The 57,671-nt window shown below is 43.1% G+C and carries 54 protein-coding genes and 1 pseudogene (1 of these 55 running past the window's edge); 29 read left to right on the top strand and 26 right to left on the bottom strand.

The window, feature by feature from the left end; genetic code table 11:
• Both O9334_RS15740 and O9334_RS15735 read right to left on the bottom strand, forming a co-directional pair.
• On the bottom strand, nucleotides 1–189 hold the 5' portion of the coding sequence (locus tag O9334_RS15740; protein ID WP_242017257.1) for a DUF2442 domain-containing protein. Its footprint begins 774 nt before the window's first position; only the first 189 of its 963 coding nucleotides appear in the window; the start codon lies at nucleotides 187–189; the stop codon falls past the left edge of the window.
• A gap of 11 nt (nucleotides 190–200) precedes the next feature.
• Complete coding sequence (locus O9334_RS15735) at nucleotides 201–464, bottom strand: DUF4160 domain-containing protein (protein WP_238567766.1); 264 nt, start codon at nucleotides 462–464, stop codon at nucleotides 201–203.
• A gap of 166 nt (nucleotides 465–630) precedes the next feature.
• On the opposite strand from O9334_RS15735, the gene sppA reads away from it, so the two are divergent.
• Complete coding sequence (gene sppA / locus O9334_RS15730) at nucleotides 631–1,452, top strand: signal peptide peptidase SppA (protein ID WP_045358082.1); 822 nt, start codon at nucleotides 631–633, stop codon at nucleotides 1,450–1,452.
• A gap of 68 nt (nucleotides 1,453–1,520) precedes the next feature.
• Nucleotides 1,521–1,922: a chorismate mutase gene (gene aroH / locus O9334_RS15725; RefSeq protein ID WP_045358083.1), complete on the top strand. Its 402-nt coding sequence runs from the start codon at nucleotides 1,521–1,523 to the stop codon at nucleotides 1,920–1,922.
• 16 nt (nucleotides 1,923–1,938) lie between these two features.
• Here aroH and O9334_RS15720 read toward each other — a convergent pair whose 3' ends face one another.
• A complete protein-coding gene (locus O9334_RS15720; RefSeq protein ID WP_288001035.1) occupies nucleotides 1,939–2,832 on the bottom strand; it encodes an alpha/beta fold hydrolase in 894 nt (297 codons plus the stop codon).
• Nucleotides 2,833–2,890: 58 nt separating this feature from the next.
• Here O9334_RS15720 and O9334_RS15715 point away from each other — a divergent pair, with 58 nt between their 5' ends.
• Nucleotides 2,891–3,739 (top strand): alpha/beta fold hydrolase, encoded by an 849-nt coding sequence (locus O9334_RS15715; RefSeq protein ID WP_288001034.1) that lies wholly within the window; start codon nucleotides 2,891–2,893, stop codon nucleotides 3,737–3,739.
• Nucleotides 3,740–3,782: 43 nt separating this feature from the next.
• On the opposite strand, the gene O9334_RS15710 is transcribed toward O9334_RS15715, so the two are convergent.
• The 3 genes from O9334_RS15710 to accA all read right to left on the bottom strand — a co-directional run bounded on the left by O9334_RS15710 (nucleotide 3,783) and on the right by accA (nucleotide 6,489).
• Complete coding sequence (locus O9334_RS15710) at nucleotides 3,783–4,958, bottom strand: lipid-A-disaccharide synthase-related protein (protein ID WP_190380205.1); 1,176 nt, start codon at nucleotides 4,956–4,958, stop codon at nucleotides 3,783–3,785.
• Between the two features lie 16 nt (nucleotides 4,959–4,974).
• Nucleotides 4,975–5,418, bottom strand: a complete 444-nt coding sequence (locus O9334_RS15705) for a cobalamin biosynthesis protein (RefSeq protein ID WP_190380209.1) — start codon at nucleotides 5,416–5,418, stop codon at nucleotides 4,975–4,977.
• 81 nt (nucleotides 5,419–5,499) lie between these two features.
• A complete protein-coding gene (accA, locus tag O9334_RS15700; RefSeq protein WP_045358094.1) occupies nucleotides 5,500–6,489 on the bottom strand; it encodes an acetyl-CoA carboxylase carboxyl transferase subunit alpha in 990 nt (329 codons plus the stop codon).
• A gap of 174 nt (nucleotides 6,490–6,663) precedes the next feature.
• On the opposite strand from accA, the gene O9334_RS15695 reads away from it, so the two are divergent.
• Nucleotides 6,664–7,611: a fused MFS/spermidine synthase gene (locus O9334_RS15695; protein ID WP_190380210.1), complete on the top strand. Its 948-nt coding sequence runs from the start codon at nucleotides 6,664–6,666 to the stop codon at nucleotides 7,609–7,611.
• A gap of 111 nt (nucleotides 7,612–7,722) precedes the next feature.
• Here the strand turns inward: O9334_RS15695 and recJ are convergent, their stop codons facing one another.
• From recJ to O9334_RS15670, 5 genes are all read right to left on the bottom strand, one after another.
• Nucleotides 7,723–10,005 (bottom strand): single-stranded-DNA-specific exonuclease RecJ, encoded by a 2,283-nt coding sequence (gene recJ / locus O9334_RS15690; RefSeq protein WP_190380206.1) that lies wholly within the window; start codon nucleotides 10,003–10,005, stop codon nucleotides 7,723–7,725.
• Between the two features lie 69 nt (nucleotides 10,006–10,074).
• Complete coding sequence (locus O9334_RS15685) at nucleotides 10,075–10,329, bottom strand: MoaD/ThiS family protein (protein WP_287728089.1); 255 nt, start codon at nucleotides 10,327–10,329, stop codon at nucleotides 10,075–10,077.
• A gap of 19 nt (nucleotides 10,330–10,348) precedes the next feature.
• Nucleotides 10,349–13,372: an exonuclease subunit SbcC gene (sbcC, locus tag O9334_RS15680; RefSeq protein WP_288001030.1), complete on the bottom strand. Its 3,024-nt coding sequence runs from the start codon at nucleotides 13,370–13,372 to the stop codon at nucleotides 10,349–10,351.
• A 225-nt stretch (nucleotides 13,373–13,597) separates the two neighbouring features.
• Complete coding sequence (locus tag O9334_RS15675) at nucleotides 13,598–14,047, bottom strand: type II toxin-antitoxin system VapC family toxin (protein WP_045358103.1); 450 nt, start codon at nucleotides 14,045–14,047, stop codon at nucleotides 13,598–13,600.
• Nucleotides 14,047–14,274 carry a hypothetical protein gene (locus tag O9334_RS15670; RefSeq protein ID WP_004163204.1) on the bottom strand — a complete coding sequence of 76 codons (228 nt, stop codon included), beginning with the start codon at nucleotides 14,272–14,274 and terminating at the stop codon, nucleotides 14,047–14,049. The genes O9334_RS15675 and O9334_RS15670 overlap by 1 nt, the downstream gene beginning before the upstream one ends.
• A gap of 209 nt (nucleotides 14,275–14,483) precedes the next feature.
• On the opposite strand from O9334_RS15670, the gene O9334_RS15665 reads away from it, so the two are divergent.
• Both O9334_RS15665 and hrcA read left to right on the top strand, forming a co-directional pair.
• A complete protein-coding gene (locus tag O9334_RS15665) occupies nucleotides 14,484–14,822 on the top strand; it encodes a rhodanese-like domain-containing protein (RefSeq protein ID WP_045358107.1) in 339 nt (112 codons plus the stop codon).
• Nucleotides 14,823–15,188: 366 nt separating this feature from the next.
• The gene (hrcA, locus tag O9334_RS15660) at nucleotides 15,189–16,265 is read left to right on the top strand and encodes a heat-inducible transcriptional repressor HrcA (RefSeq protein ID WP_045358109.1); all 1,077 of its coding nucleotides are present in this window, start codon (nucleotides 15,189–15,191) and stop codon (nucleotides 16,263–16,265) included.
• On the opposite strand, the gene O9334_RS15655 is transcribed toward hrcA, so the two are convergent.
• The gene (locus tag O9334_RS15655; protein ID WP_002760270.1) at nucleotides 16,252–16,545 is read right to left on the bottom strand and encodes a hypothetical protein; all 294 of its coding nucleotides are present in this window, start codon (nucleotides 16,543–16,545) and stop codon (nucleotides 16,252–16,254) included. The genes hrcA and O9334_RS15655 overlap by 14 nt on opposite strands.
• Nucleotides 16,546–17,072: 527 nt before the next feature.
• On the opposite strand from O9334_RS15655, the gene O9334_RS15650 reads away from it, so the two are divergent.
• From O9334_RS15650 to O9334_RS15625, 6 genes are all read left to right on the top strand, one after another.
• Complete coding sequence (locus tag O9334_RS15650) at nucleotides 17,073–17,669, top strand: PEP-CTERM sorting domain-containing protein (protein ID WP_288001026.1); 597 nt, start codon at nucleotides 17,073–17,075, stop codon at nucleotides 17,667–17,669.
• Between the two features lie 296 nt (nucleotides 17,670–17,965).
• Nucleotides 17,966–18,874, top strand: a complete 909-nt coding sequence (menA, locus tag O9334_RS15645; RefSeq protein ID WP_288001024.1) for a 2-carboxy-1,4-naphthoquinone phytyltransferase — start codon at nucleotides 17,966–17,968, stop codon at nucleotides 18,872–18,874.
• 380 nt (nucleotides 18,875–19,254) lie between these two features.
• Complete coding sequence (locus tag O9334_RS15640; protein ID WP_288001022.1) at nucleotides 19,255–20,949, top strand: helicase HerA domain-containing protein; 1,695 nt, start codon at nucleotides 19,255–19,257, stop codon at nucleotides 20,947–20,949.
• Between the two features lie 56 nt (nucleotides 20,950–21,005).
• Nucleotides 21,006–21,458: a DUF29 domain-containing protein gene (locus O9334_RS15635; protein ID WP_045358114.1), complete on the top strand. Its 453-nt coding sequence runs from the start codon at nucleotides 21,006–21,008 to the stop codon at nucleotides 21,456–21,458.
• A gap of 2 nt (nucleotides 21,459–21,460) precedes the next feature.
• Nucleotides 21,461–22,828, top strand: coding sequence for a 23S rRNA (uracil(1939)-C(5))-methyltransferase RlmD (rlmD, locus tag O9334_RS15630; RefSeq protein WP_288001021.1), 1,368 nt, complete (start codon nucleotides 21,461–21,463; stop codon nucleotides 22,826–22,828).
• Between the two features lie 341 nt (nucleotides 22,829–23,169).
• Nucleotides 23,170–23,571, top strand: a complete 402-nt coding sequence (locus tag O9334_RS15625) for an ATP-binding protein (protein ID WP_061433012.1) — start codon at nucleotides 23,170–23,172, stop codon at nucleotides 23,569–23,571.
• On the opposite strand, the gene O9334_RS15620 is transcribed toward O9334_RS15625, so the two are convergent.
• The gene (locus tag O9334_RS15620) at nucleotides 23,568–23,849 is read right to left on the bottom strand and encodes a DUF6439 family protein (RefSeq protein ID WP_151694406.1); all 282 of its coding nucleotides are present in this window, start codon (nucleotides 23,847–23,849) and stop codon (nucleotides 23,568–23,570) included. The two genes, O9334_RS15625 and O9334_RS15620, sit on opposite strands and share 4 nt — an antisense overlap.
• 72 nt (nucleotides 23,850–23,921) lie before the next feature.
• Between O9334_RS15620 and O9334_RS15615 the strand changes: the two genes are divergently transcribed.
• On the top strand, nucleotides 23,922–24,323 hold the full coding sequence (locus O9334_RS15615; protein WP_288001018.1) for a sll0565 family protein: 402 nt from the start codon (nucleotides 23,922–23,924) through the stop codon (nucleotides 24,321–24,323).
• Between the two features lie 262 nt (nucleotides 24,324–24,585).
• Here the strand turns inward: O9334_RS15615 and metK are convergent, their stop codons facing one another.
• Nucleotides 24,586–25,836: a methionine adenosyltransferase gene (gene metK, locus O9334_RS15610; protein ID WP_045358122.1), complete on the bottom strand. Its 1,251-nt coding sequence runs from the start codon at nucleotides 25,834–25,836 to the stop codon at nucleotides 24,586–24,588.
• A 325-nt stretch (nucleotides 25,837–26,161) separates the two neighbouring features.
• Here metK and pcrA point away from each other — a divergent pair, with 325 nt between their 5' ends.
• Together pcrA and O9334_RS15600 are read left to right on the top strand one after the other, a co-directional pair.
• Entirely contained in the window at nucleotides 26,162–28,483 is a 2,322-nt protein-coding gene (pcrA, locus tag O9334_RS15605; protein ID WP_288001015.1) for a DNA helicase PcrA, read from the top strand.
• Between the two features lie 414 nt (nucleotides 28,484–28,897).
• Nucleotides 28,898–29,329 carry a CAAD domain-containing protein gene (locus tag O9334_RS15600; protein ID WP_045358126.1) on the top strand — a complete coding sequence of 144 codons (432 nt, stop codon included), beginning with the start codon at nucleotides 28,898–28,900 and terminating at the stop codon, nucleotides 29,327–29,329.
• A gap of 271 nt (nucleotides 29,330–29,600) precedes the next feature.
• Here O9334_RS15600 and O9334_RS15595 read toward each other — a convergent pair whose 3' ends face one another.
• Entirely contained in the window at nucleotides 29,601–30,773 is a 1,173-nt protein-coding gene (locus tag O9334_RS15595) for a CBS domain-containing protein (RefSeq protein WP_288001012.1), read from the bottom strand.
• 238 nt (nucleotides 30,774–31,011) lie between these two features.
• Nucleotides 31,012–31,452, bottom strand: a complete 441-nt coding sequence (locus O9334_RS15590; RefSeq protein WP_045358128.1) for a recombinase family protein — start codon at nucleotides 31,450–31,452, stop codon at nucleotides 31,012–31,014.
• 339 nt (nucleotides 31,453–31,791) lie between these two features.
• On the opposite strand from O9334_RS15590, the gene trxA reads away from it, so the two are divergent.
• The 7 genes from trxA (at nucleotide 31,792) to O9334_RS15555 (ending at nucleotide 38,460) form a co-directional block, all read left to right on the top strand.
• Complete coding sequence (gene trxA, locus O9334_RS15585) at nucleotides 31,792–32,115, top strand: thioredoxin (RefSeq protein ID WP_002763751.1); 324 nt, start codon at nucleotides 31,792–31,794, stop codon at nucleotides 32,113–32,115.
• Nucleotides 32,116–32,195: 80 nt separating this feature from the next.
• Nucleotides 32,196–32,522 (top strand): hypothetical protein, encoded by a 327-nt coding sequence (locus O9334_RS15580; protein WP_045358130.1) that lies wholly within the window; start codon nucleotides 32,196–32,198, stop codon nucleotides 32,520–32,522.
• Between the two features lie 53 nt (nucleotides 32,523–32,575).
• Nucleotides 32,576–33,193: a CP12 domain-containing protein gene (locus O9334_RS15575; RefSeq protein ID WP_004162604.1), complete on the top strand. Its 618-nt coding sequence runs from the start codon at nucleotides 32,576–32,578 to the stop codon at nucleotides 33,191–33,193.
• A gap of 815 nt (nucleotides 33,194–34,008) precedes the next feature.
• Complete coding sequence (gene groES / locus O9334_RS15570) at nucleotides 34,009–34,320, top strand: co-chaperone GroES (protein ID WP_002744529.1); 312 nt, start codon at nucleotides 34,009–34,011, stop codon at nucleotides 34,318–34,320.
• Nucleotides 34,321–34,366: 46 nt separating this feature from the next.
• Nucleotides 34,367–35,992, top strand: coding sequence for a chaperonin GroEL (gene groL, locus O9334_RS15565; protein WP_288001006.1), 1,626 nt, complete (start codon nucleotides 34,367–34,369; stop codon nucleotides 35,990–35,992).
• A gap of 629 nt (nucleotides 35,993–36,621) precedes the next feature.
• Nucleotides 36,622–37,197, top strand: coding sequence for a choice-of-anchor R domain-containing protein (locus O9334_RS15560; protein WP_353737857.1), 576 nt, complete (start codon nucleotides 36,622–36,624; stop codon nucleotides 37,195–37,197).
• 486 nt (nucleotides 37,198–37,683) lie between these two features.
• Nucleotides 37,684–38,460 (top strand): RNA polymerase sigma factor SigF, encoded by a 777-nt coding sequence (locus O9334_RS15555; protein ID WP_288001004.1) that lies wholly within the window; start codon nucleotides 37,684–37,686, stop codon nucleotides 38,458–38,460.
• A gap of 128 nt (nucleotides 38,461–38,588) precedes the next feature.
• Here the strand turns inward: O9334_RS15555 and O9334_RS15550 are convergent, their stop codons facing one another.
• From O9334_RS15550 to O9334_RS15540, 3 genes are all read right to left on the bottom strand, one after another.
• On the bottom strand, nucleotides 38,589–39,749 hold the full coding sequence (locus tag O9334_RS15550) for an aminotransferase class V-fold PLP-dependent enzyme (RefSeq protein ID WP_288001001.1): 1,161 nt from the start codon (nucleotides 39,747–39,749) through the stop codon (nucleotides 38,589–38,591).
• A gap of 106 nt (nucleotides 39,750–39,855) precedes the next feature.
• Nucleotides 39,856–40,005: a hypothetical protein gene (locus O9334_RS15545; RefSeq protein ID WP_193745603.1), complete on the bottom strand. Its 150-nt coding sequence runs from the start codon at nucleotides 40,003–40,005 to the stop codon at nucleotides 39,856–39,858.
• A 115-nt stretch (nucleotides 40,006–40,120) separates the two neighbouring features.
• On the bottom strand, nucleotides 40,121–41,254 hold the full coding sequence (locus O9334_RS15540; RefSeq protein WP_190381723.1) for an RNA polymerase sigma factor, RpoD/SigA family: 1,134 nt from the start codon (nucleotides 41,252–41,254) through the stop codon (nucleotides 40,121–40,123).
• A 741-nt stretch (nucleotides 41,255–41,995) separates the two neighbouring features.
• On the opposite strand from O9334_RS15540, the gene priA reads away from it, so the two are divergent.
• Nucleotides 41,996–44,485: a primosomal protein N' gene (gene priA, locus O9334_RS15535; RefSeq protein WP_190381803.1), complete on the top strand. Its 2,490-nt coding sequence runs from the start codon at nucleotides 41,996–41,998 to the stop codon at nucleotides 44,483–44,485.
• 70 nt (nucleotides 44,486–44,555) lie between these two features.
• On the opposite strand, the pseudogene O9334_RS15530 reads toward priA, so the two are convergent.
• Together O9334_RS15530 and O9334_RS15525 are read right to left on the bottom strand one after the other, a co-directional pair.
• Nucleotides 44,556–44,706 (bottom strand): annotated as a pseudogene (locus tag O9334_RS15530) (IS1/IS1595 family N-terminal zinc-binding domain-containing protein); the annotation flags it as partial.
• 296 nt (nucleotides 44,707–45,002) lie between these two features.
• Nucleotides 45,003–47,105 (bottom strand): PD-(D/E)XK nuclease family protein, encoded by a 2,103-nt coding sequence (locus O9334_RS15525; RefSeq protein WP_288000996.1) that lies wholly within the window; start codon nucleotides 47,103–47,105, stop codon nucleotides 45,003–45,005.
• A 78-nt stretch (nucleotides 47,106–47,183) separates the two neighbouring features.
• Between O9334_RS15525 and O9334_RS15520 the strand changes: the two genes are divergently transcribed.
• Nucleotides 47,184–48,521, top strand: coding sequence for a proton extrusion protein PcxA (locus O9334_RS15520; protein ID WP_045358150.1), 1,338 nt, complete (start codon nucleotides 47,184–47,186; stop codon nucleotides 48,519–48,521).
• Nucleotides 48,522–48,556: 35 nt separating this feature from the next.
• Here the strand turns inward: O9334_RS15520 and O9334_RS15515 are convergent, their stop codons facing one another.
• Together O9334_RS15515 and O9334_RS15510 are read right to left on the bottom strand one after the other, a co-directional pair.
• Nucleotides 48,557–49,363 (bottom strand): Rpn family recombination-promoting nuclease/putative transposase, encoded by an 807-nt coding sequence (locus O9334_RS15515; RefSeq protein WP_288000993.1) that lies wholly within the window; start codon nucleotides 49,361–49,363, stop codon nucleotides 48,557–48,559.
• Nucleotides 49,364–49,492: 129 nt separating this feature from the next.
• Nucleotides 49,493–50,800, bottom strand: coding sequence for a hemolysin family protein (locus O9334_RS15510; RefSeq protein WP_045358152.1), 1,308 nt, complete (start codon nucleotides 50,798–50,800; stop codon nucleotides 49,493–49,495).
• Between the two features lie 489 nt (nucleotides 50,801–51,289).
• Between O9334_RS15510 and O9334_RS15505 the strand changes: the two genes are divergently transcribed.
• Nucleotides 51,290–52,774, top strand: a complete 1,485-nt coding sequence (locus O9334_RS15505) for a polysaccharide deacetylase family protein (protein WP_045358154.1) — start codon at nucleotides 51,290–51,292, stop codon at nucleotides 52,772–52,774.
• Between the two features lie 186 nt (nucleotides 52,775–52,960).
• Here O9334_RS15505 and aat read toward each other — a convergent pair whose 3' ends face one another.
• A complete protein-coding gene (gene aat / locus O9334_RS15500) occupies nucleotides 52,961–53,542 on the bottom strand; it encodes a leucyl/phenylalanyl-tRNA--protein transferase (protein ID WP_072024786.1) in 582 nt (193 codons plus the stop codon).
• A 34-nt stretch (nucleotides 53,543–53,576) separates the two neighbouring features.
• Here aat and O9334_RS15495 point away from each other — a divergent pair, with 34 nt between their 5' ends.
• Complete coding sequence (locus O9334_RS15495; protein ID WP_045358156.1) at nucleotides 53,577–53,918, top strand: DUF8822 family protein; 342 nt, start codon at nucleotides 53,577–53,579, stop codon at nucleotides 53,916–53,918.
• A 22-nt stretch (nucleotides 53,919–53,940) separates the two neighbouring features.
• On the opposite strand, the gene O9334_RS15490 is transcribed toward O9334_RS15495, so the two are convergent.
• Together O9334_RS15490 and O9334_RS15485 are read right to left on the bottom strand one after the other, a co-directional pair.
• The gene (locus tag O9334_RS15490; protein WP_045358157.1) at nucleotides 53,941–54,723 is read right to left on the bottom strand and encodes a hypothetical protein; all 783 of its coding nucleotides are present in this window, start codon (nucleotides 54,721–54,723) and stop codon (nucleotides 53,941–53,943) included.
• Nucleotides 54,724–55,376: 653 nt separating this feature from the next.
• Nucleotides 55,377–56,372: a hypothetical protein gene (locus tag O9334_RS15485; protein WP_288000990.1), complete on the bottom strand. Its 996-nt coding sequence runs from the start codon at nucleotides 56,370–56,372 to the stop codon at nucleotides 55,377–55,379.
• A 159-nt stretch (nucleotides 56,373–56,531) separates the two neighbouring features.
• On the opposite strand from O9334_RS15485, the gene O9334_RS15480 reads away from it, so the two are divergent.
• The 3 genes from O9334_RS15480 to O9334_RS15470 all read left to right on the top strand — a co-directional run bounded on the left by O9334_RS15480 (nucleotide 56,532) and on the right by O9334_RS15470 (nucleotide 57,384).
• Nucleotides 56,532–56,822, top strand: a complete 291-nt coding sequence (locus tag O9334_RS15480; RefSeq protein WP_288000987.1) for a YiaA/YiaB family inner membrane protein — start codon at nucleotides 56,532–56,534, stop codon at nucleotides 56,820–56,822.
• A 69-nt stretch (nucleotides 56,823–56,891) separates the two neighbouring features.
• Entirely contained in the window at nucleotides 56,892–57,134 is a 243-nt protein-coding gene (locus O9334_RS15475) for a hypothetical protein (RefSeq protein ID WP_288000985.1), read from the top strand.
• 67 nt (nucleotides 57,135–57,201) lie between these two features.
• A complete protein-coding gene (locus O9334_RS15470; protein WP_288000982.1) occupies nucleotides 57,202–57,384 on the top strand; it encodes a hypothetical protein in 183 nt (60 codons plus the stop codon).
• Nucleotides 57,385–57,671: the final 287 nt, after the last annotated feature.

Here is a 57,671-nt window from a genome sequence, read left to right as displayed (position 1 = left end):
ATTAGCATTTCTGGCAATATCTGTCACTGCTTTTAAACTGGTCAAAGAAGTACAAATAAAGATGTTTTTTAAGGAATCAATATTCTTTAAATCTGGTAAAGAAAGAATCTGCACAGATTGAAACTCTGGCAAGAAATTATAAATTTCTTTATCTTCAATTATAACAGTAATTTCTGGCTTGTTTAACATGATTAATTCCCCTAGGTACAGACTTTTACCTCCCATTCAATCAGGAGCGCAGAACGATTGGCTAAAACGTGGTCGAGTATTTGCTTTTTTTCCTTACTAGATATTTTGGCATTGGCGGGCCATTTCACCTGAAAATTTAGACCATTTTCTTGATTACAAAGTAAGAAAAAAACTCTAATTTCCCATTGGCCCGGTTTACGAACATGAAAATGAGGTGGCCAATGATCGTGAGAATTGAAAAACAGATCTAAGCCATCTAAATTAAAGGATTCCACCTTGCCCAAATGTTCACCTCGCCTACCTCAACTCTGGTCACTTAATGCTATTATACACTTAACCAGACATTTTGTCCTTAAATTCTGAAATATAATGTCTGCTTAACCTAGAACGATCAAAGCGTTAGATTAGAAAGAGTCCTTTTTTGAGAGATATTTAAACCTGATGGTCTGGCCTTTTAAACCGAAAACCCGCAAACAAATCGCTCGAATAGAAATTACAGGTGCAATTGCCTCCGATACCCGCAAAAGAGTCTTAAAAGCCCTAGAAATCGTCAAAGAAAGGCAATATCCCGCCCTACTTCTCCGCATTGACTCCCCCGGGGGAACCGTGGGGGATTCCCAAGAAATTTACGAAGCATTGAAGCGGTTACAAAAAACCACGAAAATAATCGCTAGTTTTGGCAATATTTCCGCCTCTGGCGGCGTTTATATCGGTATGGGGGCTAATTATATTATGGCTAACCCCGGCACGATTACCGGCTCGATCGGTGTTATCCTGAGAGGGAACAATCTGGAAAGATTGTTGGATAAGGTGGGAGTTTCGTTTAAAGTGATTAAATCGGGCCCTTATAAAGATATTCTCTCCTTCGATCGAGAATTAACTGATGAAGAAGAAAGAATTCTCCAGGATATGATCGATACCAGTTATCAGCAATTTCTGCAAACCGTCGCCAGAGGGAGAAATTTAGATGTCAATCAGGTGAAAAGTTTTGCCGATGGGCGCATTTTTACCGGTCAACAGGCGTTAGAATTAGGAGTGGTTGATCGCTTGGGAACCGAGGAAGATGCCCGACTTTGGGCGCTAGAATTGGCAGGATTACCCCCAGATAAAACTAAATGTCAGACTATCGAAGAACCGAAACCCCTCCTCAGTCGTCTGACGGGCAATCGTTCCCAAATACCCCCAGGATTACAAAAAACCCTACAGCGTCTAGAATTTGAATTAGAAGTTAACGGACAACTATTGTGGTTATACCGACCCTGATGACCAGATTAAAGTCGAGAAAAAGGGCGCGTTAACCCCTAAAATTGACTCATCAGGATTAGCGGAGGATGACAATCGTGCAGTGGAAGGTTCGAGCCATTCGGGGAGCAACGACAGTAACGGCTAATACTATTGAAGCTATACGAGAAGCAGTAACAGAACTCCTCGAAGCGATCGAAATCCACAATAGTCTCGATCCCGATGATATTGTTAGTGTTATCTTTACGGCAACTCAGGATTTAGACGTGATTTTCCCCGCCGCTATCGCTCGCGAACGTCCCCATTGGCAAAATGTCCCCCTCCTCGATGTGCAACAGATGCAGGTCGCTGGTAGTCTCGACAAGTGTATTCGCGTAATTCTCCACGTTAATACTCCCAAACTACAAGGGGAAATGCAGCACGTCTATCTCCGGGGGGCGAAAAATCTTCGCCCCGATTGGCAGATTTCTCCAGTAACTATTAATCGCTAAAATCTTCGATAACTGACTAAATCCCCATTTCCGACAGCCAACTCAAAATTAATTGATTAACTTTTTCGGGATGTTCATCGTGGGGACAGTGACCAGCTTTGGCAATCGGATAAAATTGGGTATTATTTCCCATTTTGGTTCTTTCTTGGTAAATTACCGAACCGGCGATCGGTGTCCAAGGGTCATCCTCTCCCCAGAGTACCAATAAAGGGCGATCGATTGGCGGTAATAATTCCTGGGGAGATGGTCCGGGGGGTGCTGTCAACACCGATGCAAACACTCCCCACGCACCCGCATCACAGGAGGGTTGATAGAGAATTTCGACTAATTCCTCGGTAATCGCGGTATGGTCGCGATAAACTTGTTTTAAGGTGTTACGGATGCGATTTTTTTGCCTTACCTGTTCAAAAATAAACTTTCCTGTCACGGGAGAACTAACTAAACCGGTAAAGGCAGCCATGATTAAACGCAGCGGAAAATTTAATTCTTCGGGACGATGGTTTAATCCTCCAGCACAGTTGATAATTACTCCTCCGGCAGTGATTTCGGGAGATTCTGCCATCAGCATTAAGGTAATCAGTCCCCCGATAGAATTACCGATAAATACCGTCGGTTTTGCGATTTTTTCCCGCCAAAAGTCTTGTATTTGCCGCTGCCAAAGGTTGAGACTATAATCTAAAGCGGGCTTATCCGCACCCCCAAATCCCAAAAGATCTAGGGCATAGACTTGATAGCCATTTTCCGCTAAAACGGGGATATTTTTGCGCCAATGACCGATAGATGCGCCAAAACCGTGAATTAATACTAGGGGTTGTCCTTCTCCCCGCACAGTGTAGGGGATGGTGTGACCTTGCCATGTCCAAGACAATTGTTCTAAGCTAGTGGCAGTGAGCGGCGATTGTAGTGCCATTGTATGAAGTTTTATTAAGTGATATTTAAATTATAGAGTAAAAATCAGCCGAGAATTTATGCCACAACGCCGGACTTTTACCAATAACTCGATGGCAATTTCCTATTTACAATGGAGCGATCGAGGTAGGCCTCTATTATTATTGCACGGCATGGCGGATCATGCTTTGGTTTGGTCAAGTTTGGGCGATTATTTAAGCTCAAATTATCAAGTTATTGCCCCAGATTTGCGGGGACATGGGGAAAGCGATAAACCGGCAACTGGTTATCACTTTCAGGATTATATCGGCGATTTAAGGGCTTTAATTAATCATTTAGGTTGGAGGCAAGCACATATTTTAGGTCATTCTTGGAGTGCTAAAATAGCGGCAATTTGGGCAACTCAACAGCCGGAAGTATTTAAGAGTTTAATTTTAGTCGATCCCTTTTTTATCGATAAAATGCCTAGTTGGATGAGGATAACTTTTCCAATTCTCTATCAAGTTTTGCCCTTTTTAAAGATTACTCGCTCCTTTGATAGTTATCAGAGCATAGAAGCGATCGCTAGTCAATTAAAACAATATAAAGGTTGGTCAAATTTACAGCAAGAGGTGTTTAAAAATGCCATCGAACAAAAAGCTGATGGCAGTTGGAGCAGTAAATTTACTTTATCGGCACGCGAGGAAATTTTTGAGGATGTCATGGGGTTTGCTGGATTAACTAAAACTTTAGATATTCCCAGTTTATTAATCCTTCCCCAACAGGGATTAAATCGCACTGCTTGGCAAATTCAATCCTATAAAAAGTATTTAACGTCTCTAGAAATTAAAAAGATACCAGGTAATCATTGGGCATTTTTAGGGGAACCTGAAACTTTTAATCAAGCAGTAGGGGAATTTTTATCTGTTCAGAAAAATGACGATGTTTAATGAAAAGGTAATTGAGTTAATTTTAAGCTGCATTATGCGCTCGCTAACACCCTAAGTTCATATAAATTTCTTCGGCAATATTCCTGCTACCTCCAGACTCTCCCACTCTAATTTTGCCATTCTCTAAACATCTGTGTAAATAACGAGAATCTGCCAAAATATCGATAATTTTAACCGCAGCATTTTTAAATAAATTTACCTCCGTGGGTTTCTTTCCAATAGTTATCACCGATTCCCCTAATAAGCGCATTTGTGCCTCAGCAAAAGGGTAGGTAAATTGGGGACCAAATCCGGGTATTTGTAGGACGGGTTTTCCTAATCCTACCGCTTGTTCTACTGCTGTCCCTGCCATGGCTAAACAAGCGTCACAATGGTGTAGAATATCGGCAAAAGCATCACGATAACAGCACACCTTAGCCTCATTTTTCTCTAATTTTCCCGCTCCTAAATAATGCCATCCCTCTTGTTTAGCTAAATTTTCTAAGTCGGTTTCTCTGATGCTAGGAACGATAGCAGCCCGAAACTGCATCGGTTTAATTTTAACTATTTCCTCACAGACTTGTAACTGTAAAGCTAAATTACTTAAAGCTTCGGGTAAACGACTCCCCGCTAATAAAGCAATCATGGGAATTTGACTATCCAATTCTAAATCTTTACCCGTTGGTGTTAAGACATCCATAATCGGATAACCAGCAAAAATCGCTTTTTTAATACCCCGATTTTGTAGATCTGTTGCTGTATATTTATCCCTAGTGAAAACCCTCAAACACTTGTCTGATCTCAAACATAATTCTGTCAGTAAAGGTAATTTAATTGTACCTTCGTAATAACTGGAAGTAGAAACAATAAAAGCCACAAAAGGACGACTGGTTAAGCGAGCGATCGCAATCGGTACGATATCCCCCACTGCTATCAATAAATCACAATCCTTGCTAACTTTAAAAGCTGCCTGAATTTGTTTAATAGTTAGACCGATTAATCCCGCCCCAATATCCTTAATCCAATTAAAAGGATTGGTATAAATAATTCCCCCCGAGGGCATAGTGGCAGTGGGGGCAATAATAGGTACTGGCAATTTTTGATAAGCTTTTCCCTCTCCCACTAAAGGCAAAGCAGCTATAGATAATTGGGGCTGAATTTTTTGTAATTCCCCCAGAATTAAACTAGCATTTAAATCCTCGCCATGACCATTACTAAGAAATAAAACCTGTTTAAGCATTGATTTGTTAGCCTCTCTATTCCCTTGCTGCCAAAGAAACCGCCACCGTCACCGATTTTGCTTCTATTTGCTTGCTGACTAGCAAAGTCCCGCCCATTTTTAAAGCGGCAGCTTCGGCGACGCTAGGGGTTCCCCCTTCCTTGTTGACAATAGCCGAGGGATTGGGGACCTTAATATCTCTCAACTCCTGGGCAGTAAAAGTTTTTAGGGGCAATCCTTTCTCTTGACAGTAGGCAATTAAACCCCGTTCATCAGCTTTGATGTCAAGGGTGGCGATACCGGCAATAGCGGCTAAAGAGAGGTGATAACGCTCAAAAACAGCCCTAATTGCCCTATCTATGACTGCTTTCTCCGTGCCACGGATGCAACCTATGCCTAGCCATAATACTCGTCCATGCCATTGCACTTTTGCTGGGGAAGGAGCCGTTTCATCTGGTTTGTCCTTGAACCTGCCATCAATATTATAGCTTTGTGGGTGCAACCCTCAAACTTAAGCTGAAGCCTAGCAAATCTACAAAAGAAACTGATCACTGCTGACTGATTAAGCTGTAGCTTCTAAAAATACGCCTAAATTGCGGAATTTTTGATAACGAGATTCGCGCCGTTGTTGGGGAGTTAACAAAGATAAAGCCTCTAAATTTTCACTAATAGTGGCTTTTAAATTGGCTGCCGCTTTAATCGGATCAGCATGGGCCCCTCTGGAGGGTTCAGGAACGATCTGATCGATAATATTTAACTCTTTTAAATCTTTTGAGGTAATTTTGAGGGCAACTGCCGCTTTATCGGATTTTTTGGCATCTTTCCAGAGAATGGCGGCACAAGCTTCGGGAGTCGCCACGGTATAGACAGAATGCTCTAACATTAACAGGCGATCGCCGACCCCAATGCCCAAAGCACCGCCGGAACCACCTTCACCAATAACAGTACAAATGATCGGCACATCTAAACGGAACATTTCCCGAAGATTATAGGCGATCGCTTCTCCTTGACCTAATTTTTCCGCTTCCACCCCCGCCCAGGCGCCGGGGGTGTCAATAAAGGTTAAAATTGGCTGATTAAACTGATGGGCGTGTTCCATTAAACGCATGGCTTTACGATAACCGCCGGGGGCAGCCATGCCGAAATTTCTAGCCACATTATCCTTAGTATCCCGGCCTTTTTGATGTCCGATAATCACCACGGGACGACCGTTAAAACGGGCAACACCACCCACAAGGGCGGGATCGTCGTAACCACCGCGATCACCGTGTAACTCGAACCATTCATCGGTGATGGCTTGAATATAATCTAGGGTACTGGGGCGCCGGGGATGACGGGCTAATTGTAGCCTTTGGGAAGGGGTGAGATTGCTAAAAATTTCACGACGTAATTGATTAGCTCGTTCGTCTAGTTGACTAATTTGTTCCGAGACATCCACGCTATTTTCTTGGGCTAATTCTTTAATCTGTTCGATGCGGGATTCTAATTCGTAGAGGGGTTTCTCAAAATCTAGGAGAAAAATCTTTTTCTCGGTAGTCTCGTTTTTAGTCATAGGTTAGTGGCTAGAAGTTTACTTGGAGCTAATCTTTTCTAGCTTACCGTTTTTCAGCGATCGATTATCGGCAGCTTCGGGATTACCCGGAGATAATTTCAGGTTATCGATCGAATTTTGTCAATTGTTGTATAATGATGGATCGTGCCTTTTTCACCCCAAGGAGGATTAGTTATGGCAGGAAGTGAACTAAAAGCGGATCTATGGGTTAACGAATATATTACCCCCTGGGACATTTATAGTCATGGGGTTTCGCGGATTTTAGCCTACAAAAAAACCGCTTTTCAGGAGATGTATATTGTTGAATCGGGGGCCTATGGAAAAGCCTTGGTACTGGATGGGAAATGGCAATCTTGTACGGGGGATGAATTTATTTATCATGAAGCATTAGTGCAACCGGCAATGATTGCCCACCAAGAAGCAAAAACTGCTTTAATTCTGGGAGGTGGTGAAGGTGCGACAACGCGGGAGTTATTGCGTTGGAAAACAATCGAAAAAGTGATGATGATCGATATCGATGGGGATGTGGTGGCAGCTTGTAAGGAACATCTTCCCGAAATGCACCAAGGCACTTTTGATGATCCTCGTTTTCAGTTAGTTGTGGCCGATGCTTTAGAAGTTTTAGACACTACTAACGATAAATGGGATATTATTATCTCCGATCTGGTTGATCCCATCGAAGAGGGTCCTTCTTTCCCCCTATTCACGAAAGAATACTTTGAAAAACTACAAAGAGTTTTGGCCGAAAATGGCATTGTTGTTGTCCAATCTGGCCCAGTTTCTCCTCCTTCGGTGATGTATCATGCGCGTTTGGTGAATACTTTAAAAGCAGTTTTTCCCTACGTTCATTCCTATTGCGCTCCTACTCCTAGTTATGGTTCCCCTTGGGGTTTTACTCTCTGTGCTAATCATCCTTTAAATACTCGTCCCGATCCGGAAGTGGTGGATGAATTAATCACCGATACAACTACGGGAGGATTACGTTTAATTGATGGCATGAGTTTACTAGGAATGTTACAAACTCCTCTCTATATTCGTCAAGCAATCGCACAAAATACGGAAGTTTATACCCTGGCGAAACCTCCGAAATTCTTCGGTCAAGGAGTAATCAGTAATCAGTAATCAGTAATCAGTAATCAGTAATCAGTTATCAGTTATCAGTTATCAGTTATCAGTTATCAGTTATCAGTTATCAGTTATCAGTTATCAGCTATCAGTAAATAAGGGTTATAACTAGAAATCGATCGAGTCTTCATGATTGAGAATTGCTTGCAGTATTTCTAGGGGAACAGTAGCAAAGTATTGCTGGAGAAAGTTCTCTAGGGCCACCGCTTCTAGAAATTGCTCAATCTTATTAATTTTCGCCTCATGATTGACTAATTCAAAGGATAAATTTTCTTGATTTTTCTTGACTTTAAAGCCATTTTCTGCTAGGGAAATTAATCCTAATTCTAGGGTATGATAACTGAGGTTTAAGCGGTTTTGTAATTGTTGACGGGAAATACTGGTTTTAGTTCTAGCTAAATATTTCCCGATCCCAACAAGGTTTATCCATGGGGTGTGAGCGGATTTTTTTAAAGGACTAGCATAGGCAAGAACTAACTTTTTATCGCGTAAAATTGCCTGTTGATATTCCCGGGAAAGTTTTGTCCAATCCCGGGGACATTCCCAGAGAAAAAGGGGATTTAATTTGCTAACTTCTTGACTAATTTCTCGATGGCGATTGTCGATTAAAAAATCTTTTTTATTGCTATAGGTTAGGGATTCTTGTTGATAGGGTTGCAGGGCAATTAAGCGCACTTCATAGCGATTTTTGTAGGTATTAAAATCTAATTCAACTACGGCATCATAACGGGTATCGGCAGCAATTTCATCTTTGTGATGACCCCACCACATACCGGGGAAACCCTGCTCGATTGAACTATCCCAGATCTCAAAAGTTGTCCGGGGATAAGCGATTTTTCTGCCTTTGAAATCTTCAAGATTTTTATGCCAAAGATTGTGAAAATAACAATTTTGAATTAATAGCTTCGGTGTCGGATTACCCATCCCGCAGGGTTCCAGTAATTTTAATTCTCTAAATAGACTTTTTCCCAATTGGGAAACCGTCACCACCGCATCCACTTCTATCTGGGAAGAAAGGGAAGTTAAATCAATTCCTGTGCGTCGCAATTGTTGATTAATTCCCTCAATAAATAGGGGTAAATTTTCTATGGTTAAACTTAAACCTGCGGCCAAAGGATGACCACCAAAACGATGTAAAAGATGGGATTGAGAGGATACTAATTGATAAAGATCGATCTCGCGAATTGACCGAGCGGAACCCTTAGCAAAAGGTGGTTCACTGGTACTTAATAAAATTGTCGGTCGCTGGTATTCTTGGGCAATTTTTCCCGCAACTAATCCTAAAATTCCCGCCATCCATTGGGGATCATCTAAAATAATTACATTAGTGGTGGAAAGATCAATTCTTTCTAGTTTTTTCTGAACTTGTTTAATAATATCCCGTTGGATTTCTTGGCGACGAATATTGGCTAATTCCGCTTGTTCAGCTAATTCTTGACAACGTTTTTCATCTTCACTGGTAAGTAATTCCACACAAAATCTGGCATCGCCATAAATGCGACTGACGGCATTAATGCGCGGTCCAATACCGAAGGATATATCCATCGGTCTATCTCCGGTTTTGTTACATAAATCGAGTAATTTTTTAACTCCTAAACGCTGAGTATTTTGCAGTTTTTGCATACCTTTTTGAGCTAAATAACGACATTCTCCCGTCAATTTGACTAAATCGGCAATTAAACCAATCGCAACTAAATCCAGTAAATTTTCTAGGGGTTTTCTGGGAATATCTGCCAGGGTTAAATACATCGCTTCCACTAATTTATAAGCAACGGCAACCCCAGAAAGATGATAGAAAGGATGGGTTTCCACAAAGTAGCGGGGATTAATCAGGGCAATCACCTCGGGGCGCTCGTCGGGTAGGGTATGATGATCGGTGATGATAATATCGATGCCTAAACTTTTTGCATAGTCAATTTCGGCGATATTCGTGCTTCCCGTGTCACAGGTGACGATTAAACTGGTTCCTTGACGCGCTAGTTTCTCGATACCAGGAGAATTGAGGCCGTGGGATTCTTTTTGGCGATCGGGTATGTAATAATCTAACTGTTGATCAGCTGGGAAAAACTGTCCCAATCCTTCCCAGAGGACACTGGTAGCGGTGACACCATCGGCATCGAAATCACCCCAAATAGTCACTTTTTCACCTTTATTTAGGGCTTTTTCCAGTCTTTTGACGGCGAAGTTCATTTCTTGCCCAAAATCAAAGGGAGTTTTTGACTGATAAGCTTTCTCATCCAGAAACGTCCGCAGAGTCACCACATCCCGGACACCGCGATGCCATAATATTTGTGCCACGACGCTGCCATTCGACTCTGGGGTGTAGTCTTGGACTATTTTTAAAAACTCTTGGGGAAGCTCTACCGATGGGGGAATTTGCCAGTTAGACACGGGATATCAAGGAAAAAGTAAAAAGGAAAAAAGGTGACAGTCAACTTTTGTGATTTTCCCTATCTCCATTTAGCCACCACTAACGGGGGGAATTAAAACTATCTCATCGCCATTTTTGAGGATTTTCTCTCCCGAAACAAACTGAAGATTAACTCCAAAACGAGTAACATCCCGCCATCTTTCTAATTGAGGATAGGGGGCTATAATATAGTTTAACACTGCTGCCACGGAAGTGTGGGCAGGAAATTCGAGGTTTAATTGTGAAGTTTGATAGACTTCTTGATAAATAGCAAATAGTTTTACTGTGATCGTAATCTTTTCCATCTTTACATCAATATTTTTCCTAGGATAATAACATTAATTGAGAACCCTGTTCGGTTTTGCGGACTTCGATGCGATGTTGAAAAGCTTCTTTAAATTGAGGCATATGAGTTACCGTCAAAATACAGGCAAAATCGGCGGATATAGCGTTAATTGCCGCAATTAAGCGCTCGCATCCCTCCGCATCCTGAGTTCCGAATCCCTCGTCAACAATGAGCATTTGTAGGGCTGTTCCGGCTCTTTGTGCCAATAATCTCGCTAAAGCTAATCGAATCGAGAAATTAATCCGAAAAGCTTCCCCTCCTGAATAGGTTTCGTAGGGACGGGATCCCCGGGTATCACCAATAATAATATCTAAAGTATCGATTGACTTTTGTTGCTGTTTCTTAGTACCTTTACCGCTTTTTTGGGTTAAAAAATGCACATGAAATTGATTACCAGTTAAGCGAGCTAAAATATGATTAGTTTGTGCTTCTAACTCTGGTAAAACATTCTCAATCATCAGAGTTTGTAAACCATTTTTTCCGAAAGCTAGGGCTAACTCTTTATAAACTCTATATTGTTTTTTAACTTTAGCTAAATCCCTCTCTTTTTCTATCAGTTGTTTACCTAAAGTTTCCAGTTGATGTAACTTCTCCTCAACCCGACCTTTTTGGGAGAGCAATCCATCAATTATCTGTCTTCGCTGTTGAATATTAGTCGATAATGCGGCTATTTCTTGGCGATAGTCAGTCAAAGTACCAATCTTTTGACTAATATTTGCTAACTCCTGATTCAGCTTCTGGCGATCCTCATTTCGCAGCTGTAATCTTTGCTCAATGTCAGCGATTTTAGCGGCTATTTCTGGATAATTTTTTTCCGCTTGTTGCCAGTCTTGATACTGTAATCTTACTCCCTGTAATTGTCGGATCAGATTTTGAATATTCTGATGTTCACTGCGATCATAATTTAAGTTTTGAATAAGCTTTTCTAAGCGTTCAATTTCCTGTTTAATTGGGGAATTTTGACCTAGTTCTTGCTTCTCTTTTTCTATTCTAGCTAGTTGATTAATTAAATTAGGTTTCTCAGCCTTGATATTAGCTAAACGACGGTTTGCTTGCTTAAGTTCTGATTCTTGAATTTCTGCCCAACGCCATCTTTTTTCTTCTCCTCTGACTAAAGCATGACTTTGTTCATCATAGTTTAAGAAGGCAATTTCTTGATTGACAATTTGCAATTCTTGCTGTAATTCTAGGGCATAATTGCCACTGCTTAAAAGTGCTTCTAACTCCGCAAGTATCTCCTCGGTTTTCTCTAGTTCTATTTCCTTTTCTTCAATAGTTTCTAACTTGACTTCTAACTGCACATATTTTTGTTGTAGATTCGATCTTACTGGCAATTCTTGTTTAATTTGGGCTAATTCCTCGCGTAAACGTTTTAAATCTCGATCGCAGTCTGCCATCCCTTCCTGTAGAGACCAAATTTGCTCTTGAATTTGTTCTTGATGTTGATGGGTTTTCCTGATTACTTGATCACGGTGATGACTGTCTAAATTCTGTTCACACAAAGGACAAACCGAATCGGGAATATTTAATTTTTCCAATTTATCAGTTAACTCTAAAAGTTGTTCTTCATATCTTTTCTGTTGATCTAATAAACTTTTTTTATCCACTTGTTTAAGAGTTTCCTTTTCTTCAACTCGTTCACAATAGGTTTGTTTTTTATCTAGTTCCTTAATTCGTTTGGCTAAATTGAGAGCTTCCTCTCTTAGTAGAGGAATACGACCAATTTCTGTCTCTAATTGTTGCCGATTTCTTTGCAGTTGTTCCCGACGAGCATTGATGCCAGCTTTTTCCCGTTCCAACTGCATATTTAGATCAGCTTTTCGGCTATTTAAAGGAGCATATTTTAAAGCTAATCTATCCAATTCCTGAAGACGTTGACGATGATAATTTAACTTCTCTAATCCTGCTTGAATATCCACCGCTTGCTCGATAATTTTTTGAGTTTCTTGTTCCTGTCTTCCCAATTCTTCTAAACGAGCGCTCGTTTGCTGGATGGGAAGGGTAAATTCGTTAATTTTTTGCTGTAATTTCTGTTCTAATTGTTGTTTATCATACTGGGCCTGTTGCCAAGCTTGCAATTGACTTGACAAACTGGCCTCTTTCTGGTCTAAATTGATTAGGCGCTCGTGGGCGGCAATGATTTCATTTTTGCGATGAAGAATAGTCCTTATTTGATTTAATTGATTGTCTAGACTAACTTTTTCCCGGTCTAATCTCTCGATTTCTGCTAATAAAGCTCGCTCCTGTTCTCTTTGCCACTGCCGCTGTTTTTCCCAATTCTGACGCTGATTTTCTTCCCCTTGTAGTTGCTGTAAACGCCGATTATTTACCTCTTGTTCTTGATTAATTTGGTCAATTTGGGTGTTTAACTCTTGCAGCTGCTCCCGATAAGAATTTTTCTCCTGAAGACGGAGTTTGATACTTTCTACCTGCTGCTCGATCTGGAGGGACTGTCCATCAAATTGTTTCGATATATCCTTGGCTTTATTTGCTAAAATTTCATAGCGATCAAGTTGCAATAATTCTGCTAAAATCTGTTTACGACCACTGGGAGGCTGTTTCATAAACTCGTCCGCTTGTCCCTGCCGTAAATAAGCAGAATTAATGAAAGTTTTATGGTCTATTTTTAGATAAGTATTAATCTGTGCTTGGGTATCTTTAATACTTTTGCCCGATAAAGGACGAAAACTTTGATCACTAATCACCTGAAAATCTAAACCAGAAGCTTTCCCTCCCCGGTGACGACTACGGATAATTTTATAGATTTCTCCCCCATAACTAAACTCGAAATCTACCCGCGCATAATCGCTGCCCGCATGAATCACATCATCAGCAATCGAGGTGCGACTTTCTCCCCAAATTGCCCAAGTAATTGCTTCGAGTAAAGAGGATTTTCCCGCACCATTGGCACCACAAATACAGGCAGTATGTAATCCGCGAAAATCCAGCACTGCCTCACGATAACTGAGAAAATTTTTTAGGGTTAATTGTAGGGGAATCATAAGCTGGGGAGTGGGGAAGTGGGGGAGTGGGGGGAGAATACAGTACAACTTAGAAATTAATCAGAGGATAAAAAACCGAGGACAAGATAGCTTCAGCGCAATACCTATCGGTGAATCTATTCGGTATCAATAACTCTCTCCTACAATAACCTCTAATCAAAGCTTAACTGAAATCCAGCCGGGGGCAAATGCGCTTTTTTCTGTTCCCCAGAATTCCCCTCACCATTAGGGATTAAGTAAGTCTTGCGGCTGAAGGATGATGATATTAGGAAGGGGAACAAAGTCATCAGGATTAAAGGTTAATAAATGAGTGATACTATGAGCTTTCATAACAGCCAGAAGCCTAATATCGTGAGTCCTTTTTCCCTTGATGTTATAGTCAGTGACTAATTGAAACCAAAGGGTAAATATCTCTGGCGTTTCTTCGAGGACAGTGAATCTGGTTAGAAATTGATTGATTTGATTTTTAGTTCTTTCAGGAGTCCAGCCTAACCCATTAACCTCAGTAGGACGGGTGGCAACTACCCAAAACTCAATGATAATTTGTGAGGTCAAGCAGCATTTATGTCCTTGCTCTATTAAGATATAGGTCGCATCTCTTGCTAAGGCATAATTAGCGGAAATTCGGTCACTCAGCCTCAGTAAAATATTAGTATCAAATAGATATTTAGCCATTAGTCATAGATAGTTTCACGCCCTAAGGCTTCATCGGGTAATCCGGGGGTATCCTTGGGTTGACTTTCCAGAAATTTTAGCCAATCTTCTGCTTTTTCTTGGGAGGTCATCTCTTCAATTTTTGGCGAAGTTATCTGAGTTAGAAATTGGCTGAAGTTTAAGACTTCTTGTTGCTTTTCTAAAGGAAGTTTTCGCAAGTTTTCGATAACGGCTTGTTCAATATTCATCAAAATTCAGCTTGTCGATTAATCGGCGTACTAAAAAGCATCAATCTCTTCAATACCTGCCGTTTCCCCATTATATCACCCCCCCGCTCTGGCACTGACCAAATCCCCCCACTTGGCTGCGATATTATTCCTACGCAAGTCCCTAACCGCTCGGAGTCGCCCGATTTGCTAATCTAAAGGAAAGATAACCGATTCTTAAGACCAAATCTATGAGCATTCCCGAAATTAGCGTCCATGAACTCGCTCTCCGTTTAGCCGATCATGATCCTAATTTACAACTTATTGATGTGCGCGAACCAGAGGAAGTTGCGATCGCATCTGTGGCCAGTTTTACCATTTTACCCTTGAGTCAATACCGAGAATGGTCGCCCACTATTGCCACCCAATTCAACCCCCAAGCGGAAACCCTCGTTATCTGTCACCATGGCATGAGATCCCTGCAAATGTGCCAATGGCTACAAAGTCAGGGTTTTACTAATGTTAAAAATATTAACGGCGGCATCGATGCTTATTCCCTTCTCGTCGATCCTAATATTCCCCGCTACTAATTTTCATGGCCCCCATCGGGAAAAAAGAGGGGTAAACCATCCCCTTTCTCCCCATTGATTACGGTTCCTCGGTTTGTCTTATGCAATGGACGGGGTTATAAGGAATGAAACCCTTATAGAGACAGACATTGCTGCTATTTTTGTCAATTGTTTTCGATCTAGAGCGAACTAATCAATTAAATCTCTTGTCAGGTAAGGATTTAGTCGATTTATGCCCCCCGATCGAACCATACCAAGTAACGAAGAACCTTGATTACTGACTACTGATAACTGATAGCTGATAACTGATAACTGATAACTGATAACTGAATAAGCGTTATACTGTCTAAAAAAATGTTATAAATCTTTTGTTAAGATTATTCCCCTATGTCCGCTAGAACCCATCTCAGCGATCGCTATCAACAGATCTTAAAGGCGACAATCCAACATTATATCGCCACGGCCGAACCGGTTGGCTCGAAAACTCTACTCGATGAGTACAAGTTTACTGTTAGTTCCGCCACGATTCGCAATGCTCTCGGTAAACTGGAAAAAGAAGGTTTACTCTATCAACCCCACACTTCCTCCGGACGCATTCCCTCCGATTGGGGTTATCGTCTCTACGTCGATGAGTTAATGACTCCCGATGACCGTATCGGCGAAAAAATCGGCTATTATCTGCATCAAAAGGCTAAATCTCCCGCTTGGAGTCTCGAAAGTCTGCTACAACGGGCCACCCAACTTTTAGCCGGTTTAAGCGGTTATATCGCTATCGTTACCCTCCCCCACACCCTCACCAATACCCTGCGTCATCTGCAATTAGTCCCCGTCTCGGGCCGGCAGATCATGTTAATTATTGTTACAGATAGTTTACAAACACGCTCGGTTATGATAGAGATTCCTGAGTCTATGGAAACGGACAAGAAGGATGGATTAGCAGAAGAATTACAAATCCTCTCTAATTTTCTGGGGGAAAAATTAAAAGGTTATTGCTTGGCAGATTTAATTAACCTCGATTGGCAGCAAATCGAGCGAGAATTTGCCCGTTATACCCATTTTCTCCAACAATTAAGCCAAGAAATCAGCGCTAGTCTCCAATCCACTGCCACCCCGGAGATTATCGTCCATGGTGTCGCTGAAGTCATTCGACAGCCAGAATTCGCCCAATGGCAACAAGTACAAATGTTACTGCATCTATTGGAAGCAGAACAGGATCGCCTTTTACCCCTGATTTTACAAAGACCAGAACCAGAAAAATCAGCTAAAAAAGTCAAAATCACCATTGGTTCCGAAAGTACTCTGGAATCCATGCGCCCTTGTACTCTTATCTCCGCTTTTTATAAACAGGGAGATACTCCCGTCGGTAGTGTTGGCATTATCGGACCGACGCGAATGTTATACGAAAATACCATTCCCCTAGTGGAATCCACCGCTAACTATCTCAGCGAGACTATAAGTAAGTAGATATCCCCCGCAAAGGTTCGGGAATAGGACAATCGACAGTAAACTCTAAAATTGTCTCACCATCCCCCAAATAGCCAGAATTGGCAAAACAGAGCAACATCCGCACCAGCGCCACCCACACCTCGGCATCGAACTCCCAATCCTGTCCCCGACGCGCTCCACAGGCGATCGATTTTAGCGCCCAAAAATAACTATTTCTCACCACTGAACCGCCTTTTTTATAAACAGGTACATCCTCATGGTGAATATAAAGAATATCATCTTTAGCGATCGCTCTCATCGGTGGCCGGGAAAGTTGCAGGAATTTTCAGCTGACTGTCCTAGATAATAACATCTTTAGCGATCGCTTGAGTCGCTCCAGAAAACCCACCCTAATCATAAATTTATATGAAGATATTTGGCTTGTTCTCGGCTGAGATGAAAGATTATGTCAAGTTTTCCTAAAATGTACCAAACAGTCTTGACAAACTGAAGTTTTCTCCAATAGGGCTTTTTCATGGGATGGGATAGATTAATTCCTATCCCCAGTCCAGGGTTTTGATAATATTCACTTATGAATGGCTCACTTTAAAATCAGCTTTTTTCGGGGATATACGCAGGTAAATTGTTTTATGTCAAGAAAAATTTCCAAAAATCTCCTTGACAAAACCAAAAGCTGGCAATTAAAATGCTCGATCAACATCAACAGTGATAGTATGTATTGCTTATTTTTTTTCTGCCGATGTTAATTTTCTGCCGATGTTGCCCTAAACCTTTTGAACTCAGGCAATTTGCTTAATTTATCCCCTTATTAGACAAGGAAAAATCATGAGAAGCCATCAAGTTGCAGTTTTATTATCCACCTTCGCCACCGTTGCCCTAGTTGCCCCCGCAGTCCAAGCGGCAACCCTTGTTACCTCCCTACCGATTCAATTCGTGAACGTTACAGGTGGTTTTACTTCCCCCTCTACCCCTCCCGGTACTTCCGATCCCATCAATGGGATTAGTGCCACCATTAATGGCATTGGCAGTGGTAGCACTATCCCCTTTAATCCCACCACCGGCGGTGCAATTCTAGGTAATTTCGTCGCCGCTAATGTTCTATTTAATTACACTGCTGGCGACCCCCTCACCTTCGATTTATTATCTAACGGTAGTTCTGTCTTTACTGACACTTTCTCTATCACTGGCAACTATAACATTGACCTGACTTCCGTTGTTCCAGGTGTTGCTAATACAAATCTCGTGGTTCAGTTCAGCGTCCTCTCTGGTACTGGTACAACCGGAATTAATGGCGTTAAATTAGAAATCACCACCAAAACACCTGAACCCGGAACTATGACCGCTATCGGTTTATTAGGTCTGGGTTTAGCCGGTGCCGCTACTCGTCGTCAACTGCCAGAAAAAGCCAAAACCAAAGTCTAAATCATCTAAAATTTCGGTTTGACACTAAAACGAGGTGTGTCGGGTTGGGTGCATCTCAATTTTGAAGAACTATCTAGGGCTTGCTGAATAAATCTAAAAACCTTGTTGGATAATATCTTTAGTCCTTTTTGAAATCAAAAAGTGCCAGCCATTGGAGTTATCGGGGGGAAATTCAGGGACTTTTTCCCTGAAAATATGGGTAAAACCCGACACCCCCCAGCCCCCCCGATGTCGGGGGGGTTGGGGGGCCACACCCTATCCCTAGGAAAAACTTTTTCAGCAAACCCTATTTAACTATGACCAGCGATACTGTCACCACTCCCTCGCCCCAAAAACTTTGGTTAGCAGCCCTTAAACCACCAATGTATAGTGTGGCGATTATACCGATTATTCTGGGAACAGCGATCGCTTATCAGGAAACAGGTCGATTTTCTCTGCCGATTTTTGCCACTTTTATCCTCTCAGCTATTTTAATTCTCGCTTGGTTAAATCTCAGTAATGATGTTTTTGATGCCGATACCGGGATCGATGTCAATAAAGCCCATTCGATCGTTAATTTAACCGGCAATAAATCTTTAATTTTCTGGCTGAGTAATCTTTTTCTATTAGTGGGTATTGCTGGTATTTTTGCTATTAGTTATTGGCGAGGCGATTGGATGATCCTAGAATTAATCGCCCTCTGCTGTTTTTTGGGCTATACCTATCAAGGACCGCCCTTCCGTCTCGGTTATCAAGGATTAGGTGAAATTATCTGTTTCTTTACTTTTGGACCCTTGGCGATTGCCGCCGCCTACTATTCCCAAGTCGGTGCTTTTTCTCTCTCTAGTCTAGCGGCTTCAATTATTATCGGGATTACCACTTCTATCATCCTTTTTTGTTCCCATTTCCATCAAGTCGCCGATGATCTCAAAGCGGGTAAAAAATCACCTATTGCCCGTTTAGGTACTTTAAAAGGTTCTAGAGTTTTAACGGTGGTGACGGTTCTCGTTTACGTTTTAACGGTAGTTTTTGTCCTGCTGCAGGTTTATCCCCCTCTCACCCTTTTAATTTTTCTTAGTCTCCCTTTCGCTTGGCAATTAGTCCACCACGTTAACCAAAATCATGACCAACCTCAGCTAGTCAGTAACTGCAAGTTTATAGCGGTTAATCTTCACTTTTTTAGTGGCCTTCTCTTCTCCCTTGGTTATTTCCTTGCTTCCCGTTGATCAACCCGATTTTTTTTCTTAAACCCCTTGACAAAACCCCGCCACTTGACCTATACTTATATTCATAATGGGAATCCGTGCCTGCCTGCAAACCCCTCATTTTTAGGCAGGATAGACCGAAAAAAAATTAACCGACTTGAATCAGTTATCAGTTATCAGTTATCAGTTATCAGATTTGAGTTTTAAGTGTGCAGTATGTATTAAGTGGGAAGTATTAAATACGGCGGATTCAGCCTTAGTCTGGTACATCTTCCAGTTTCCTACTGTCTTTTTACTGTTTACTGATCACTGATTACTGATTACTGTACCCGATCGAGTTTGCACTGATTAACGGAAAAGTGACAGAATAGGGGGATAGATCGCCACAAATCAAGGTTAGCATGAGTGAACAACCCCTCGGATCGGTTATTCAAGGTTCCCTGAGTGAAGGTTTAGAAATCCGTCTTTATCCGGATATTTCCGTCGAAGATATGCGCGTCGGTAAGTTTTTGGTTGTGCAAGGCACTCGCTCGCGTTTTTTCTGTCTCCTCACCGATGTCTCCCTGGGTAACTCCAGTCCCCGGATTATCGCTAACCCTCCCCATCCCGATGATAGTTTTATGCGCGATGTTTTGGCGGGTAGCGGCACTTATGGTACAATTGAACTATCACCTATGCTCATGTTTACTCCGACGGGAGGTAATTCCCCCGCAGTTTCCGACAGTTCTTTAGCCTCTTTTCAACCCCAAACTAGCGCCGATTTAGAATTACTGCCAGTCAAAACTATTCCCGCCCATTTTAGCCAAGTTTATGAAGCTTGTGAGCAGGATTTTCGCATGGTTTTCGGTTGGGAAGATGATCCCACCAGAAAGAATTTTGCTATTGGTCAACCCCTTGACATGGACGTGCCAATATGTATTAATCTCGATCGCTTTGTCGAACGTAGTAACGGTGTTTTTGGCAAATCCGGGACGGGAAAATCCTTTTTAACCAGGCTGTTAATTTCGGGTATTATTCGCAAACAAGCAGGGGTTAACCTCATGTTTGATATGCACTCGGAATACGGTTGGGAAGCGATGAAAGAAGGGAAGGAGGTTTCTACGGTGAAAGGATTATGTCAATTATTCCCTGGACAGGTAGAAATTTATACCCTCGATCCCGATTCTACCAAACGCCGGGGAGTACGAGGAGCGCAGGAATTATTCTTAAGTTATAATCAGATTGAAATCGAAGATATTCGTTTAATCGGTCGGGAATTAGGCATCTCGGAAGCTAGTTTAGATAATGCCAATATTCTCTATAACGAGTATGGAGAATCTTGGATTACTCAGTTATTAAATATGAGTAACGAGGATATTAAAATCTTCTGTACGGAAAAACAGGGCCATGCGGGATCAATCATGTCCCTCCAGAGAAAATTAATGCGTCTAGATAGTTTGAAATATTTAAAAAGTTCTTGTCCCCACAATTATATCGATCAGGTTTTGCAAGCTTTAGATGCGGGTAAGCACGTTGTCATCGAATTTGGCTCCCAAAGTAATATGCTTTCCTATATGTTAGCCACCAATATGATCACCCGTCGGATTCATGCTAATTATGTTAAAAAAGCTGAATATTTTTTACAAACTAAAAACCCCGTCGATCGGCCGCAACAGTTAGTGATTACCATTGAAGAAGCTCACCGATTTTTAGATGCTGCCGTGGTGCATCAAACTATTTTTGGAACTATTGCCAGGGAGATGCGAAAATACTTTGTTACTCTCCTAATTGTCGATCAAAGACCTTCAGGAATTGATAACGAAGTCATGTCTCAGGTAGGAACAAGAATCACCTGTTTATTAAACGATGAAAAGGACATCGAAGCTATATTTACTGGGGTTTCTGGAGGGGGAAGTTTGCGATCAGTTTTAGCGAAATTAGACTCAAAACAACAGGCTTTAGTTTTAGGTCATGCGGTTCCTATGCCGGTAGTAATTCGTACTCGCGCCTACGATCAAAAATTCTATGCTGAAATAGGTGCGACCGACTGGCGAGAATTACCCGATGAGGAAGTATTAGCGGCGGCCAAAATTGCCAAAGCCGATCTAGGATTTTAGAAAAATTAATTTTTGATTGTAGAATAGAGTTGGATTGTTTTTACTGTTTACCTCCCATGACCGCTCAAATACCGATCTCGAAGATCAGCTTATACGATCGAGATTTTCAGCTATGGATCGAGACAACCGTTAACCAATTACGACAGGAGGATTTTGCCTCGGTTGACTGGACTAATCTGATCGAGGAATTAGCAAGTATGGGAAAAAATAATCGACACGCTCTCAAAAGTTTGTTAATTCAATTATTAGCTCATCTGCTCAAGTTAGTTTATTGGCAGACGGAAAGAGAGTATAATGCTAATCAATGGGAAGCGGCAATTATTAATTTTCGAGTTGAAATTGCCGATCTGCTGGAAGACAGTCCTAGTTTAAAACCTTATCTCCTCGAAATTTTCGATTCTTGTTATGGAAAAGCTAGACAAATAGTCTCGAAATTGAGCAAGCAAGAAATTCCCATAGAAGTCATTATTACCCCAGCAGAAACCCTGGATGAAAACTGGTTTCCCTAACTATGCAACAAGGTGATTTAATCGAGATCGAGATTACCGACCTCAACCATACGGGCGAAGGTGTGGGAAAATACCGAGGACAGGTGATTTTTGTGCCAGATACGGTCATTGGCGATCGCATTCAAACTCGCATCACCTATATTAAAAAAAGTCATGCGATCGGCAAACTACAAACTATTCTACAAGCTTCTCCCCATCGTATCCGGCCCCGCTGCATTGTTGCCGATAAATGTGGTGGTTGTCAATGGCAACACATCGAGGATCAATTTCAGCTTCGGGTCAAAAAAGAGCAAGTACAAGAGGTATTAACCAGAATTGGCGGTTTTAGCGATCCTTTGGTTTATCCTCCCCTCACCGGTAATTCTCCCCTCGCTTATCGCAATAAAGCTACCTATCCCCTCGGATTTTCCCCCACCGGCAATGTGCAAGCAGGTTATTATCGTCGCGGCAGCCATCATCTGATTAATCTCAATCAATGTCCGATTCAAGATCAGGCTTTAAATCCGTTTCTAGCAGAGATAAAACGGGATATTCAGGAGCAAGGCTGGTCAATTTATGATGAAAAGACCCACCAAGGACAATTACGCCATTTATCCCTGAGAATTGGCCGCCACACTGGAGAAATTTTATTAACCCTGATTAGTACCGATAATAATTTACAGGGAATTGAGACCCAGGCGCGGCAATGGCTGGCAAAATACGGCAATTTAGTCGGTGTAACCGTGAATTATAACCCCGATCGAGGGAATGCTATTTTTGGCGCTCAGACCACAACTATCGCCGGAAGGGACTATATTACCGAAAAGTTCGCCGGATTAACCTATCAATTGGCTGCCGATACCTTTTTTCAGGTTAATACAGAGGCTGCTGAAGCCTTATTTGCGGTTATTTGTCAGAAATTAGACCTTAAAGGTGAAGAAATTCTTATTGATGCCTACTGTGGTATCGGTACTTTTACTTTACCCCTCGCTAAACGGGTTAAAGAGGTGATTGGACTAGAATCCTATAGCTTTTCCCTCGATCGAGCCAAGATTAACGCCCAATTAAATAATATTACCAACACAACTTTTATTTTGGGGGCAGTAGAAAAAACTTTACCGCAACTGACAGTTAAACCCGACATTATTCTACTCGATCCGCCCCGCAAAGGTTGCGATCGATCTGTCCTCGATAGTCTGTTACGGCTGCAAAGTCAACGCATTGTTTATATCAGTTGTCAAAGTGCAACTTTAGCCAGAGACTTGCAATATCTCTGTAAAACAGGCGATTATCAACTGCTAGAAGTGCAAACAGCTGATTTCTTTCCCCAAACTCCCCACGTCGAATGCGCCGCTTTTCTTAGACAAAAAACAGCGAATATGGTAGGATGAAATAGGAGGAAAAACCCGACACTTTAGCCGTTTATGGTCGAAAAGTCAATGGGTAAGGATAATAGCATATTAAGACCCGTTCCAGTCAACTACTTTTTTGATTAATTACCCGCTCAAAGTGGCCTTGATTCTCGATTGGTTTGTAGATCAATCATAAAAATATCTAATCCATCTCAGAGACAGAAAAGGGACAAAATATGACTCATTAGGTATGGCAATCATCTAGATCGACGGTTAAGAGACCTTAATCTTTCTGTAAGAGAACAGTAATTGAATAAAAGCTAGAGGTAAAGCGCGTGATTGCTATTTCACTGCCCACAAGCAAACGAAGCTGGAACACCATGAGTTTCGCTTCCACCTTGTATCTTTGTCCGATTTTAGATTTATTGACCGCTAGTATTCCCGAAGAATTAGAACCAGAAATTAGATTAGGATTGCAAGAAGCTTTAGTTAATGCCGCTAAACACGGCAATCATCTCGATCCCAGCAAAACCGTGGTCGTTCACTTTTCCAGCAGTAAAGACGAGTATTCTTGGGTAATTACCGACGAAGGTTGTGGATTTACCCCCCGTTGTCCCCATCATGGCTGTAGTTGCGATTGCCCCAATTTTCCCCCCGAAGAAGCGGAAAATGGCCGAGGACTGTGTATGTTATATCAAATCTTCGACCAAGTTCACTGGAATCAAAAAGGAACCCAACTGAAACTTTGTAAACAAATTAAACAGGAACGCTGGTTTAATTAATGACCGTGACCGTGAGAAGGACAGGGAGGAGCAGAAATCGAGCGATCGAGCCAGCCTGTAGCCTGTTGTAGCCGAGGAAGTGCTTCTTCTGGCTGATTATCTAATAAAAACACCAAAGCCGTCCCTAATTGTTCAGCAGCCCGAGCATTACGATTGGCTTTCAGACGATGCCAGTCAATCGGTGCGATCGCCAAACGTTCCGCCAAAATCCGCGCCAATTCCAGGGTAGATAGATGATCAAGAGTCTGAGATGGGGAGGAGACAGGGGATGGAATCATAATCAAAAGGTTTCGTAAAACCGTAAAATCGTCTATAACTATAGTTTAGACGCAGGAAATCCCATCGAGTCCATGTCCTTAGAAGAAAACCCGTACCCTAACGATGAATCGGCAGAATTTACCCAAGCGATTGAAGAAGTCGAAGCGGCGATCGCAACACTAAAAGACCGTTATCGACAGATCAACGAAGCAGAACAGCAAAAAAAAGACCTAGAGGCACAATTTAGTCAAATAGAACCCCAATGGCGCGAAAATCCCCTACCTGAACTAGAAAAGGAATTGGCACAAATTCGCGAACAGATTCAAGAATTAGAGGTAATTTTAGAAAGCAATTTACTCAAAGAAGGAGAATTAAAGCGCCTATTCTGGGAAGGAATCCGTCGCGGACTGCTGGGGGAAGTTTTTTGGCAAATTGTCCGCTTTGGTGGTATCGGAGTCTTACTGGGTTGGATTCTGCGATCCTGTACGGGGTGATTAACTGCACCGGAAGTGGGAAGTGGGAAGTGGGAAGTGGGGTGTAGGGTGTAGGGTGTGGGGTGTGGGGTGTAGGGTGTGGGGTGTGGGGTGTGGGGTGTGGGGTGTGGGGAGAACAAAGCTGCCTTTTGCCTCCTGCCTTTTGCCTCCTGCCTTCTGCCTCCTGTCTCCTGAATACTGATAACTGCTATAGCTAGACAAAAATAAGGAATAGAGCCTTAAACTCTATTCCTGAATCAAAATTTGCAGTTAATTTTTAACCCTATACTACCGCAGAAGTCAAAGCTTCTTTGAGGATAGCGGCTTTATCGGTTTTTTCCCAGGGTAAATCGAGATCATTGCGACCAAAATGACCATAAGCGGCCACATCTTGGTAAAAACGCTCGCCTCTTTCACTGGGTAAACCGCGCAGGTTAAAGGTTTGGATAATGCCGGCCGGACGGAGTTCAAAGTATTTATTGATTAAGTCCAGAATCACATCATCAGCGACTTTGCCAGTGCCAAAGGTTTCCACGAAGAGACTCACCGGACGAGCTACCCCAATCGCATAACCCACTTGAATCTCGCACTTATCGGCCAAACCAGCCGCGACGATATTTTTGGCCACATAACGGCAAGCATAGGCCGCGGAGCGATCAACTTTGGTAGGATCCTTACCAGAGAAAGCGCCGCCACCGTGACGAGAATAGCCACCGTAGGTATCGACGATAATTTTCCGTCCCGTTAATCCCGCGTCGCCTTGGGGTCCACCAATGACGAATTTTCCGGTGGGATTAACCAGATAACGGGTATTGGCATCGGGTTTAATCTCTAAATCACTGAAGACCGGTTGTACTACCGCTTCCCAGAGATCACTTTTAATCTTTTGTTGGACGAGATCATTATCGGTGATATCGCCGATAGTAGCATCGTGTTGGGTAGAAACCAGGATAGTATCGATACCCACGGGACGACCATCTTCATAAATGACCGATACTTGCGTTTTACCGTCGGGACGCAGATAGGACAGTTCACCCGTTTTTCTGACTGCCGCTAAACGGCGAGCGATGCGGTGGGCTAAACTAATCGGTAAGGGCATAAATTCGGGGGTTTCATTGCAAGCGAAACCGAAGACAATACCCTGGTCTCCTGCACCAATTTTATCGAGTTCATCATTGCTGAGAAGTTCGCGATTTTCCTGAGCGGCCGTGACACCCTGGGAAATATCGGGAGATTGTTCGTCTAAAGCGACTAAAACGGTGCAACTATTCGAGGAAAAACCGTTATCTGCGTTGATATAGCCGATTTCAGCGATTTTCTTGCGAACTAAATCGACGAAATGAACCTGTGCTTTTGAGGTGATTTCACCAGTAATCAAGACTAACCCTGTATTGACAACCACTTCAGCCGCTACACGACTGTGGTCATCTTGGGATAACAGAGCATCGAGAATAGTATCAGAAATCTGGTCACAAATTTTATCGGGATGTCCCTCTGTAACCGATTCGGAGGTGAACAAATAACGTTTAGACAAGTGATGTCCCTCATGTGATAGTACATTTGAACGCAAAAAGATTCCAAGAAATCTTTGATCATACAGTGTAACAGGGAATTTGTAGAGATAAAGTATTTTCAATAAGAAACCGCCCGAACATTGTCCGGACGGAGTGTGGTGTGAGGAGTGAACGGAAACTTTCGTCTCCGCTAATTCCATTGTAGATGACAACTTAGAATCTTGAGCGATTTGAAACAAACTAGCCCAAAAAATTTTTATTTCTTGAAGGGGTTGACTAATGCCCGATCCCCGTCTCGATGATGTAGCCTGAATAATAGAGGTCGCAGAGCTATAGGGAAAGATTATGACAGTCACAGCCGATTATTTAGAACAACTCAATCCCTCCCAGCGCCTTGCTGTCGAGCATTTTTGCGGCCCCCTGTTGGTGGTTGCTGGGGCAGGATCGGGAAAAACCAGTGCTTTAACCTATCGTATCGCCCATTTGATCCGTCATCACGGGGTCGATCCGGAAAATATTCTCGCGGTCACTTTTACCAATAAGGCAGCCCGGGAAATGAAAACTAGGATTGAAAAAACTTTTGCTCAACAAAAAGCACAGGAAAAATACGGTCAAAGATTAGAACTTTTGGAAGAATACGAACAGAAAAAACTCTTTTCTCAAGTTTATCGGAATTATACTAAAAAACTCTGGATTGGAACTTTTCACAGTCTTTGCGGTCGGATTTTGCGCTATGACATTAATAAATATCAGGATGAATATGGTCATAGTTGGCAAAGGAATTTCTCAATTATGGACGAATCTGATGCCCAGAGTTTGGTGAAAAATATCGTCACTAAACAAATGAATTTAGACGATAAAAAATTTGACGCTCGCAATCTACGTTATGCGATTAGTAATGCCAAAAATTTAGGTTTAACCCCCAGGGATTACGCCAGAGAAAACCCTCATTTTCGGGGAAAGGTCATTTCTGAGGTTTATCAGGCTTATCAGATGCAATTGGCACAAAATAATGCCCTAGATTTTGATGATTTGATACTGGTTCCAGTCCGTCTTTTTCAGCAAAATGAATCTATTCTCGGTTATTGGCACACGCAATTTAAACATATTTTAGTCGATGAATACCAAGACACTAACCGGATTCAGTACGAGTTAATTCGGCTTTTGTCCACCAATGGTGAAACGAAAAAAAGTGAGTGGAATTGGACGGATCGATCAATTTTTGTGGTGGGTGATGCCGACCAATCTATCTATAGTTTTCGGATGGCAGATTTTACTATTCTGCTCAATTTTCAAGCGGACTTTGGCGATGGTTTACCCGATGATGATACTCGCACGATGGTGAAACTACAGGAAAACTATCGTTCACGGGAAAATATTCTGCAAGCGGCAAATAAATTAATTGAAAAGAATAGTCAAAGAATTGATAAAGTCCTTGTTCCCACCAGAGAAGGAGGCGAGAGTATCTATGTTTTTAAAGCCAGAGATGAACAGGAAGAAGCATCTTTTGTTATCGATAAAATTCGAGAATTTAACCAAGAAAACCCCGAATTAAATTGGGGTAGTTTTGCCATTCTCTACCGAATTAATGCCCAATCTCGCCCCTTTGAAGATGGGTTAATTCGCAATAATATCCCCTATAATATTGTCGGGGGATTTAAATTTTATGATCGACAGGAGATTAAAGATGCGATCGCTTATTTACGAGTGATTGCCAATCCTGCTGATACCGTTAGTTTACTGAGAATTATTAACACTCCCCGGCGCGGTATTGGTAAAACCACAATCGATAATTTGCTCAAAGCTGCCCAAGAATTAGGAGTACCTTTATGGGAAATTATCAGCGATGAAACTTCCGTTAATACTCTCGCCGGTCGTGCCACTAAAAGCATCAATAAGTTAGCGAAAATTATCCAAAATCTGCAAGAAAAAATCACCGATTTATCCGCTAGTGAAATCCTAGATCAAATCATGGAAGATTCGGGATATATTGATGAATTAAAACAGCAGGGAACCGAGGAAGCTGATACCCGCATCGAAAATATCCAAGAACTTTATACCGCCGTGGTACAATTCCAAGAGGAAAACGAAGAAACCAATCTCCAGGAATTTCTCGCTAATGCTAGTTTAGCCTCGGACTTAGATAATCTTCAGGAAGGTCAAGAAAAAGTCTCCTTAATGACTCTACATTCCGCCAAAGGTTTAGAGTTTCCTATCGTTTTTTTAGTCGGTTTAGAACAGGGCATTTTTCCCCATAATCGTAGTTTAAACGATCCCATTGCCCTTGAGGAAGAACGCCGTTTGTGTTATGTGGGAGTGACTCGGGCCAAGGAACAATTATTTTTAACCTACGCAAAAGAAAGATATGTCTGGGGGAATAAAGAGATGAAGGTAGCTTCCCAATTTTTGCAGGAATTGCCCCCAGAATTGCTCACAAGCAACCTGAAACCGAAAAAGACCCCAAAAGTGGTTTTCATGGAAAAAGCTGTCTCTAATCAAAGAAAATGGCAGGTAGGCGATCGAGTGTTACACTCTACTTTTGGAGAAGGAGAAGTGACCCATATCCTCGGTGCGGGGAAAAAAATGAATCTAGCGGTCAAATTTTCGGGTTTAGGTCAGAAAATCATCGATCCTCGCACCGCACCCATGCAACTTATCCACGAATAAGGAAGGATTTTAAGTAATCATCTGTAGGGTGGGTTAGGCGAAAATAAGTTATACTCTCACTAAAAATTGAGTATTCGCCGTAACCCACCGGACTTGAGCGTGAGCTTTTGTCGAACGCTTTTTTCTCCCTATCTCCCCACTGATAACTGATTACTGTTCACTGATAACTGACACCCCCTGATTCCTCAACTCCGATCGCTACCTGCTGTTAGAATGGAGAATTGCGGTCAGACTGACGATAAAATTGAGAAGCTAAATCCTTGATTCTTAATAGTTGTTGAGAAACTTTCCGCCTACTATCGCAATTATCCGATAATATGGGCAACAGCGAGTTAGTCTATTCAGTCTGTTAAAATTGACCCCCGTTGGTCCTATTCGCGCACTGTCTAACCTTAATGATGAGGATCAGTTAATATGGAATCAATGCAACCCACCGAGACCAAAAATCCGATTAGAACGGATTTACCCGGGTCTCTGAGCAAACCCAGCAGCAGCAGCACCGAACAGATTTGGTCTGAATATGTAGAACCAGTTTGGGATTCGGTGATGTCCTATCTGGCTAACGTCCCCGATTATATCGGTAGTTTCTTCTCTGGATACAAAAAACCTTTAATCGTTCTGGGGGCAATTTTAGCCAGTTTTGTCACCGTGAAAGTTACCCTAGCGGTTTTAGATGCGATCGATGATATTCCCCTCCTTGCTCCTATCCTACAATTAGTTGGGATCGTTTACACTGGTTGGTTTGTCTGGCGCTATCTGCTCAAAGATGAAAATCGTCGCGAGTTATTAGCCGAAATTGATGCACTAAAAGCGCAAGTTTTTGGCAGTCACAATAACCCTTTATAGAATCAAGCATAAATAACCCAGGAGTTGAGCGGAAACACTCAACTCTTTTGTTTTTGCACAACAGTAAAGATTGAGGCAGTTAGGTAAATAGACCAGATAGCCATTCTCTGGTTCTTCTAACTGTATATCCCTCTTCTGTCACTCTAGGGAACGGGAAAACAGAAATGACAGGGGAAAACGGATGTCAACAGAGAATTTATCAATCGATTAAGTTGAGTATGAGGGCTTTTCTCTCTATTCTAACTCTCCTCCTCTGACAGAAGAGGAATATCTAAGAGCTAATTTCACGACCGAGGTACTCAAGCTTCTCTAGAACAGATTGAAGCAAAGATCGCCGCTGCTCGACGACAATATCTAAGTTAGCCAACATATACTTTACGTCTTTATAAGCATTGTCTAGCAAGGCAAGTAATAATTCGCGATCGCCTGCGATGTCTTGTTGCGATGGGGCGCGAGTCCGTTGGGGTAATAAGTCCGCTGGTGGGGAAGGAGGGGAGGGCGATCGCTCGGACTCTAGCTGTTGAATCGTTTGTTGTAAATTTTCAATCACCCCATACATTTCCATCGGGTCAAAAACCCTTAACAGACTGGTTTGTGTAACAATGCCCAACCCCCGCCCCCAGTTCCAAGAAACCACCAAACGCCCCACCCGCCGTTTTTGCATTTCCTGATGGGCCGTCCACAGGGAATCCTCGGGGTTGAGGAGAAATAACGGCGTACTCATCACCGTCTGGGCCCTAGTTTTGTGCAGATCGATTTGAACTGCTTGAAACTGGACAAGATCTCGCTCTGTCACAATACCAACCGGGTAGTCATTGTCCTCGTAATTTCTCTGGGTGATCACCACACAACTGACACGATGTTCCGCCATTAACTGGGCCAATTGCAAGACTGTGGCGGTGAGAGGGGCCTGTACCACTTGAGTGGTCATCACATCCGATACGCGACGAAACCGCAACAGATTGGCCGGACGCAATATCTGGCGAATACTTTCATGGGAGATCACCCCGACCAACTGTCCTTGGTCATCGACAATCGGCAAATGGCGAATTCGGTAGCGACGAAACAAAAACAGGGCGGCAAAAATGTCTTGAGCAGATTGCTGGGGCAAGGTGATCAGGGGATGTATCATCACATCGGCAACGGTTGTCTCGGACAGGTTAATCCCTTGAGCGGTGAGTCGCACCACATCCCGTTCTGTCAAAATTCCTAATAACTCTTGCCCTTGCACCACCAGCAGACAGCTAACACGCGCTTCTCCGGCCGGAGGAGCTAGAGGGGATAGGTCATCGGTGAGTAAACACAGACGGCTATGGGCCTGACCGATCATGGCGATCGCATCTGCCAGAGAAGTGGTTGGCGGCACCGTCAAGGGTTGGCGATCGATCGCTTTTTCCAGATCGGGGGCCCAACTCAGAGGTGTGTCGAGGGACATCAGCACCATCCTGCAATCGCAAAGGCCAAGATAGACAGAACAGCCACTGGGAAAAGAACCCAGACTCTCAGAGTTGCCAAAATCCTTTCTAAAACTATCTCAAAATGTAGCGTCATGTAACTTTTTCTAGAAAGATGTAACGTTTTGTTACAATTTTTATTAAACTCGTAAAGATTTTAGACCCACTTCGGTGTATCATAGAGGGATGTAACAGGTTAAACCCTGAAACTTTTTATTTAGGGGTCATTCAGCCTCTAATGGTTTTAGGGGCGGCATCACCAGACGCTGGGGTGAGTACTTCTGGGTTCTGGTCGGCCTGAAGGGTTACTCCGGAAATTCTGGACACCTTTCCATAAAGTCGATCCAGCACCCGCTTTACGGAAATACGCTGCCATGGTAGACCGCGTTTGGTGGTGTAGCCCTGTTCATTAAGCCAATCGGCGATCTTCTGCAAGGATTTCCCCGATTTGTGATGACGGCGAATCAGTTCAATGACCCGGCACTCTTCCGGATCATCCACTAATTCCCCATCGATCGATCGTTGTCCAAAGGCAGGGGAGCCGTAGCCCGCATAACCACCGTTGCTTGCTTTTGCTTGTCTGCCTTGTTCTAGCCGCTCCCAGGCAGATAAATCGTTTGAAGGGGTCGCTGTCATAGGGGATGTCAATGCAATAACTTGCAAAACCATATTACCGTAACTTAACGTCGCAAATTTGTTTTGATTGGGAGCAGCCGATGACGACTTACAAAGTAAAACCCCCCCATGAGCAGGGACTAGATGTCACCATCGATGTCTGGGACGACCAAACTATATACGATACCCCAAGGAGGCGGACATTGACTTATGCCATTTTGCTTTACTCATAGCCCTGGACTCCCAAACCCTTTCGCTTTCTGGGAGAAAGTTAAAGGGGCTAAGGCCAAGCATTTTTAGATGAGGAGCGGGTCAAGGCTGAATTTATATTGTAAAACGCACCGAGAAGAGAATTTGTCCTAAGTTACACAGCATCAATCTGGAGATATAAACATGGGTACGGCTACATTTATTCAAGATGAAACTGAATTTGATTCCCTCTTAAAGAGTGAATCCCTGTTGGTGGTAGATTGCACGGCAACCTGGTGTGGCCCTTGCAAACTGGTGGCGCCGTTGATCGATCGATTGGCCGATGACTATCGCGATCGCGCCAAAGTCTTCAAACTTGACCTAGACAGTAACAAACCCGTGGCCAAACGCTTTGGGATTAGAAGTATTCCGGCGGTCATGGTATTTAAACAGGGGAAATTGATAGAAACATTAGTTGGGGTTAAACCCTATGAAGAATTTACGGCTGCGGTAGAACGACAATTATAGTCTTCCACCGTGAACGAACACTCTGGGCAAACGTCCGACGTTGACCCTTTCCTTCTCACATCACTATTCAATTTTGAGGTATGGCGATGAACAAGCTTATAGAAATTCGGTGTCCCAACTGTGGCAGCGTAGCTCAACGACTCTTGAGCGATCGCCTGCCCGCAGGATATAAGTGTCCGGCCCGGCAGGTTGCTCAGACGGAATGCCCAGTGTGTGATTATTTCATCGCCATGTGTTGGCAAAACGGCGCTGTGCTGGAGGCCTATGCTCCCGGCACTCAGGGGAGCACAGCTGCGGCCATGCCGCCCCAGCCCCAACCAGCGATCGCCCATTGGCCCTGGTCATCTCTATTAACAGTGGCCCTCAGCCCACAAGAGTCTAGGAAATTGCTATCGGGGCAACCCTAGTCAACTTTTGCTTTTATACCAGTCCTTTCATTTAACAAAACCATCCAACTCCTATGCTGCAAGCTCAAGAAATTATGACCCAAAACGTTGTCACCATTCGTGGTTCGGCAACGGTTGCCGATGCCGTGAAATTGATGAAAGAAAAACAACTGCGGGGATTGATTGTCGAACCGCGCCATGAACAGGACCCTTATGGAATTGTCACTGAAACCGACATCGTTTACAAAGTGGCGGCCTTTGGCCACGATCCTAAAACTATGCGGGTTTACGAAATTATGGTTAAGCCCTGTGTGGTCGTCAATCCCGAACTGGGGGTGGAATATGTGGCTCGGTTATTTGCTCAAACCCGCATTCGCCGCGCCCCCGTGATTCAGGGCAAAACTTTGCTGGGCATTATTTCTGTCAGTGATATTCTCTTCAAGAGCGATTTTGTCGAAAAGCCAAAGCGGTTGTTCATTGAAGATGAAATTGAAGCGGCCCGGGAAGACGCGCGGACAATTTGTGCGGCCAAGGGTGAAACCTCTCCCGATTGCGCTGCGGCCTGGGATGTGGTTGAGGAACTCCAGGCGGAAGCCTCCCATCAACGGGCCAAAAAACAGGGGAATAACTCACTCCAGTCCTACTGCGAGGCTAATCCCGATGCCTTAGAGTGCCGCATTTATGAGGATTAAATCCTTGCGGGTTTTGGCAGAATCGATCGCCTTTAGGGTGACTTCTGCCCTTAATGCGCTTAGGTTAACTTCAAAGCCGCCTGTCATACTAAATCCGTTGAGTATATGCTACTTATAAGGACAGGCACTCATGCAAGAGGCACTCATGCAAAAGGGGGAATAAATAATCAGTTTTTAATAACCGGATTTAGTATCAGTTACTGAAAAATCAAGGGCAATGTTTTCTTCATTGCTGTGTATGCTGCCTAGTCATGGTTTCGATCTCCGCCGTGAATAGCTTTTGCTTGTCAAGGTAAGGATTTGCTTTGATAGCCCTGACATTTGGCAGCTTCCAAGCGTATCGGTGGGGTTGCCAATCTCCCACTATACGCTCCAATTTTAGAATCGAAAAGATTAAAAGAAAATGACTTAAATAATATTCGATTATTTGTCGAGCCTTTCGGTTACTTGAATCGCTTAAAAGCTTGGCTCTGTGTTTTCTTTACTCCTCGATTAATTAACTATTTTTCTTTTCTATATACTCAACTTAATCGATTGATAAATTCTCTGTTGGCATCCGTTTTTCCCTGTCATTTCTGTTTTCCCGTTCCCTAGAGTGACGGAAAAGGGATATTCTGACTGCTGCCTTCCCAAAACGAAAACTTTGTACCTCACCACTAAGATAACTGCTATAGCTTAACACCATAGTTCGGAAACCCGTACCGATCGAGCAGTTGTCAGGGGGCCTTGTATTTCGGTAAATTAGCACTCGGAAGGTAAGAGTGCTAATCTGGAAAAGACACTTACCCAAATACAAGAGAAAAGGAGGATATTCCATGGCTGCAGTCAGCATCAACGTAACTACTGTTAAACCCCTAGGCGATCGAGTTTTCGTTAAAGTTAGCCCCAGCGAAGAAAGAACCGCCGGTGGCATTTTTCTTCCCGATGCCGCGCAAGAAAAACCCCAAATCGGGGAAGTCGTGACCGTCGGCACTGGCAAACGCAACGATGACGGCAGCCGTACCCCTGTGGAAGTGGGTGTGGGTGACAAAGTTCTCTACTCCAAATATGCCGGAACCGATATCAAACTTGGTGGCGAAGAATACGTTCTCCTCTCCGAAAAAGACATTCTCGCCGTCGTTTCCTAATCATCTACCCTTGAAAACCCCTATTTTGCACGAATAACGATACATTATGGCTAAATCTATTATCTACAACGAAGATGCCCGTCGCGCCTTAGAAAAAGGCATGGACCTCCTGGCCGAAGCGGTAGCCGTCACCCTTGGCCCCAAAGGTCGTAACGTCGTCCTCGAAAAGAAATTTGGCGCGCCCCAAATCGTCAATGATGGCATCACCATCGCTAAAGAAATCGAACTGGAAGACCATATCGAGAACACCGGTGTGGCTTTAATTCGCCAAGCCGCATCAAAAACCAACGATGTAGCGGGGGATGGTACAACTACCGCCACCGTTCTCGCTCACGCTATCGTTAAAGAAGGTTTACGCAACGTCGCCGCCGGTGCTAACCCGATTTCTCTGAAAAAAGGTATCGATAAAGCTGCCGATTTCCTCGTCAGTCAAATCGCCAAACACGCGAAACCCGTAGAAGATTCCAAAGCGATCGCACAAGTGGGTGCTATCTCTGCCGGTAACGATGATGAAGTCGGTCAAATGATCGCCTCGGCCATGGATAAAGTCGGTAAAGAAGGCGTAATTTCCCTAGAAGAAGGGAAATCGATGACCACCGAACTAGAAATCACCGAAGGGATGCGTTTTGACAAAGGTTATATCTCTCCCTACTTTGTCACCGACACCGAACGCATGGAATGCGTTTTTGAGGATCCCGCTATTCTGATTACCGACAAAAAAATCGGTTTAGTACAGGATTTGGTTCCCATTCTCGAACAAGTGGCCCGTCAAGGTAAACCCCTAGTAATTATCGCCGAAGACATCGAAAAAGAAGCTTTGGCAACCCTAGTGGTTAACCGTCTGCGCGGTGTTCTTAACGTCACTGCGGTGAAAGCTCCTGGATTTGGCGATCGCAGAAAAGCGATGTTAGAAGATATCGCCGTCTTAACCGGTGGTCAAGTAATCAGCGAAGATGCGGGTTTAAAACTGGAAACCACCAAAATTGACAGCTTAGGTACGGCCCGTCGTATCACTATGAACAAAGATACCACCACCATCGTCGCCGAAGGCAACGACGTGGCAGTGAAAACCCGTTGTGAGCAAATTCGCCGTCAAATCGAGGAAACCGATTCTTCCTACGATAAAGAAAAACTGCAAGAACGTCTGGCTAAATTAGCCGGGGGTGTGGCAGTGATTAAAGTCGGCGCCGCTACCGAAACGGAAATGAAAGACCGCAAATTGCGCTTAGAAGACGCAATTAACGCCACTAAAGCAGCCGTAGAAGAAGGTATCGTCCCCGGGGGTGGTACTACTTTAGCTCACCTCGCTCCCCAATTGGAAACCTGGGCCAAAGAAACCCTACACCATGAAGAATTAACCGGCGCTTTAATCGTTTCTCGCGCCATTGCTGCCCCCTTAAAACGGATCGCTGAAAATGCCGGCCAAAACGGTGCAGTTATTGCCGAACGGGTGAAAGAAAAGCCCTTTAATGTCGGTTATAATGCCGCTACCGGTGAGTTCTCCGATATGTTTGAGGCGGGTATCGTTGACCCCGCTAAAGTGACTCGTTCTGCCCTACAAAATGCCGCTTCTATCGCCGGTATGGTTTTAACTACCGAGTGTATTGTGGTGGATAAACCGGAAAAAGAAAAACCCGCTGCTCCCGGCGGCGGTGGTGACTTCGACTATTAATAATTAGTCTGTTTTTTCTTGACTCGATCGCAATTAAGCGATCGAGTTTTTTTTTATAAAAAAACATCACTTCGGGTTAATATCGTCACCCCAACCCCTAGCAGGGGTAGGGTTGATTCATGAATCAACCCTACCTTGAATCAACCCTACTAGCAGGGGGGCGAGGGAGATTCGGCTAATCTAAGAATAAGCGGTTTAAATACGTCTTAGCTTACTTGATTCATGAATGAACTCTCATAGTAGCTTGATTCATCAATCAAGCTACAAAGCACGACGTTTTAAAAAATTTTCAGGTAAGTTGCCGTAGGAGTGAAACCCAACCACCGAGTATCTTACTCCCCTCTCCCTACAGGAATCCCACTTGGCACGACCAGAAACTGCCCGATGTTGCATACCACTTTCTAGCCATTTTGTCAACATTCTATAGAATTAAATATCATACCAGACGATAAATGATAACGATAACTAATCAATGGTTCCACAGAAGAGACGGCTGCGATAGGCTCATCTACATAATTTCTTAACTTTTTTAGAGATCATGAAAACCTTACCTGTGTCTTTGGTGTTGGCGGGCATTAGTGGCTCACTTGTACTAATGGGGGGGGGTAAACCCTGTCCGCGCGGCGGTTCTGATCGGGAATCTCCCACAAACGAATGATAATTTTGGTACTATTATTGGGCCTGATGTAAAAGCGATCGCCTTTACCCTGCCCGCGGGTAACAATTACAGCCTCGGCAACGTGATCCTGCGACTCGGGGACTACGAGAGTGGAGATGTTCCTCTCGTCCAGATCCGCAATGATGTCGGGGGTAGCGATCCGGGCAGTACCGTCCTCGCCAGTTTCACCAATCCCACCCCTCAAGGAACGGGAAACTTTGGCTACACCTTCACTCCCACTAGCCCCTTCACGTTTGCCGCCGTTACTAAATACTGGTTATACGTTACCAGCACCATTGCAGATTTCTTCTGGAACGCCTCTGATCCTAGCAGAACCCCGACGGGCATCGCCACGTCATCAGGATCCCGGGTTAGTAATAACAGTGGAGCGAGTTTCACTAACAGTACCCTTTTGAACAGTTTCCAGATCAACGCGACCGAGATAACCGGTCCGGTGGCCAGCACTCCCGAACCCAGTGCGATCGCGGCGTTGTCCCTGTTCGGATTGGGTTTACTGGGGGTTAAAGGTCGTCGGAACGAGGGATAAGTTGCCGGTGGTTGGGTTTCACTCTGTTCAACCCAACCACCGAGGATCTATGTCGGGTTTCGTTGCCTCAACCCGACCTACGAATTTACTATACTAATTTTTCCGTGATATTTGTCAGGATAATTTTTAGGGAATCGGTGACGGGGGATTGACTCATGAATTTCGGGGAATATTCGATCGCCTAGTAATATTGTACGCTAATGATCAGCAATGGCAGAGATGCTTGATTTTTCGCACCGCCACCCCCCAAGGGTTTGGGATAGGGGTGTAAGATGCCCGCTACGAATACAGAAAAATGGTATTAAATACTTCCTTTCCCTGGGTGAAATCACACAAGTTTTTATATAAAGGTTGTATCATAGTCAGAGTCAATGACATTGTTGCGATTGCTTTCCGCTTCTAATCTAGACTGTATTGGGATTGGTCAAAGCTAATTGCAATAGTGATCTTTTACAGTCAATGGTTTTTTAAGTCCTTTAGTACACTATGTCTATCCTCAATCAAGAAAATCTTAAGCTGGCAACCCTCACCCTGTTCCAAGAATACCAAAAAACAGGGGATAATAAGTTACGGGATCGGATTATGGAGTTAAATTTAGGATTAGTCAGAAAGGAAGCTCATCATTGGGTCAATCAATGCCATGAAAATTACGAAGATTTAGTGCAGGTTGGCTGTATGGGACTAATTCGGGCGATTAAGCGTTTTGACAGCACCAAAGGTAATGCCTTTAGTTCTTTCGCTATTCCCTATATTCGCGGCGAAATTCAACACTATCTGCGGGATAAAGGTTACACGGTTCGTATTCCTCGCCGTTGGTTAGATTTAGGCAGACAAGCGACAAATGTGCGTCGGCATTTCCAAACTGTCCACAATCGTCAACCCAATGATACGGAAATCTCCCGCGCTTTAAATATTTCCCTCGCAGAATGGCAAGAGGTAAAACTGGCTTTCCAAAACCGTGAACCTCTTAGTCTCGATGTGACGGTTAATAACGATGAAGATAATAATACTTGTTTAAAAGACCTCATTCCCGATCCCCATTATCGCAGCTTTCAACTATGTCAAGAGGATCGCATTCGTTTACAACAGGCACTCGCTCAATTAGAAGACAAAACCCGTCATATTCTCGAATTTGTCTTCCTTAAAGATCTTACTCAACGGGAAACCGCCGAACAATTAGGCATTAGTGTCGTTACCGTCTCCCGTCGGGTGAAAAAAGGTTTAGAAATTCTCAAGGAAACCATGACTCAAGAAGTATTTTAAGAAAATTATCGGTTCTCAACCCTTAAAATCTCCAAAAATCAGAAAAATGATCAAAACACACCTCAAAAACTTAATTTTTTGCATCTATATCTTAAAAACAACATTATTAGGAGTGGTATGATCCCAGCTTATCTTTGCCCAAATAGCAAGTAATTTAAAACCCCAGCTAAATATTCATACTGCTCGATCGAATTATAGTAGTGAGCAGAAATTCTCACAATCAATGATGCTTCTCCCCAAGCAATTATCGGCACTTCAATCTGATATTTTTCCCAGAGTTGCCTAGATAAATCTTCAGCTGCCCAAGAATAATGAGGAATTAGAATCGAAGACATCGATCCGATCATTGATTCTGGACAGGGATAATTGACCTGCAAGGCATGACAAAGCAAATTTCTGGCTTTTAAAACCAAATTACGATTCCTCGCCATCAGACCCAGTAAACCATGAATAGAGAGAGAATTTAAAAACTCGATCGCTTTTGGCACTGATAAATAAGCGGTGGGATCATCGGTTCCCATCCAAGCAAATTCTAACTGAAAACGGGAGCGATCTTGTCGAGGAGAATTTGCCCCATGGCTAATAGTTAAAGGTCGAATTATTGCCTGTTTATCCCCGCGAACATAGAGAAAAGCAGCCCCCTTGGGACTACATAACCACTTATGACAATTAGCAGTATAATAGGTGGGATTAATTTCTCTGATATTAAGGGGTAAAAAACCTAAAGCATGAGCGCCATCGATGAGAGTGTCAATGCCTCGATTATTTAATTCTTGCACAATTTCTGCGATTGGCCAAATTAAGGCCGTGGGACTGGTGACATGATCTAAAACTACTAATTTTGTCCGGGGAGAAACAGATGCTAAAATTGCTTGACTAATTTCTAAAGGAGACTGGACGGGAAAGGGAATTTTAGCGATAATTACCTTTAAACCCCATCTTTTAGCTATATGTTTAACTGCATTAGCACAAGCATTATAGGTCTGATCGGTGATCAGAATTTCCTCATTTTCCTGAAAAGTGAGAGAATTTAACACCGCATTCACTGCGGTGGTTGCATTGGGAACAAAGACTAAATCATCGCTATTTACACTGACTAAATCCGCTAATTTTTGCCTAGCAATATCTAATAAACCCTCTAATTCTCTCCCCAAAAATGCTAAAGGTTGCCTTTCCATTCGTTCCCGCAATTGTTGCTGATAATCCAAGACTATTCTAGGGGTTGCACCATAGGAACCATGGTTGAGAAAATAGATATTATCGGGAATTAACCAAGAATTTTTAGACATATTGAATTAATTTGATTTTATTCAGAACTAGAAAAAATAGCTGAAAAATTGCCTATGGTATTCAGCTTCTAACTAGCTAGTATATGACATAACAACCCATTTTAGATTAATCTGCCATGGTTTGAAAACGATGGATAATTTCAGTGACAAAAGTTTCTCCATCTATGAGAGGATGATTCTCTGGAGATTGATATTTTCCCGTTTTCACTTTCCGTTGAATTAGATGCTCTGGTTGTCGGGTAAGATGTAGCTTCATAGGTATTATGACTATCTACTGAGAAAATCAGCTTGATCTTAATTTTAAGCTAAATATCGACAAAAAAAGCTCTCCCAGAAAAAGGAGAGAGGAGAGAACGAGTTAGGAAAAATTATTAATGTAACCATCCTTTCAGACGACGCGCGACTTGAGGACGACGTAATTTTCGCATCGCTTTAGTTTGAATTTGACGTACTCGTTCGCGAGATAAATTGAACATTCCCCCCACTTCCTCTAGGGTATAGGGTTGACTGGTAGCTAAACCATAACGGAGGGAGATCACATCTTTTTCCCGTTCGGTGAGAACATCACTTAAAACTGCGAAAATTTCCTGACGCATCATCATCTCATTCATTTTATCTTCGGGAAGTTGTAGATCATCATCTTCCAACAGATCCACTAATTCCGTATCTTCTCCCTTACCCACACGATGATTTAAAGAGAGAGATTGACGACGCAATTGTAATAATTGCCGCAATTGTTCGGGAGTCATTTCTAATGCTTGCGCGAGTTCCCGTTCATTGGGATTGCGCTGTAAATCTTGCTTGAGAATGCGCTGCGCTTTTTTGAGTTTATTGAGTTTTTCGACAATGTGAATCGGTAAACGAATTGTTCGCGCATCGTTAGCAATGGTGCGGGTGATTGCTTGTCGAATCCACCAATAAGCATAGGTAGAGAATTTATAACCTTTACTGGGATCGAATTTTTCAGCCGCACGGTTGAGTCCGATCGCACCTTCTTGAATTAAATCTAGGAAAGGAACCCCGCGATTTAAATAGCGTTTAGCGATGGAAACCACCAAGCGCAAATTAGAACGAATCATCTTCCGTTTAGCTGTTCTTCCCCGATAAAGACGGTTTTCCAGTTGACGTTCATTATCTAATTGTAAAGCGATCGCCCATTCCGGTTTCGTCGGGGGACGATGTAAATTTTCTTGCAGTTTTTGGCGCACTTCTTCCGCTTCCATGAGAAACTTAACCGAGTGAGCTAATTCAATTTCTTCTTCCGCACTAAGTAGGGGATAACGGGCCATTTCTTTAAAAAATGCGCCAACAGTGTCTTCATTGCTGCCTTTATCGTATCCTGTTCCACTACCTGCAGCAGTGGTTTTTAGGGGTTCTGGTAAAGGTTCAGTCAGATCTTCGTCAGTTCTTTCCCCAAAATCCACGCTGTCCAGTTCTAAAGGATTTGTCTCCAGGGCAATGATTTGATTAAAATTATCATCGGCGGCTAGTTTAGAGATTTTCATAAGCAGTTATTGTGGTTATGGATGGAGTGGGATTATAATAGCGGGGAAAAACTCAGTTTCTCCCAATGGGATGATTGTTACATTGAATTTTCGGGGAGCAGATTTTTTAAACGTTTTCTTAATTAATGGCGGCCATTTCTGGGATATAATTACGCACTTCTGTGTCGATGGTTACAAATCGCCGCACCAGATAATCAGATTTTCTGGTAAATGGGAGGAGCTTTCAGTGTTTCTACTCATACACTCTAACTAAGGTTTTTGGTATTTGACTAGGTAAAGATCACCCTTCTTAACAATCAAGATAGCCATCAGCTTTTTATTACTATTCTTAGCTTTTTCTATTGAGAACCATTCTCACCTTTTGACTAACTATACTGGGATTTAATAGCTAATAGTCAATAATTATCATTAACTTTATCAATGCTTAAGGGTGGATAAAAATTCTTTTGGGAAGACTTCACGGGCTAAAAATCAAAATTTGTGGGCAAAAAAGCAATATTTAAAGTGTTTTTAGAGAAAATTAGCTAGTTTTATTCCCCTCAAGCTTTAAACTATAATTTAAATACCCCATTCTCCCCCCGCAACGCACACGCAGTGATCTCCCCACTTCCCACTTCCCACTTCCCACTTCCCACTTCCCACTTCCCACTTCCCACTTCCCACTTCCCACTTCCCACTGATAACTGATAACTGATAACTGATAACTGATAACTGATAACTGATAACTGATAACTGATAACCATGCTCGATCGCCATGCTACTCTAACTGTAGCGGAACCTCGCACACCTTACCAATTAACCACAACTAGACAACCGTGGTTAGAGGTTTTGGTTGATCGCCCTTATCCTAGAGATAGTCAAGAGGATCAGCAAATATTAACCTATAGTGTCCCCCCAGATTTAACGGTAGAAATCGGCGATATTTTAAGCGTTCCCTTTGGTTCTCAGGTAATTGGGGGAATTGCTCTTAGATTTCTCGAAAATTTGCCCGCAGGACTAGAAGAAAATCAAATTCGTCCCGTGGAAGATGTGATTACTAAGGGCTTTTTCCCCGATAATTATTGGCAGTTATTGACGAAAATCGCCCAATACTACGCAACAGATTTAATCACCGTTGTTCGCGTCGCTTTACCTACGGGTTTACTGCGAAGTTCCCAACGTCGCATCAGATTAAAACCAGAAGCGATTCCCCCCGGTGCAGAAGTTTTTTGTACTCCCCTCTCCCGTCAGATTTTATCCCTGCTCAAAAATCAAAAAGAAGGCGATTATTCGGCGAAATACCTGCAAGAAAAGGTAAAAAATGCCAATTACGGTATCCGAGACTTAGTTAAGCGCGGTTGGGTAGAAAGTTATCTAGAAGCGCCCAAAAGTCCCAATATTAAACAAAAAAAAGCCATTACCCTACTGATAACCGACTTTCCTACGGATTTAACCGAAAATCAGCGCAAAATTGTCGAAATTTTACGCCACCAGGGGGGAGAAATGTGGCTGCCAGAATTGGCACAACTTGCGGGGACAAAACATTTTAAACCGCTCATTGACAAGGGTTATGTAGTTGTTCAGGATCGGGAATTTCTGCGCTTATCCTCGGCGATTATGAGCAGGGATCAACCAAAAACACTCACTTCTAGTCAAAAACAGGCTTTAGAAGCCATTCAAACCCTAAAAGGTGGTGAAAGCGTCCTCTTACACGGAGTGACGGGATCGGGTAAAACAGAAGTCTATCTACAGGCGATCGCACCTGTCCTGGCAGCGGGTAAATCTGCCTTGGTTTTAGTCCCCGAAATTGGATTAACACCGCAACTAACCGATCGCTTTGTGGCCCGTTTTGGCGATCGAGTCTATGTTTATCATAGCGCCCTCTCGGAAGGAGAAAGATACGATACCTGGCGACAGATGTTGACAGGAACCCCGCAAGTTATTATCGGGACGAGATCGGCGATTTTTGCCCCTTTACCCCATCTAGGCATGATTATCCTCGATGAAGAACACGATAGCAGCTTTAAACAAAGTCAGTTACTCCCCACCTATCACGCGCGTACCGTGGCTAAATGGCGCGCTCAATTAAACCATTGTCCCGTAATTTTAGGCTCGGCCACGCCATCCCTAGAAACATGGCTAGAATCCCAAGTTAATCCCCGTCTTTACCTATCTTTGCCCGATCGCATCCAAAATCGCCCCTTACCCCGGGTAGAAATCGTCGATATGCGACGGGAATTGCAACGAGGCAATCGTTCCCTGTTTAGTCAATCCCTGCGTTCATCTCTGGAAACCCTGCGCGACAAGGGAGAACAGGCAATTTTATTTGTCAGTCGCCGGGGACATAGTACTTTTGTATCTTGCCGAAGTTGCGGTTATGTGCTGGAGTGTCCCCACTGTGATGTCTCTCTCTCCTACCACCACACCGAACCGGGAGCGCAAGAATTACTCCGCTGTCACTACTGCAACTATGGTCGCATTCATCCGAAACAATGTCCTGAATGCGGTTCTCCCTATCTGAAATTTTTCGGTACTGGCACTCAGCGAGTCACCCAAGAATTAAGCAAAGAATTTCCTGATTTGCGCTGCTTGCGTTTTGATAGTGATACCACCCGCAACAAAAATGCTCCCCGGGAACTATTAAAACTATTTACTGATGGTGAATTCGATGTCTTAGTGGGAACCCAAATGCTCACCAAAGGATTAGATATTGATCGAGTTACTTTAGTAGGAGTAATGGCAGCCGATGGTTTACTTTATCACTCCGATTATCGCGCCTCCGAACGCGCTTTTCAAACCCTCACTCAAGTAGCAGGGAGAGCAGGAAGGGGAGAAAGAGAAGGAAAGGTAATTATCCAAACCTATACCCCCGAACATCCCGTGATTAGAGCAGTGCAAACCCAAGATTATGAGGGTTTTGTCGAGACGGAATTAATGCACAGAGAGAGTTTAAATTATCCTCCCTACGGCAGTTTAGTCTTAATTCGCTTTAGTGGTTTAGATGGGGAAGCAGTGCAGAAAAGTGCCGAAAATGTCGCAGAGGAATGTGTTAATAATTTCGGTTCCGATTGGGATATTTTGGGACCTGCACCCGCAACAATTATGCGCGTGGCTAACCGTTATCGCTGGCAAATTCTGTTAAAATTATCGGGAGACAAGGCTGATATCGGTCGTCTTTTTCTTCCTCTGAAAAGCTTAGTTTTACCAAGGGTAAGTATGGCGATCGATGTGGACCCCTTAACGATAGAATAATCAAGGGTAGTGATTTTATTGTAGTGGTGATAGCTCAAACCTTTGCTAAATCGAGCAAGAGTTGATCAATTAATTGTTTGGTATCGGGAGAGATAGTTTTTATTAGTGGGATTGCTCACAAACTGGCCCCCACATTCTTGACATTGACGTTTGGGTTTCCCATTATGAATAGAACCGTTCTTGATCCTATGGTGAGAACCACAACTAGGACAAGGAAATATATTTGAGTAAGCCTTCCACGAGTCACAAAAAGATGTTTATCAGAAAAGTCATCATCAAGCTAGAGGTTTAAAGACTGATTTGATCCAATTATTTTTATTAATAAATATTTTACACACTTTATACCAAATAAGCAACCTGGCTCACCACTACTACCAAATAATTACTGGGAGTTATTACCGAATCCTGCGGGATAATTCGCTCAACATAAAAAACGAAAACCACATTAAAGTTTTAAGCGAAGTAGTATATCATTTTCCCTATCGTTTCTTTTTGCTAAAATCTCAATCCCGATAATTCAAGTAATACTATAATTATAGTCTTTTGCCGCTTGTACTAAGGATAAAAGTTGTCCAGTTTGCTCGGTTCCCGATACTCCTAAATCACTGTGACAGAGGATAACTTTTTCGCTTACTCTTGCTAATAAATCCCTTAAAATTCTCTGTAAACGTGCCTGATTTTCCTCTAATTCTGCTTCTGCTGTCCAGCGTTGATAGGGACTTTTTCGCCAAAAAATTGGTGCGGCAAAAAGAGTAGCAGCACCTCCTTGTTCCCAGAGTGGGGAGGAACAATCTAGCCAAAAATGCCAACGATGACTAGAACGAAAAGAACGATATTGAAAGATATTGCCTAGGGTAACTGCTGAGGAAGATTTAATAAATTGTCGCACAGGATAGGGATTAGCGGTAATTGTACCACGGCGCAAAAGTTGGATAAACTGACTAATAGTTTCGCTGGGACTTTGAAAAGAGGGTTCACTCTCACGCAAACGGCGATCGATCTCCCAAAAATGTTGGGCAGTTTCCATTAATTCTCGCAAAGCTGCCAAGTGATCGAAGGGCAAATTTTCCCCATCGTTTAATAATTGTTCGATCGCCTGATTTAAGACAAAAATCGGGAAAAGTTTGGCTTCCTGCTGCCGTTTTTTCATCCCTTCGATCCAGTGACAAATTCTTTCGTAGGCAGTACAAGCTTTTTGTCCTAAGCGATCCCAACGGGGAAAAGTTTCGATCGCTAATAAACGAGGATTTTCTGGATGCACTTGATAACAATGATCGGCAATTAATCCGGCGCGAACCGGATCGATATCGGGAATTAAATTTCGTTCTTCATCCCAGCGATAACGGCTAAAAATCACCAGCATTTCCGCTATGGCCTCTTGGGGGGCTAAACGCCCCAAATTTGGGTAAACAAGGGCGAGAAGGGTCAATAATGCCCGAATCAGAGGACAACTGATCAGGGGTCGTTGTTCGTTGAGGGGTTGAACGGCTATCCCGGCACCGGTTAAAATTTCCATCAGGCTATAACGGGCGATTTCGTCTAAACCAGGAGCAATAACGGCGATTTCTTCGGGTTTTACTGCTCCTTGCTTGACTGCTTGAATAATAGCTGTGGCTGTCTTCCGTAACAATTCGGCGCGAGAGGTGGTTTGCACGGAGATGAATTGATCGGGAAGATTGCCAAGATAGTTACCGTCGCTGATTAAGGAGAGAACCGTCTCGCTAAACTGAGCAGCTAACCCTTCGGTGGTAGATAATGGCATAATTTGACAGCGTGCCGCTAATTTTTGTAGATAATCGGGATCGGCAGTTAATCCTAAGCGAATTTTTCCCTGGGGATTGTAGGTAAAAACGCTAAAACAATCATGATCGAGGAAAAAACTGAGTAAATCCTTGGCAATAGCCGGATAATCGTCCACATCGTCCGCAAAAACTCCCCGGAAGCGTTTTAATAGTTGCTGCTGATAACGACTATCAGGAAATAAATAGCGCCAATAGAGTTCGTAGATGATACCATAACTTAATAAACCACGTTCTAGAGACCAATCACGCCATTGAATGATTAATTCTCCCACTTTTTCTGGTTTTTCCTGCTCATTAATCGCTAAAACTCGTTTTAAATCTGTTTCTGATAATCCGTCGGCTAATCTTTCGGGTATCTTTTCTGCGGGAACACCACTAGCGCCGGCTAATTGTAACAAATCGAGAACTTGACGCACGAAACGATATTCATTTATGCTAGGAAGCTGGAAGAATTTAGCGATCGCTGGTTGCCAGAGACGGGTGGCGAGTTCCTGCTCCGTTTCTGGGCGTAATCGGCGGGGAAATTGCGCTTTTAGCCCTAAAGACTCGAAAATTAACGGCCAAAACAGGATGACTTCATCGGTGAGAAAACCTAAAGGGGTTTTGCAGAGAATCGGATAGCTACCCTTAACAGCAAGGGCTAATTGATCGGCTAATTCTCGTTTATTATCATCGTTGGCAGCGAAAACTAAGATCGATCGAGCAAGGGGGGATGATTTTGATCGATCGCGAGACACCCAGCGCCGAAATTCCCCGACTAAAGCGGTGGTTTTGCCCGATCGCGGGCCACCTTCGAGCCAAATTGGTATGATTGACATCGTTTTTTCTCGATTGAATTTGTTAAGATGACTGATCGGTACTCTAGCTTTTCTCCCTTGTGGAAGTAATTGTTTCCTATGAATCTTAATCGGATTTTGCAAGGTGTTAATCAATGGTTATTACAAACTCCCGAACGTTCTTTAGATGAGGCGTATCATGCAGCTTTGAAGATTAAGGAGATAGAAGACAAGCATTTTCAAGGGCGAAAAGTGGCGAATGAATTCTCGAATTATGGCAGCAGCACTAATTCCTATTTTATCGCAGAAGTTAAAGGTTATCTGCAAAAAATTAAAGTCAGATTGACGGAGTTTAAAGCTAGTCGCTCGATCGTTAATACCTTCGGACCCAATCAACCGACAATTAATAATGGGGTGATTACTGTCACCACAGATGTTTGTCTGAAAAAACTTCAGTTTATCGATGGTGTTATCGGAAAATATCAAGGTAATTATTGGCAAGAAGAGCTTGAAGATGTCCCCAAAAGTCTCCAGACCCGAAATGTTGAGCGGGAAACAGCGAAAATAAAGACTTCTCGAAATCGCTCTTTTTTAGCAGCGGGTAGTCTTGAAGAGGAGGAAATAATCAAAAATAATAAATCGCAAAAAGCCACGGAAAAACCGGGGGTTTTACCCCGTTCTTTTGTCAATACTTTTAATCGCATTAAGCAGGAAATCGATCCCCAAGCGGAGGAATCGGAGGAGGCAGTTTTAAAAAGATTTCGCAATTCTCGTTATAAAACAGCCATTTCTCTCAAGTTTATTTTACTGTTAATTATTGTTCCTTTATTAACCCAGCAATTAACCAAAACTTTCCTGATCACCCCCTTGGTTAATAAATATTTCCAACAACAGGAACAGTTTATTTTTATCAATCAGGATTTAGAAGAAGAAGCTTTTTCGGAATTGAGAAGATTTGAGGAAGCTTTACATTTTCGAGGTATGATTGGTTTAGCCCCCAAATTATCTAAGGAAGAAATCGAGGGAGAAATTACTAAAAAAGCGGCGGTACTAAGTGAAGAATTTCGCCAACGAGGTTTAAATGCGATCGCTAATATTTTCGCCGATATTTGTTCCCTGATTGCCTTTGGTTTTGTTGTCGCTTTTAGTCGTCGGGAAATCGAGATTGTCAAGTCTTTTCTTGATGGCATTCTCTATAATCTTAGCGATTCAGCTAAAGCTTTTTTAATTATTCTCTTTACCGATATATTTGTCGGTTTCCACTCTCCCCACGGTTGGGAAGTGATCCTAGAAGGTTTAAGTCGTCATTTCGGTTTACCGGAAAATCGCGAGTTTAATTTTCTCTTTATCGCCACTTTTCCCGTTATCTTGGATACAGTCCTAAAATATTGGATTTTCCGTTATCTCAATCGCATTTCTCCCTCGGCAGTGGCTACCTATCGTAATATGAATGAATAGGGTAAAATCGGGGAGAAACTTGTTAATTTACCCTTCTAATTTTGGGAGGATAATCTTGCTGCTGTTTCTTGTACTTTGGTAGGTTCTAATTGCAAAGCAGTGGCAATCTGTTCTATACTTAAACCTAAAGCTAGTAAACTGGCGATCGCTTCAGTTTTAGCTTCTTCACGACCTTCTTCACGACCTTCTTCTTTAGCTTCTTGATAAAGTCGAGTTTGTCTGAGATCATCTAATCCGAACATAGCTTCTAACTCCGAGCGACTAAGATTAGTAAATTTATAGGCCAGGGTTCTTTCAATTAATTCTACAACTTTTTGCTGGAAAACTAGATCATCAATTTCAGCGATCGCTTTTTCTAAAAGTGGTTTTCCTCGTTGCTGTGCTAATTGGGGTGTAGCGACGATTAACTGAATAATTCCTAAACCCAGAGACGGATGCGGATTATCGATTAATTCGTCTAAATAAATACGTCTGATCTGTCCCGTTATCTCAAATCCCCGCAGTTGATAGGGAAAGTTATTATCCAGATTCCTGGAGGCAAATAAAGCTACAGCTATCCAATCCTGAACGGGTTTATACTGATTGAGATAGATGACAATTTCTGTTAAAAATCGCCAATAAAAATCACTTTTATCCTGAAATTGCACTTCAACAAAGTAAATAATTAGTTCCGGTGCTGCTGTGGTCGGTAAAAAAATACCGTCAAAACGACGCGCTAATTCTTTGATTTCTCGGGAGGAGAATTGATAATTTTCAGCTTTCTGGGTTGATTCTCCCAGTAATTCAAAAATTAACCCCGGAAAGGTTTGCAAGAGTTGATAAAAAATTGTATCGGTCTTCACAAGCTTGAAAAAATCTAGATGTTTACTAACAATTAAGTAGGTAGATGTTAAAAATTGTCAGACACCCCCCTTATTAAGGGGGGATTAAGGGGGGATCTATCTTCAATTTAATTATAACCGGCTACTTACTTACAAATCATCCAACAATAGCGTGACTAACACCTTATCGACGCGATTACCGTCCATATCCACCACTTCCAAGCGCAACCTTTGCCATTCAAAATGATCGGCAGCCCCCGGAATCCTGCCAAGATGGGTAATAATAAAACCACCTAGAGTGTGATAATTGCCCTGTTTTTCCCCCGGTAATTCACTAATTTCAAATAATTCTTTAAAATCTTCGATCGCCACTGTACCATCGATCAACCAAGAACCATCTTCCCGCTGCACGATCTGAGCATCTTCAATATCATCTAATTGGGGTAAATCGCCGACAATTGCCTCTAAAATATCCTTGCGCGTCACCAATCCTTGAATCACCCCGTACTCATCCACTACCAAGGCAATATGATGACCACTTTGCTGCACCAATTCTAAAACCTTTAAACCCCTGGTGCTTTCCGGCACAAAAAGCGGCTGTTGTAAATCCTTTGTTAGGTCGAAACTTTCACCGGTTAAACAATCGGCTAATAAGTCTGTGACTTCGATTACCCCCAAAACCTCATCTAAACTGCCCTGACACACGGGAAAACGGGTATGATTGCTCTCAATCAGCTTCTGGCGGTTAATTTCGGCACCATCTTCCAAATCTAGCCAAACAACATCCGGGCGCGTGGTCATAATCTGACTGACTCGGCGATCGCCCAATCCTAACACCCTTTCCACCATATCCTGTTCTGCTTCCTCAAAGGTTCCCGCTTCGGTTCCCTGTTTAAGCATAATTTTCAATTCTTCTTCCGTAATTGGGGAATCATTATTATTACCGCTAATCCCCAACAAACCGAGAATCAGATTAGTCGATTGACTCAAAAGATGGACAACGGGCGAAACAATTTTTGATAGCTTATCGAGAGGACCTGCAACGAGGATAGCGATTTTTTCGGGATTACTTAAACCTAACCGTTTCGGGACTAATTCCCCCACCACCAGGGATAGATAGGTAATAATTAACACCACTAATCCTAATCCCAAAGCTTGACTGTAGGGGGCTAAAACGGGAACTTGCGCCAATAATTGCGCCACACTGACCGATAAATTAGCTCCTCCGTAGGCCCCGGCAAAGATTCCCACTAGGGTAATACCAATCTGCACCGTTGATAAAATTTGATTGGGATCATTGGCCAATTTTAAGGCCACCGCCGCCCGTCGATCATCTCTGGCTAATTGTTCCAAACGGATTTTGCGGGCCGAGACAATGGCAATTTCCGAGAGAGCAAAGACTCCATTGAGGAGAATGAGGAAGAAGATAACAAGAATTTCGGTAGTCGCCGAGAACATGGTTAAAAGTTACAGGTAAAAGGGCTGATGAGTAGGTAGGTGTTAAAAATTGTCAGATTCCCCCCTTATCAAGGGGGGGGATCAAGGGGGGATCAAGGGGGGATCAGAGGCAAAATCTATCTTCTATTTAATTAGAACCGCTTACTTAGTTGTTTGGATCATAGTGCGAGGATCGGTTAAGTTCAGTAAAGAATCATCTTGATTTTTAACGAGTTACGAAGGCTTGTGTCTGGAGAGGGGGTACTCTCAGTATAAATGGGATAGGATAAAGTTCGCGCTCTTAACTCAGTTAGCAGTGAACAGTCAATAGTGACCTGTTGCCAGTAAAAAAAGTTGTCCCCCAGTCAAGCCATCAGCCATCAGCTTTTCGCGCATCAGTTTCTCGCCCCGTCTGAGATAACCGAACTAGGGAAGTTGAAAACCCGATATTTTAGCTGATAGCTGCCAAGAGTGGGGACAAACTATCTCAATCTATTCGTCTGAAAAATTATGATCGCTACACCCGTATCATCGAAATCGAACGCTATCACGGAAATCCGCCCTGGACTACCGACTATTTGCGGTTGGGAACAGGAAATCGCGGCGATTGTCAATCACGATGATCCGATCTTTTTACCGACAACAAATCTCAAATTAGACAATATTAAGGCTGGTTTTGCCTGTGCTTTGCATATGCACCAACCCACCATCCCCGCGGGTGTTAACGGTGAATTAATCGGCAATCTCCAGCATATGTTCGAGAATCAGGGGGATGGTGATAACCATAATGCCAGTGTTTTTGCCTGGTGTTACAGTCGCATGGGCGATTTTATCCCGGAATTGGTGGCGGAAGGCTGTAATCCCCGGATTATGCTCGATTATTCCGGCAATCTCCTCTGGGGTTTGGTACAGATGGGACGGCAGGATATCCTCGATAAACTCAAACTAATCACCTGTAACAGTCAATATCAACCATCTGTGGAATGGTTGGGGACGATGTGGAGTCATGCGGTGGCTCCTTCCACACCGATTCCCGATCTAAAATTACAGATGCAAGCATGGCAAACCTATTTTGCCTCGATTTTTGGCCCGGATGCCCTGAAACGGGTCAAAGGGTTCTCTCCCCCAGAAATGCACCTTCCTAACCATCCCGATACCCTCTACGAGTATATTAAAGCCCTGAAAGAATGCGGCTATCGTTGGTTATTGGTACAGGAACACTCGGTGGAAAATCTCGACGGTTCGGGATTGAGTCAGGAACAAAAATATATTCCTAATCGCCTGGTGGCGCGCAATTCTCGGGGTGAAGTGATTGCCATTACTGCTTTGATTAAAACCCAGGGTTCCGACACCAAATTAGTCGCCCAAATGCAACCCTACCACGAGGCCAAATGCCGCGGTAAACAGCAAATCGGCGGCGTTTGGGTTCCTTCCCTAGGTTCCCAGATTGCCGACGGTGAAAATGGTGGCGTGATGATGAATGAATTTCCTCGCGATTTTCCCAATCCTTGGCGGGAAATGCAGGGGGGTTCCAGTGTGGCAGGATTTAACGGTACGGAATATCTGGAGTTAATCGAGGCTGCTGGCGTTAATCCCCAAGATTATCCCGCAATTCAAGCCGTACACCAGCATAAAATCTGGCAGCGAGTTAATCCGGATGCCGCTACCCCGGAAGCAGTAGAACAGGCGATCGCTGAGTTAAAACAGACCGACCACCGTTTTACCATGGATGGGGCATCTTGGACAAATGATCTCAGTTGGGTGCGCGGTTACGAAAATGTCCTCGAACCGATGAACCAATTAAGCGCTCAATTCCACGAGAAATATGATCCTTTAGTACAGGCGGATCCTAGCTTCACCCGACGGCCGGATTATCTGGAGGCACTGCTTTATAATTTGCTCGTGCAAACCAGTTGTTTCCGTTATTGGGGCCAGGGTACTTGGACCGATTACGCCCGCACTTTATACGCAAGAGGCGCGGCCCTAACCCGCTAGGATAGTAAGGTATCTAGGACGCAGAATCTGCGTCCTAGTAGTACATAAATAGGGTTGGCCGAATAAATCTAAAAACCTTGTTGAATAAGACTTTTAGACTTTTTGTCAATCCAAAAGTGCCGGTCCTTGCAGTGATCGGGGGGAAAATTTAGGTACACCTGAAAATGGGTAAAACCCCACCCCTACTTAAACAAAACGGCAATGCTTGAGCAGAGCGCTTTCCAGTAGGGAATGATATTCTTTTTCGGAGATAGTATAGGCCCCAAATCTAGCCAGATGTGGATTTTGCATTTGGGCATCAAATAGACAGAAATCCCGTTCTCTGAGGTGTTCAACTAACTTGACCATGGCTATCTTAGAACCATCGGGAATTTTATAAAACATCGATTCCCCGATAAAAACCCCGCGAATTGCCAAACCTAAAATCCCTCCCGCTAATTGATCCCCTTGCCAAGTCTCGAAACTGTGGGCCCAGCCGGCTTGGTGTAATTGCTGATAGATTTGGATTAACTCCGGGGAAATCCAAGTCAGCGAGCGATCGGCACAACCGGCACAAACCCCAGCAAAATCGCGGTTAATAGCCACGCTAAAGCGATTTTGATTCAAAACTCGTTTTAGGGACTTGGGATAGCTAAAACGCCGATCAAGAGGGATAAGAGCGCGATTTTTACTAGAATACCAATCCAATCGCCCCTCCTCATCGGCCATGAGAAAGTAACCGCGTGCGTATCCTTGTATAATAGAGGCGATATCCACGACTCCCCCCAAGAATTCAGTCTCGTAGCCTGATCATTCTCTAATTATGCCTGATCATCCCGCACCAATTCCGCCCATTACTTTACCACCGATCGAAAATCCCCAACAGGAACAAACTTGGCTGCGAACCGCTTTGCATCGTTGGTTAGATGCAGAATTTATTCCCGAAGCTATTAATGAAACTATCGCTGAACGCGCTAGTCAAATTTTTCTGCGTCAGCGCTTGGAAGGGGAAAACGATCTCGGTAGCTTGGTAATTGCGATCGTTACCGAGATGCAAGCTTTTGACTTTCGCGAAAGTTTTTATAGTGAATTTGCCATCGCTAACGCCGTCAGTGATTTAATTTTAGATAGTTTAGGGATCGATCGCTGTTGTGGGCAAAGTTAGACAGTTTTTCTCGGCTATTGGATTAAATTGCCAAGGAATGATCGAGCGTTGCTTGCCGACGTAAACAATTCCAGTAGGCTGCATAGAGGTCTGTCTGTTGACCGCGCAGGGAAGCGATCGCAGGTGCGGCGGGAAAAGGCCAGAGACGATCAAAAACCACTTCCCGATGAGCCAGACGAAACTGTAGCAAGTAAACAGAAGCAGGAGCCTGTAAATTATCCAGTAATTGCGCTGCCAGCCGATATAAAGACTTAAGACTCTCTCTTTCTAGACTAATCGGTTGACTGTAGGCGTTGGGGATCATACCCTCCCCGATCACCTCACCGTATTCTAAACCCTTAGATGTCACTGTGATCGGCAACCAAAGATCCCCAAAAGAAGAATCTCCCTGACTGGTTTTATAGTGCAGGGTATGGGCAACCCAAGCGCGTCTTTCCTCGATATCCCGACAAGCTTGATAAACTTTTTTACCCGGAAAATTCACCCAATTGGGTAATTGAATTGTTAAGGGACACCAGATTAAATTATTTTGGCTGGTTTTACCCGACTCCATTTTCGACCACAAAGAAGCCGTCCCCGTCACCTCCACCGCCAAGGATTTAGGAACGGCGTTTTTTAAGGCAATCACCATCTTTTCGGTAACGGGCGATAGCCGAGACATCTGACCACTGGCTTGAGCTTCGGCATTAACGAGAATGATAACTTTGTCCATTTCTTCTTGTGATTTGGGTGAACTTGAACGAGCAGCGGTGAGGTTGGTTAAAAGTGAGAATTGACTGGGGTTCAATGCTTCTGTAGTCGCCATGGCAAAAGCTATTTCTCTGGATTTTAGCGGATTATACAAGACCGTAACTATTTTTTACGGATTTTTTCAACAACAACCATATTCGAGGCAGGATTTTGCTGCTCCCCCTCATAGAATACCCTAATTGACACTCCTAGGGCACTAAGCGCTTCGGGATTCTTTGGTTCCGCCGAGTTTCCTCGATCAAGGCAGCCGGTATGCACAATCGCCACTTGGGGAGCCCCCAAGACCGCACTGGCTTGCCAGCGTATGAGTTGTTATACTTTGCATAAACGTCACCGCACCGCTTGATACCAAATCCGTTTTTAATAAGCTGTACTTAATTTAAACTGCGTCCAGGAAATTTTAGTACAAATGCTCAGACTTCCTCTCCCTGCTCCCAACTCCAGCACTCCGGTGCAGTCTTAACGAGTAATTTAGATAGTCAACAGCTTAGTATGATTAAGTAGGATTTGCTGAATAAATCTAAAAACCTTGTTGGCTAAAACTTTTAGACTTTTTGGCCATCAAAAAGTACCGGATATGGGAGTGATCGCGGGAAAAATTCAGGTACTTTTTCCCTGAAAATTAGGTAATTGACCCCCTCAAAATCGGTAAAACCCCACACCCCACTCCCCACTCCCCACTCCCCACTCCCCACTTCCCACTCCCCATTAGAATTGAATTTTACTCATGTCTAGGGATAAAAAGCGATCGAGTCCTAAATACATCCAATAAATAGAGTTTGGGGATTCCTGAATAGTTTTTTGAAATCCCAAGGCGGCGGCTAATTTCTCATAATCGGGATGAATAATCAAAGTATGTAAATCGCAGAGATTAGGAAAATCTAAGGTCATTATCTGGAGAGTTTTTTGGGCATCTTGCAGGAAGATTAAACGATATTTTTCTAAATAATTAGCATCAATCATCCAACTGCGAATAAATACCGAAAGACAATTTTCATCTCCCACAGATGCCATTTTAAAAGGATCCTGTTCGTTGATCGCACTTAGATGTAAACTCTTGTTAGGAGAGGTAAAAAAATTGGCTTCCGACTCGTTGGCAGTGGGATAGAGGAGATAAAAACCGACGGGATTAAGATTATCTACCCGACGCAAAACTCGCATACCTGTGGTGTAATCTTTTGACCAACCCCGCAACAAACGAGAAATGCGATGGGGAATTGCTTCAGCATTGCGATTCATCCAGTTATAATTGCGTGTCAGCAAGTTAGCCACAGGAATCGCATCACAACGGGGATTAAATTGATCTAATTGCAATTCTACAGATGATTCCGAGCTATCAGGCTCTAAAATCCCCGTAATTGGCTTGATTTTAATTCTGGTTGTGTTGCCGTCAAAAATTTTTTCGATTAAACCAAGGGCTGCTAACTTATCTAACATCATACCCGCCGAGCGTTCGCTGCCCTGGTCCTGATCCTGATAAAATAAATCCGATGCTTGCCGATGGGTACAGATAATCGCCGTGGTGGGAAAAATTAACTGGGATAAGGGGGGTTTTGCCTGTCCCTCCTTGGTGATCGCATAAATCCAGAGACGCAGAAAACAAGTGGCACGCACCCGGGTTAATCCCACTCTCCCCACCAAGCGCTCGATCATTTGTTCTTGTTTTTCCCAAGAATACCAAATTTTCAGGTGTTTGCTCTCCATCTTTTCGGTCCTAGATTCTGACAACAATTATACTTTATACTTCACCCCACTTCACCCCAATTCACCCCAGTTCTCAACCCTCCCCCTACTAGATAGCGCTCATTGTTGTTGCACCTCTAGAACCGACAAAATGGTTCCAGAAACATTTAGGAGACGATCATGAACGATAAAAAATACGGTACTGCTCCCAGTCATACTCAAGCGTGGATTTTTCAAACTTGGTTATCTTTTCTTGTCTCTATTTCTGCCACTTCTTTAGGAGTTATTTATCTGCCGGTAGATGCGTGGATTAAAGGTTATTTAGGCATGGGTTTACTATTTAGCGTCGGTTCCACCATTAATTTATCAAAAACTGTCCGCGATGTCGAAGAATCTAAACGCTTAATTAATCGCATTGATGAAGCAAAGTTAGAACGGATATTGAGTCAGTACGATCCCTATAAGGAGTAGTTTTTTCCAGTTATTGTTTATCATTTTTTCGATTATTCTCACTCTTTTTTCTGACTTAGGAGAGTTTATATGCTATTCACAACTAATCTCATCGGTGTGACCAAAGGAATAATTTCTCTTTTACAAAATCCCAGTAACATTATGTCTGTATATGATATTGAAGATGGCTTAAAAGAGAGTTGGTTACAGCGATTATCTTTGCAATATGTTAAAAGCGATCGGGAGCATCTCACCTTTGTAACTCCTAAATTAAGTTTTATGTCAAGCTATTTTGAAAGCCTTGCTAGAAGCAAGTTTCATCGACAAGTATAATTACTCACTTGCATAAATGAGATGCCTCCTCCCTAACAAATAAACAAACCAATAGATACTTGAGGCAATGATGATTGCAGAATTAAATACCCGGTTAGAAGCTCACGAAAAAACAACCGAAGAGATAAGGGTACGGAAAGAAGATATCGACCGGCAGTCGGCCGAGTTCCACCAGTGGATGACCGGAATCAAAGCAAGGTTGGATGCGATCGCAGGCAAGATCGAACGGGCCAAAAACAACACCAAGTAGAGCGAACGCAAAGCGCTCGCTACGCCAGATCGCATTCTCTCGCTCAAAGGAAAAGGTGCTTCATGAGTTTATTGTCGGCAAATCGATCGCTTCGACCAACTAACCGAACATAAGCCCACCTTATCATTCCGACAAGAAATACTTTTGTCAAACCCCTTTACAAACCGTTACAAACTCTTTAAGATAGAGACATCATCAATCAATCGTACCTCGATAACTTAATAGGAATCATAAACCAATGACCACCACTCTACAACAGCGCGAGAGCGCTTCCCTGTGGGAGCAGT

The sequence above is a fragment of the Microcystis sp. LE19-8.1F genome (assembly GCF_027531715.1).
In the GTDB taxonomy this organism is placed as follows: Bacteria; Cyanobacteriota; Cyanobacteriia; order Cyanobacteriales; family Microcystaceae; genus Microcystis; species Microcystis wesenbergii_A.
This window is presented reverse-complemented; position numbering and strand designations above follow the sequence as displayed.

What these genes read in the sequence shown, in the direction of transcription:
- rlmD (WP_288001021.1), top strand. Translation starts at nt 21,461, where the DNA reads ATGCAACAAGGTGATTTAATCGAGATCGAGATTACCGACCTCAACCAT.
- hrcA (WP_045358109.1), top strand. Translation starts at nt 15,189, where the DNA reads ATGTCCGCTAGAACCCATCTCAGCGATCGCTATCAACAGATCTTAAAG.
- groES (WP_002744529.1), top strand. Translation starts at nt 34,009, where the DNA reads ATGGCTGCAGTCAGCATCAACGTAACTACTGTTAAACCCCTAGGCGAT.
- O9334_RS15625 (WP_061433012.1), top strand. Translation starts at nt 23,170, where the DNA reads ATGAGTTTCGCTTCCACCTTGTATCTTTGTCCGATTTTAGATTTATTG.
- sppA (WP_045358082.1), top strand. Translation starts at nt 631, where the DNA reads ATGGTCTGGCCTTTTAAACCGAAAACCCGCAAACAAATCGCTCGAATA.
- O9334_RS15525 (WP_288000996.1), bottom strand. Translation starts at nt 47,105, where the DNA reads ATGTCAATCATACCAATTTGGCTCGAAGGTGGCCCGCGATCGGGCAAA.
- O9334_RS15580 (WP_045358130.1), top strand. Translation starts at nt 32,196, where the DNA reads ATGGCGATGAACAAGCTTATAGAAATTCGGTGTCCCAACTGTGGCAGC.
- O9334_RS15695 (WP_190380210.1), top strand. Translation starts at nt 6,664, where the DNA reads ATGGCAGGAAGTGAACTAAAAGCGGATCTATGGGTTAACGAATATATT.
- O9334_RS15485 (WP_288000990.1), bottom strand. Translation starts at nt 56,372, where the DNA reads ATGGAGAGCAAACACCTGAAAATTTGGTATTCTTGGGAAAAACAAGAA.
- O9334_RS15480 (WP_288000987.1), top strand. Translation starts at nt 56,532, where the DNA reads ATGAACGATAAAAAATACGGTACTGCTCCCAGTCATACTCAAGCGTGG.
- O9334_RS15620 (WP_151694406.1), bottom strand. Translation starts at nt 23,849, where the DNA reads ATGATTCCATCCCCTGTCTCCTCCCCATCTCAGACTCTTGATCATCTA.
- O9334_RS15490 (WP_045358157.1), bottom strand. Translation starts at nt 54,723, where the DNA reads ATGGCGACTACAGAAGCATTGAACCCCAGTCAATTCTCACTTTTAACC.
- O9334_RS15545 (WP_193745603.1), bottom strand. Translation starts at nt 40,005, where the DNA reads ATGAAGCTACATCTTACCCGACAACCAGAGCATCTAATTCAACGGAAA.
- O9334_RS15575 (WP_004162604.1), top strand. Translation starts at nt 32,576, where the DNA reads ATGCTGCAAGCTCAAGAAATTATGACCCAAAACGTTGTCACCATTCGT.
- O9334_RS15710 (WP_190380205.1), bottom strand. Translation starts at nt 4,958, where the DNA reads ATGCTTAAACAGGTTTTATTTCTTAGTAATGGTCATGGCGAGGATTTA.
- accA (WP_045358094.1), bottom strand. Translation starts at nt 6,489, where the DNA reads ATGACTAAAAACGAGACTACCGAGAAAAAGATTTTTCTCCTAGATTTT.
- O9334_RS15555 (WP_288001004.1), top strand. Translation starts at nt 37,684, where the DNA reads ATGTCTATCCTCAATCAAGAAAATCTTAAGCTGGCAACCCTCACCCTG.
- sbcC (WP_288001030.1), bottom strand. Translation starts at nt 13,372, where the DNA reads ATGATTCCCCTACAATTAACCCTAAAAAATTTTCTCAGTTATCGTGAG.
- aroH (WP_045358083.1), top strand. Translation starts at nt 1,521, where the DNA reads ATGACAATCGTGCAGTGGAAGGTTCGAGCCATTCGGGGAGCAACGACA.
- O9334_RS15510 (WP_045358152.1), bottom strand. Translation starts at nt 50,800, where the DNA reads ATGTTCTCGGCGACTACCGAAATTCTTGTTATCTTCTTCCTCATTCTC.
- O9334_RS15655 (WP_002760270.1), bottom strand. Translation starts at nt 16,545, where the DNA reads ATGAGAGCGATCGCTAAAGATGATATTCTTTATATTCACCATGAGGAT.
- pcrA (WP_288001015.1), top strand. Translation starts at nt 26,162, where the DNA reads ATGACAGTCACAGCCGATTATTTAGAACAACTCAATCCCTCCCAGCGC.
- O9334_RS15505 (WP_045358154.1), top strand. Translation starts at nt 51,290, where the DNA reads ATGATCGCTACACCCGTATCATCGAAATCGAACGCTATCACGGAAATC.
- O9334_RS15600 (WP_045358126.1), top strand. Translation starts at nt 28,898, where the DNA reads ATGGAATCAATGCAACCCACCGAGACCAAAAATCCGATTAGAACGGAT.
- groL (WP_288001006.1), top strand. Translation starts at nt 34,367, where the DNA reads ATGGCTAAATCTATTATCTACAACGAAGATGCCCGTCGCGCCTTAGAA.
- O9334_RS15640 (WP_288001022.1), top strand. Translation starts at nt 19,255, where the DNA reads ATGAGTGAACAACCCCTCGGATCGGTTATTCAAGGTTCCCTGAGTGAA.
- O9334_RS15615 (WP_288001018.1), top strand. Translation starts at nt 23,922, where the DNA reads ATGTCCTTAGAAGAAAACCCGTACCCTAACGATGAATCGGCAGAATTT.
- O9334_RS15715 (WP_288001034.1), top strand. Translation starts at nt 2,891, where the DNA reads ATGCCACAACGCCGGACTTTTACCAATAACTCGATGGCAATTTCCTAT.
- O9334_RS15665 (WP_045358107.1), top strand. Translation starts at nt 14,484, where the DNA reads ATGAGCATTCCCGAAATTAGCGTCCATGAACTCGCTCTCCGTTTAGCC.
- O9334_RS15540 (WP_190381723.1), bottom strand. Translation starts at nt 41,254, where the DNA reads ATGAAAATCTCTAAACTAGCCGCCGATGATAATTTTAATCAAATCATT.
- O9334_RS15550 (WP_288001001.1), bottom strand. Translation starts at nt 39,749, where the DNA reads ATGTCTAAAAATTCTTGGTTAATTCCCGATAATATCTATTTTCTCAAC.
- trxA (WP_002763751.1), top strand. Translation starts at nt 31,792, where the DNA reads ATGGGTACGGCTACATTTATTCAAGATGAAACTGAATTTGATTCCCTC.
- priA (WP_190381803.1), top strand. Translation starts at nt 41,996, where the DNA reads ATGCTCGATCGCCATGCTACTCTAACTGTAGCGGAACCTCGCACACCT.
- O9334_RS15635 (WP_045358114.1), top strand. Translation starts at nt 21,006, where the DNA reads ATGACCGCTCAAATACCGATCTCGAAGATCAGCTTATACGATCGAGAT.
- O9334_RS15475 (WP_288000985.1), top strand. Translation starts at nt 56,892, where the DNA reads ATGCTATTCACAACTAATCTCATCGGTGTGACCAAAGGAATAATTTCT.
- menA (WP_288001024.1), top strand. Translation starts at nt 17,966, where the DNA reads ATGACCAGCGATACTGTCACCACTCCCTCGCCCCAAAAACTTTGGTTA.
- O9334_RS15675 (WP_045358103.1), bottom strand. Translation starts at nt 14,047, where the DNA reads ATGGCTAAATATCTATTTGATACTAATATTTTACTGAGGCTGAGTGAC.
- O9334_RS15470 (WP_288000982.1), top strand. Translation starts at nt 57,202, where the DNA reads ATGATGATTGCAGAATTAAATACCCGGTTAGAAGCTCACGAAAAAACA.
- O9334_RS15685 (WP_287728089.1), bottom strand. Translation starts at nt 10,329, where the DNA reads ATGGAAAAGATTACGATCACAGTAAAACTATTTGCTATTTATCAAGAA.
- O9334_RS15495 (WP_045358156.1), top strand. Translation starts at nt 53,577, where the DNA reads ATGCCTGATCATCCCGCACCAATTCCGCCCATTACTTTACCACCGATC.
- O9334_RS15720 (WP_288001035.1), bottom strand. Translation starts at nt 2,832, where the DNA reads ATGGCACTACAATCGCCGCTCACTGCCACTAGCTTAGAACAATTGTCT.
- O9334_RS15650 (WP_288001026.1), top strand. Translation starts at nt 17,073, where the DNA reads ATGAGAAGCCATCAAGTTGCAGTTTTATTATCCACCTTCGCCACCGTT.
- O9334_RS15520 (WP_045358150.1), top strand. Translation starts at nt 47,184, where the DNA reads ATGAATCTTAATCGGATTTTGCAAGGTGTTAATCAATGGTTATTACAA.
- O9334_RS15670 (WP_004163204.1), bottom strand. Translation starts at nt 14,274, where the DNA reads ATGAATATTGAACAAGCCGTTATCGAAAACTTGCGAAAACTTCCTTTA.
- O9334_RS15590 (WP_045358128.1), bottom strand. Translation starts at nt 31,452, where the DNA reads ATGGTTTTGCAAGTTATTGCATTGACATCCCCTATGACAGCGACCCCT.
- O9334_RS15595 (WP_288001012.1), bottom strand. Translation starts at nt 30,773, where the DNA reads ATGGTGCTGATGTCCCTCGACACACCTCTGAGTTGGGCCCCCGATCTG.